Below are 40,767 nucleotides of genomic sequence, written 5' to 3' on the forward strand. Positions count from 1 at the left end.
AGCGGCCCCGCCGGCTGCCCGACCCGACTGGTCGCGACCCCCCGGAAAGGCCCCCGGCACGCGGCCCTGGAAAAGCCCCAGCACGCGGTCCAGGAAGGGCCACCAGCCACGCGGTCCCGGAAGGGCCACCAGCTCACGACCCCGGAAGGGCCACCAGCACACGGTCCAGGAAGGGCCACCAGCACACGGTCCAGAAAGGGGCGCCAAAAGGAATCGGGCGACCCGGCCTGGTGCCGGATCGCCCGATCGGGGTGCTGCTGGGTGCTGCTGGGTGCTTCGAAGGCGTCAGAAGTCCATGTCGCCGCCGCCGGGCATGGCGGGAGCGGCAGGGGTCTTCTCCGGCTTCTCGGCGATGACGGCCTCGGTGGTGAGGAAGAGCGCCGCGATGGAGGCGGCGTTCTGCAGCGCCGAGCGCGTCACCTTGGCCGGGTCGATGATGCCCGAGGCGAACATGTCGACGTACTCGCCGGTGGCGGCGTTGAGGCCCTCACCCGGGGTCAGGTTGCGGACCTTCTCCACCACGACGCCGCCCTCGAGGCCGGCGTTGACGGCGATCTGCTTCAGCGGCTCCTCCAGAGCCTTGCGCACGATCGCGGCACCGGTGGCCTCGTCGCCCGCCAGCTCCAGCTTGTCGAACGCCTTGGCGCCGGCCTGCAGCAGCGCCACGCCACCGCCGGGGACGATGCCCTCCTCGACGGCCGCCTTCGCGTTGCGGACGGCGTCCTCGATGCGGTGCTTGCGCTCCTTGAGCTCGACCTCGGTCGCGGCGCCGGCCTTGATGACGGCGACACCACCGGCGAGCTTGGCCAGGCGCTCCTGGAGCTTCTCGCGGTCGTAGTCGGAGTCGGTGCGCTCGATCTCGGCACGGATCTCGTTGACCCGGCCGGCGATGGCGTCGGGGTCGCCCGCACCGTCGACGATCGTGGTCTCGTCCTTGGTCACCACGACCTTGCGCGCACGGCCGAGCTGGTCGAGCGTGGTGCTCTCCAGCTTGAGGCCGAGCTCCTCGGCGATGACCTGGCCGCCGGTCAGGATGGCGATGTCGCCGAGCATGGCCTTGCGACGGTCGCCGAAGCCCGGGGCCTTGACGGCCACGGAGCGGAACAGGCCACGGATCTTGTTGACCACCAGGGTGGCCAGGGCCTCGCCCTCGACGTCCTCGGCGATGATCAGCAGCGGCTTGCCGGACTGCACGACCTTGTCGAGCAGCGGCAGCAGGTCCTTGTTGGCCGAGACCTTGGAGTTGACGACCAGGATGTACGGGTCCTCGAGCACGGCCTCCATGCGGTCCGAGTCGGTGACGAAGTACATCGACGTCATGCCCTTGTCGAAGCGCATGCCCTCGGTGAGCTCGAGCTCCAGGCCGAAGGTGTTGCTCTCCTCGACGGTGATGACGCCTTCCTTGCCGACCTTGTCCATCGCCTCGGCGATGAGCGAGCCGATCTCGGGGTCGGCGGCGGAGATGGAGGCGGTGGAGGCGATCTGCTCCTTGGTCTCCACGTCCTTGGCCAGCTTGGACAGCTCCTCGCTGACCCGCTCGACCGCGGACTCGATGCCCTTCTTCAGGGCCATCGGGTTGGCGCCGGCGGCAACGTTGCGCAGACCCTCGCGCACCAGCGCCTGGGCGAGCACGGTGGCGGTGGTGGTGCCGTCACCCGCGACGTCGTCCGTCTTCTTGGCGACTTCCTTGACCAGCTCGGCCCCGATCTTCTCCCACGGGTCCTCGAGCTCGATCTCCTTGGCGATGGACACACCGTCGTTGGTGATCGTGGGGGCGCCCCACTTCTTCTCCAGAACGACGTTGCGGCCCTTCGGCCCCAGGGTCACCTTGACGGCGTCGGCGAGCTGGTTCATACCGCGCTCGAGACCGCGCCGGGCGTCCTCGTCAAACGCGATCATCTTGGCTGCCATAAGGCTAGACCTCCCAGATGCAGGGTGGCGTGGTAGTGGACCGAGCCGACGCCCGCGACGGCATGTGGGCCCACGACTCCGTTGGCGGACCCCATCGTCTCGATCCCCGTTGCTGGCACTCACGAACAGAGAGTGCCAACGAATTGTTTAGCACTCTACCCCGTCGAGTGCAAGCCGACGCCGCCCCCGCCCAGCTCAGAACAAGGGTTGCCCAGACAAGAACGAGAGGATTACCCGGATGGTCCGCTACGGCGGGCCCGCGAGAGCCCGCCGTAGCTTCGGGGGAAGGGGGACGAACGGCAGGCCGCGCCGGACTGCGCTGCCGTACGGCCTGCCGATGCGTGCCGGTGCCGCGGATCAGACCGTGCGGACGGATTCCGCCTGCGGCCCCTTCTGGCCCTGTGTGATCTCGAACTCGACGCGCTGGCCCTGCTCCAGAGAGCGATAGCCGTCCATCAAGATGGCCGAGTAATGAACGAATACATCCTTACCACCGTCTACCGCGATGAAGCCGTAGCCCTTGTCCGCGTTGAACCACTTGACGGTGCCCTGCGCCACTTCCGACTCCTCTTACTGGTCTCGCGGATCCCGCCCATTCGTCCGCGAGACCCGCAATCGTCATGACTAATGCTGAAATCAGCTGACGATCGCCTCGACCATACCTGTGGGACGCCGTTTGGCAACAGTGTCAAAGAACGAACTACACAATTCATCCTCGCCGGCTCGTTCAAGTTTGAAATTCCGCAAAAAGCGGAAGGCGCCCACAAGGGGCGCCTTCGAGGTGCTGCTGCGCTGCGGCGGCGGCCGGCGGGCCGGGCGGTTCGGGCCCTCCGCCGGACCGGCGCCTCCCGCGCCGTGGTCGCCGCCCGCCTGCCGGTGCGAGACCGGCGCGGAGAGCGGGCGTCAGCCGCCGGCGACGGCCGGGATGATGGAGATCTGGACACCGTCGGGCGCCGGAGTGTCCAGGCCCTCGGCGAAACGGACGTCCTCTTCGCCCACGTACACGTTGACAAAACGGCGAATCTTGCCCGATTCATCCAAAATGCGCGCGCCGATACCCGGGTAGTCCGAGTCGAGCTTCGCGAGAACGTCACGAAGAGTCGCGCCCTCGCCACTCACTTCCGCGTTTCCGCCGGTGTAGGTCCGCAGGATAGTGGGAATCCGTACCGAAACACTCATCTTTGCCTCGCCTTTCCTGGTTGTCAGACAGCCGCGCGGAACGCGTCGAGAGAGGGCCGGATCACGGCCGTGGGCGCCGCGTCGCCGGAGACCGCGTCGAGCGTCTTGAGCCCGTCGCCGGTGTTGAGCACCACGGTCTCCGCCTCGGGGTCGAGCCGCCCGGTCTCGACGAGCTTCTTCAGCACGCCGACGGTGACCCCGCCCGCCGTCTCGGCGAAGATGCCCTCGGTCGAGGCGAGCAGCTTGATCGCGGCGACGATCTCGGCGTCGGTGACGTCCTCGACCGCCCCGCCGGTGCGGCGGGCGATGTCGAGCACGTAAGGCCCGTCAGCTGGGTTGCCGATGGCCAGGGACTTGGCGATGGTGTCGGGCTTGACCGGCTGGACCACCTCGTGGCCCGCCTTGAAGGCGGTCGAGACCGGCGAGCAGCCCTGCGCCTGCGCACCGAAGACCTTGTAGGGCCGGTCCTCGACCAGGCCGAGCGCGATCAGCTCCTTGAAGCCCTTGTCGATCTTCGTGAGCTGGGAGCCGGAGGCGATCGGGATGACGATCTGCTCGGGCAGCCGCCAGCCGAGCTGCTCGGCGATCTCGTACGCGAGGGTCTTGGAGCCCTCGGCGTAGTAGGGCCGCAGGTTGACGTTGACGAAGCCCCACTTGTCGCCCAGCGGGTCACCGATCAGCTCCGAGCAGAACCGGTTGACCTCGTCGTAGGTGCCGTCGATGCCGATCAGCCTGCCGCCGAACACCCGCGCCATCGCGATCTTGGCCTGCTCCAGGTCGGCCGGGATGAACACGCACGCGTCGAGCCCGGCCCGCGCCGCGGCGGCCGTCACCGCGCCGGCGAGGTTGCCCGTGGACGAGCAGGACAGCGTGTGGAAGCCGAAGTTGCGTGCCGCCTCGACGGCGATGGCGACGACCCGGTCCTTGAAGGAGTGGGTGGGGTTGCCCGAGTCGTCCTTGACGTACAGGGACCTGATGCCGAGCGCCTTGCCGAGGTTGCCCGCCTGGACGAGCTTGGTCCAGCCGGGGTTCATGTTCGGCTTGGCGGCGACGTCGGCGGGGACGGGGAGCAGGGAGCGGTAGCGCCAGATGTTGGCCGGGCCCGACTCGATGTCCGCGCGGGTGACGTCGCCGAAGGAGTAGGCCGCCTCCAGCGGCCCGAAACACTCCAGGCAGGCGAAGCTGGGCCCGAGATCGTAGCGGGCGCCGCACTCGCGGCAGGACAGGGCGGTGGCAGGACCGAAGTCAAGCGACATGAAGCGAGGCCTTCCCTCATCTTCGCCTGCGGCCACCTTGACCGCAGACCGGAATTGGCACCTTGTCCCGGTCGGCCTCGCCAGGTCGCGAGTCTCAAGCCGGGAGGGTTGCCGGGGCTTCGCAGGGCCGGTCCCTCCACCCCTCTGGATGAGCAATATTCAGTTGTGGTGAGGTCGTCGGATCGAACTCTACCCGGCCAGGCCGCCCGCCTGACCAACCGTCTCGCCATCCGAGACGGACGGTCTCACCGATAGTCGTCGCCGAGCGCCGCCTGGACGTACTTGCGTGCCTGGTGGATGCGCGACTTGGCGGTGCCGAGCGGGATGCCGAGCTGCTCGGCCACCTCGTTGTAGTCGAGCTGGACGATGTCGCGCAGCACCAGCGCCTGGGCCAGGTCGGGCTTGTCGGCCTCCAGCGCCTCCATGGCGTCGAGCAGGTCGAGCCGTGAGCCGGCGATGACGCTGACCCGGCGCACGTCGGGCTTCTGCACGGGCAGCTCGTCGGAGCTCTGCTCCGCCGCCCGGCGCTTCAGCGACCGGTAGGTGGTGCGCGCGCAGTTGGCGGTCACGATGTGCAGCCACGTGCTGAACCTGGCGCGCCCCTCGAAGCGGCCGATGTTGCGGGCCACGGCGAGCAGGGTGTCCTGCGAGGCCTCCTCGGCGTCCTGCCGGTACGGCAGGATCCGGGCGCAGTGCCGCATGACGTCGGGCTCGATCCGCCGCAGCAGCTCGCCGAGCGCGCGATGATCTCCGGCTGCGGCGGAACGTGCCAGTTCCTCGGTTAGCTCATCAAGCGCCATAGCTGGGATCCTATGGTTGGAGGGAGCGTAAATGAACAGCGTCCTGCTTGCGTCCAACAGAGGCCCCGTCTCGTTCACCGTCTCCGACGACGGTGTCCTCACGATGCGGCGTGGCGGCGGCGGCCTGGTCTCGGGGCTGTCCGGGGTGGGCAAGGACCTCGGCGTGCTGTGGGTGTGCGCGGCGCTGTCCGACGGCGACCGCGGCGCGGTCCGCCAGGCTCCCGGCGGCCGGCTCGACCACGCCGGCTACGACACCGGCGCGCTGCGGATGCTCGACATCCCGGCGGCCACCTTCCACCGCGCCTACAACGCCGTCGCCAACTCGACCCTCTGGTTCGTCAACCACCTGCTCTACGACATCCCCAACACGCCGAGCTTCGGCTCGCGGTTCCACCGCGAGTGGGAGTCCTACCGCGACTACAACGGCGCGTTCGCCCTGGCGCTGGCCGAGGAGGCCGCCCACGAGGCGCGGGTGATGGTGCAGGACTACCACCTGACGCTCACCCCGGCGATGCTCCGGGCCGAGCGGCCCGACCTGCGCATCGCCCACTTCAGCCACACCCCCTGGGCGCCGCCCGAATACTTCTCGCTGCTGCCCGACGAGGTGGCCCGCGAGGTGCTGGAGGGCATCCTGGGCGCCGACCACGCGGGCTTCCTCACCGCGCGCTGGGCGCGGGCGTTCATGGAATGCTGCCGGTCGCTGCTCGGCGCCGGTGTGGACGAGGCCGCGGGCACCGTGACGCACGAGGGCCGCACCACCCGCGTCGGCGTCCACGCCCTGGGTGTGGACGGCGCGGCGCTCCGCGAGCGGGCCGGCGAGCCGGACGTCGAGTCGCACATGGCGGCGCTGCGCGAGCAGGTCGGCGACCGCCGCCTGATCGTCCGCATCGACCGCACCGAGCTGTCCAAGAACATCGTGCGCGGCCTGCTCTCCTACCGGGAGTTCCTGGCGGCGCATCCCGAGTGGCACGGGCGGGTGGTGCACCTGGCCTTCGCCTACCCGAGCCGGCACGACCTGCCCGAGTACCGCGAGTACACCGCGTCGGTGCAGCGCTGCGCCCAGGAGATCGAGCACGAGTACGCGACCGAGGACTGGGACCCGCTGATCCTCAACGTCGACGACGACTATCCGCGCTCGCTGGCCGCCTACCGGCTGGCCGACGTGTTGCTGGTCAACCCGATCCGCGACGGCATGAACCTCGTCGCCAAGGAGGGGCCGATCCTGTCGTCCCGGGCCGCGCTGGTGCTCTCGCGCGAGGCCGGGGCGGCGGCCGAGCTGGGCGAGCACGCGCTCCTGGTCAACCCCTACGACGTCTGCGGCACCGCCGACGCGCTGCACCGGGCGCTGGTGATGCCCGAGGACGAGCGCGCGAGCCGCCGCGAGCAGCTGGCCGCCGCGGCCACGGCCCTGCCGCCGCAGCGCTGGCTCGCCGACCAGCTCGACGCCCTCAACTACGATCAGGGATGATATTTCGCCATTCGCGATAGGGGTTGCCGGGATGTCCACCACCGCGGAGCGCATCCGGCTCACCCGCGACCGGGCCACCTGGCTCGTCTATCTCCAGCTCGGCGTCTTCTGCACCTACCTGTACGGCCTGAGCGCCGCCCTTCCCCTCCTGCGCCGCGACCTCGGCGTGTCCTACGCCGTCGCCGGGCTGCACGGCACCGCCATGGCCGTCGGCACCGTGCTGGCCGGCCTCACCCTGCCCGCCCTGTCCCGCCGGCACGGCCGGCGCGCCGCCACCTGGGTCGGCCTGGCCGGCATGAACGCCGGCGTGCTGCTCGTCATGGTCCCCGCGCTGCCCGCCACCCTGCTGGGCTTCGGCCTGGCCGGCTGCTTCGGCTCGCTGGCGCTGTACGCCTCGATGGCGGCGCTGAGCGACCACCACGGTCCCGCGGGCCCCGCGGCGATCAGCGAGGCCAACGGGGTGGGCGTGGTGTTCGGCCTGGCGGCCTCGTTCGCGCTGAGCGTGGCGGCGCAGACCGTCGTCGGCTGGCGGGCGGCGCTGCTGCTCACCCCCGTGCTGACCGTGGCCCTGGTGCTGGCCATGGGCAGGGTCTGGATCCCCGCGAGGAGCCGCGCCGGCGGCGGCCCCGCCCCCGCCGCCGGGGTGGTGGCTGCGCGCCCCGGCTGGCGGTTCCATGTGGCCGGCGGGGTGCTGTTCTGCTGCGTGGCGCTGGAGTTCTGCTTCAACCTGTGGGCCGCCTCGCTGGTCGCCGTCAACACCGGGCTGAGCGTCGAGGCCGCCGCGACCGGCCTGACGGCTTTCACGGCGGGCCTGGCGGCCGGGAGGTTCGCCGGCGGGTGGCTGGCCCTGCGGCTGCCGCCGCACCGGCTGTTCGTGGGCGCGTTGCTGCTGAGCGGGGCCGGTTGGCTGGTCTTCTGGCCGGCCGGCCACCCCGTGCTCGCCTACGCCGGGCTGGCGTTGGCCGGGCTCGGCGTCTCCTTGCACTTCCCGCTGGCCCTGGCCGAGCTGATCGCCACCTCCGACGGGCACCCCCACCGGGCCTCCGCGGCCGCTCCCATCTGCGCGGGAGCGGCCGTCGGGGTGGGGCCCCTGGTCCTGGGCGCGCTCGCCGACGGCTTCGGCACCCGCCAGGCGTTCCTGGTGGTGCCGGTGGCCATCGCCCTGGCCGTCGGCGGGGTGCTCATCGCCAGGTCGCGCGCGGCCTTCCATTCGCGGTAGCAGGCCCATGACCGAGGCCTCGCCGAGGATGTCCGCGTTGCTGCTAATTGATCCGAAACGACGGCTCTCATGGCTATCGTCTGCGATACGTGATCAGTTGCTCATGAGACTCGTGGATACGTCGTTGCACGTACCGACCCGACGGAGAAGATCGGCAGTGGAAGACTCCCATTACCAGGTGAAGGCGGCCGAGCTCGCCAACCGTGGCATCGACTTCAACGACATCCTCTGGAAGATCAGCAGCGTGTACACCAGCGTCTGGAGCGCGAAGCTGGGCGAGGAATCACTCGGCGTCATCGGCAACTCCTTCCTGCCCGACTACGAACGCTGGCGGGGCGCACTGACGCAGGATCTGCAGTACGGCAAGATCGAGGCCGAGGCGATCGGCGAGAAGGTCTTCAAGTCGGGTGACAGGTACCTCAAGGCCGAGGACGATGCCGCACAGGCCGTGCTGGCGGCGGCCCAGCGCTCTTCGCTGCCCAAGAACACCGATGCGCCAGGCGGCACGCCGTACTACGAGCAGGCGTGGCGCGAGAACAACATGCTCTCGGCGGGTGGCATCTCCACCCGCGGCCACATGGTCGCCGGGGGCGCGGGCGTGGTGGCGGGCGTCACCGCGCCGGCAGCCCAGTGGGCGATCCACCACGAGCGGCACCTGGTGCGCACCGGCCTCAGGTCCGCCGAGGCCAGCAAGGCGGTGATGGCCAACCTGATGCGGTGCAGGACGTTCTCGCTGGCGCTCGTCGCCGCGGTGGCGACCTGGTGGGTGACGGTCATCCCGACCGACGAGGATCTGAACTCGGCGGTGGCGTGGTTGGATCGCGCCAGCACCGAGGCCGGCAAGGCGTTCGGGCGCGACACCCCGGAGGTCCGCGAGGCGATCACGCGGGCGTGGGAAGGCGAGACGATGCGCACGGCCGATGCGCGGATCGTCGACTTCATGGCCGCCGGGTTGCAGGCCGGCTTCCGGGCCGGGCGCATGGCGGACGCGCTGGAGGGGATGGCGCAGCGGCTCAACGTGGTCCACAAGAGCGCGCTGGCACTGTCCGTGCTCCTCGGGGGTGCGATCATCGCCGCGGGTGCCCTCTCCCGCATCCATCCGGCGGCGCGGCTCGTCGCGGAGGCCATGGGCGGCAAGCTCGCCGCGGCGCTGGCCGTCTGCGCCAACCTGATCCCGATCCTCATCGCGCGGGGGTTGATGGAGGGGGCGTGGGAGGGCGCCACGGACGGGCTGGAGATCAACGGTCGTGTGGTGCCCGGATTCCGGACGCCGCAGGACACCACCGGGGCGTGACCTCTCCGGCTCCGCGGGCGGGCCCCCAGGGCCTCCGCGGCCGCTCCCGTCTGGGCGGGAGCGGCCGCCGGCGGGGCGCTCATCGCCAGGTCGCGCGCCTGAGCACCCCGGCCAGGCCCGGCGTGTCCCACTGGTCCACCACGAGCACCCTGGTCTTCGGCAGGTACCACTCCCGCTGGACGTACCTCGACTTCACCGTGCCGGTGGAGTACGAGACGCAGGTGGCCTTCCACTCGCGGTAGTAGGCCTTGTGGCCGGGGCCGACCTGGCGCAGGCCCTTGACCGAGGCCTCGCCGAGGATCTGGCCCCACTTGCGGTTGTGCGGGCAGAGCTGCACGTCGGTGGCCGGGTAGTAGGGGTGCTCGGGGGTGTAGGGGTTGAACAGCTCCCTGCCGTGCTTGAGCGCCTTGGGGCCGAACACCCAGAAGCTGTCGCACTCCGGCGCCCCCCAGCCGCCCTTGGGGGAGACGCACCTGCCGGTGACGACCCTGACGTAGTCGCCCTTGCCGTACACCTTCCAGGAGGCCGGCAGGTGCAGGGTGAGGCCGCCCCGCAGGTACAGAGGCCTGGTCGCGGTGGCGGCGGCTTCGGAGGCGGGGGCGGTCGCGGAGGCGGAGGCGGCGGGCACGAGGGCGGCCGTCGCGGCGAGCGCCGCGGCGGCGAGGACTGTCTTCGGCATGCCGCGACGGTAGCGCCGGCCGGTTGCAGCCCGTTTAGGAACGGCTGACAGCCGAGGCCAGCTCCGAGAGCAGGGCGACGACGCCCTCCGGGCCGTCCACGACGATGTCGGCGCGTTCGGCGAGCAGCGCCACCTCCGCCGAGCCGCTGCACACGGTCACTCCGGGCAGCCCGGAGCCCGCCACCGCGTCGAACGCCGCCAGGTCGCCGAGGTCGTCGCCAACGAACATCACGGACCTCGCGGCCCGCTCGGCCAGGAACAGGCCGAGAGCCTGCCCCTTGTCCATGCCGGGCGGCCTCAGCTCCAGCACCATCCGACCGGGCTCCAGCACCAGGTCGTGCTCGGCGGCGAGCCGGGCCAGCGGCTCGCGCAGCGCGGCGAGCGCGCCTTCGGGATCGGCCGCGCGCCGGGTGTGCACGGCGACCGCCCGGCCCTTGTCCTCGATCGTGACGTCGGACAGGCCGAGCGAGGAGAGCAGCAGCGGCAGCTCCGCCTCGGCCCGCGGGACACCCGCCGGAGGCGGCGGGGCGGAGATCCGGCCGCCTTCCCACCGTTCGAACCCGTAGTGGCCCAGCACCACCAGACCGGGCACGTCGGCGAGGCCGGGGCCCAGCTCCAGCACGGTGGCGGCCGGCCTGCCGGTCACGATGGCCACCGCCGCCACGTGCGCGCCCAGCTCGGCCAGCACGCCCGGCGCCTCGGGGTGGATCCTGGCGGAGGCGGGATCGGGCACGATCGGCGCCAGCGTGCCGTCGAAGTCGAGCCCGATCACGGCCCCGCCAGGATCTTTCAGGATGGCTTCCATGCCAGGGATGTTCTTCACGCGGCTGCACTACCCCACCGGTCAGGGGCGCATGCCCAGGCGCCGCGCGGCCCGGTCGCGCTGGCGGGTGGCGCGCAGCCTGCGCAGCCTCTTGACCAGCATGGGGTCCTGCTCCAGGGCTTCGGGCCGGTCGATCAGATCACCGAGCAGCTGGTAGTAGCGGGTGGCGGAGAACCCGAAGGTCTCCTTGATGGCGTGCTCCTTGGCGCCCGCGTGCCGCCACCAGTGGCGTTCGAAGGCGAGGAGCTCGAGATCGCGTTCCGTGAGGGGCTGGTGCGATGGTTCGTCGGCAGCACTGTCACCGCTGACCGGCGCAGTGTCCATGGTTTCCCTCCTCGAAGGCTGCGCGCGACGATCACGACACGCGCGTGCGGCCCGTCGCCATCGTAATGTGCCGAGTGCGGCTGTTCACGGCGGATTGGGAGACGTACAGTCACTAAGTGTGACCTCAGTCATCACGCTTCTCACCGACTACGGGCTTGAGGACGGCTACGTGGCGGCCTGCCACGGGGTGATAGCCGGCATCGCGCCCGACGTCCGGGTGATCGACGTGTGCCACGCCGTCCCGTCGGGCGATGTGCGGCGGGGCGCCGCGATCCTCGCGCAGACCATCCCGTACCTGCCCAGAGGCGTGCACGTGGGCGCGGTGGACCCGGGCACGGGCGGGGCGCGGCGCGCGGTCGCGATCGAGGCGGGCGGGCGGGTGTTCATCGGGCCCGACAACGGCCTGCTCTCGTGGGCCGTGCACGCGGCCGGCGGCGCCGAGGCCGCGTACGAGATCAGCAACGAGGAGTACTTCCTGAGACCCGTCTCCCCCACCTTCCACGGGCGCGACGTCTACGCTCCCGTCGCCGGGCGGCTGTGCGTCGGGCTCGCCCCGGCCGAGCTCGGTCCCGAGCGGCCGCCGTCGCGGCTGGTGTCGCTGCCGGAGCCGACCTCGCTCATGCGGGAGGACTCGGTGGAGGGCGAGGTGGTCTCGGTCGACCGCCACGGCAACACGCAGACCTCCATCACCGCGGTCGACCTGGAGGCGCTGGGGGTCCGGGTCGGCGACACGCTGGCGGTGTGGCTGGGCAGGCGGCAGCTGTCGATGCCGTACCGGGAGACGTACGCGGCGGTGCCGCCCGGCGAGCTGGTGGCGTTCACCGACTCGGTGGGGCTGGTGGCGCTCGCGGTCAACTCGGGGGACGCGGCCCAGCGGTTGGGCCTGCCCCCCGGCGCACATATCCGGATTTGTCCGTCGCGGTGAGGCGAACTCCCACATAAGCCAATTACGGCGCGTATCGGACTGTTTACTGAAGCGTCGCACTACGGGCGCGGACGGCTGTCACAATCTCCGGCATCGGGTGGTCCCCTCCTGCCCCAGAGGTCGACGTGTGTCAGATGTCCGTCGTGTTGCTCGCGCTCATGTCCGCGATCTCGCCGACCGTGCCCGCCGTGCACCCCGGATCAGCCGGGTCAGCCGGGTCCGCCTCCGCCATGTCCGCCTCCGCCGGGAGATGGCACGCCTGGTCGGCGACGACGCACCTCCCCGCGTCCGTGCGCGGCACCAGCCCGTCCGGCGCCCGGGTCACCTACCTGCTGGCCGGGGCCGCCCGCGAGACGTCCTGCCGGCGCGCGTTCCGGCCCGCCGCCCTGCGCATGCTGCGCGGCTGCGTGACCGCGCTGCTCGCCACCTACACCGACGTCACGCAGACCTACGTCGTCACGGCCGGCGTCACGGTCCTGGCCCGGCCCGGCGCGGCGCGGGCGACCGCCGGGATACCGCCCGGCGCGACCGCCGAGGTGCGCGTGAGGCGGCTGCGGGCGCTCGTACGGCCACTGGCCGTCCCCGGCGGCCCCGCCGAGCGCTTCGGCGCGCACCAGTGCCTCACCGGCTTCGCCGTGGCCTCCGGTGACGGCCGCGTCGTGGCGACCGCGGCCGGGTACGCCGACGGCCGGCCGTACCGGCGGGGGACGCAGGTGGCCCCCCGGCTCGCGGACGGCGCGCGGCTGATCGCGCGGGCGCTGCATCGGGACCTTCCGCGGTGATCCGCCCCCGGACGGGCCTGCTGGCCCTCTGCCTCGCCGTCCCCATGCTCGCGCCCCTGGCGACCCGTACGCCCCCGCCGCCCACGACCCGCGCGGCCCCGCCCCTCACGACCCACATGCCCCAGACCGTCAAGACCCACATGCCCCAGACCCTCGCGGCCGGGACGTCCCGGGCTCCGCAGGCGGGCGCCGGCGCGGGCTCTCCCGCCGCCCGGCCGGTGACGCCCGACGGGCAGTGGCAGCACTCCGCGCTGCGGCTGCCCGAAGCCTGGCGGCTGAGCACCGGCGAGGGCGTGCTGGTCGCCGTCCTCGACACCGGCGTGAACGGCCGCCACCCGGACCTCACCGGCTCCGTCGTCCCCGGCCCCGACCTCACCGGCCTGGCCCGCGCGCCCGGCCGGTGGGGCCACCACGGCACCGCGATGGCCAGCCTCATCGCGGGCCACGGCCACGAGACCCCCGGGCGTGCCTGGCAGCGCGGCCGGGTCGAGCGCGCGAGCACCGGAGACCCGCGCGCCGCCGTGGCCGGACCGGTGGGCGTGGTCGGCGCGGCTCCGTCGGCGCGGATCCTGTCGGTACGGGTCACGCTGGAGAACGGCGACCCCCTGCGCGCCCAGGGCCGGCCCGGCAACCCCGGCGCTCTCGCCGCCGGCATCCGCTACGCCGTGGACCGCGGTGCGGACGTCATCAGCATGTCGCTGGGCGGCGGCGACGGCTCCTGGGAGGGCTCGGCGGCCGAGGAGGAGGCCGTGCAGTACGCCATCTCCCGCGGCGCCGTGCTCGTGGCCTCCTCGGGCAACGACGGGGAGACGACGAACCGCCGCAACTTCCCCGCCGCCTACCCCGGCGTGATCGCGGTGGGGGCGGTGGACCGGCGGCTCAGGGTGGCCGGGTTCTCCAACCGGCAGGACTACGTCTCGGTGGTCGCCCCGGGCACCGGGATCGTCACCGCCGACGGCCACGGCTCCTACGTGATGGGCGACGGCACGAGCTCCGCGTCGGCCCTGGTGGCCGGGATCGCCGCGCTGGTCAAGGGATTGCGGCCGGACCTGTCGCCGTACCAGGTGCGCACCGCGATCGAGCGGGGCGCACGGCAGCGGTCGGCCGGCCACAGTCCCGCCTACGGGCACGGGGTCGCCGACGCGGAGCGGGCGCTGCGCGAGGCGCAGCGGATGGCGGGCCCGGCCCGGGCGGCCTCCCCGCCGGCCGGCCGCGCCGAACCGATGGGGAGGCCGCTGTCCCGGCTGCCGGTGATCGCAGCCCTGCTGGCGCTCTCGGCCGTGATGGCGGCCCGGGTGCTCACCGGCGGCAGGCATTCTCCCTAGCAAGCGCTTGTGTAATACTGCTGGCTATGACGCTGGCGATCGAGGGCTGGTTCACCGTCGGTCCGGACGGCACCCACCTGCTCGGCACCCGGTGCGGCTCCTGCGGCACGGTCGCGTTCCCGCCGCGGGGCGGCCCCTGCCCGGCCCCGGACTGCCCGGGACAGTCCATGGAGCAGACCCGGCTGTCGCGGCGGGGCCGCGTCTGGTCCTACACGGTCGCGCGCTACCCGCCGCCCGCGCCGTTCGTGGCGGCCGAGCCGTACACGCCCGTCACGCTGGCCGCCGTGGAGCTGGCCCGCGAGGGCATCGTGGTGCTGGGGCAGGTCAAGGACCTCGCGCCCGAGGAACTGGAGGTCGGCATGGAGGTGGAGCTGACCTGCGGACCGCTCGCCGACGGGCCGCTGGTGTGGATGTGGGGCCGGGTCTCGTGAGCGTCGTGGTGCTGGGCACGGGCATGCACCCGTGGGGCAAGTGGGGCCGGCCGTTCGCCGAGTACGGCGTGGCGGCGGCCCGCGAGGCGCTGCGGGACGCCGGCGTGGCCTGGCGCGATGTCGGGTTCGCCGTGGGCGCGGCCACGATCAGGAACGGCTATCCCGGCTTCGTGGCCGGCGCCACCTACGCGCGGGCCCTGGGCTGGTCCGGCGCGCGGATCGCGTCCTGCTACGCCGCCTGCGCCTCGGGCGCCCAGGCCATCGACATCGCGCGCACCAGGATCCTGGCCGGCCTGTGCGACGTGGCGCTGGTGGTGGGGGCGGACGCCACGCCGAAGGGGTTCTTCACACCGGTCGGCGGCGACCGGCCCGATGATCCCGACTGGCTGCGCTTCCGGCTGCTGGGCGCGACCAACCCGGCCTACTTCGGCCTGTACGCGCGCCGCCGGATGGCGTCGTACGGCTCGACGCCGGAGGACTTCGCCGCCGTCAAGGTCAAGAACGCGCTGGCCGGCTCGCTGAACCCGCTGGCCCGCTACCGCAGGACCGTCACTGCCGAGGAGGTGCTGGCCTCCCCCATGGTGGCCGACCCGCTCCGGCTCATGGACATCTGCGCCACCTCCGACGGAGGGGCCGCGCTCGTGCTGGCCTCGTCCGCGTACGCCCGCCGGCACGGCGTCACCGACGCGGTGCGCCTGGCCGCCGTCTCCACCGTCACCCCGGTGTTCCCGAGCACCGTGCTGGAGCTGCCCGAGTTCGCCACCGACTCGTGCGCGGCCGTGCCGCCGCCGGAGCGCTCCTTCCGGCAGTCCCTCGCGCACGCGGCCTACGAGGAGGCGGGGCTCGGGCCACGGGAGGTGTCGTTCGCCGAGGTGTACGACCTGTCCACGGCCCTGGAGCTCGACTGGGTCGAGGACATCGGGCTCTGCCCGCCGGGCGAGGCCGACAAGCTGTTGCGCGCGGGCGACACGGCGCTGGGCGGTCGGGTGCCGGTCAACCCCTCCGGCGGGCTCGCCTCGTTCGGCGAGGCCATCCCCGCCCAGGCCATCGCCCAGGTGTGCGAGCTGACCCGGCAGCTGCGCGGCTGGGCGGGCGCCCGCCAGGTGGCGGGGGCACGGGTGGGCCTGGCGGTCAACCAGGGCCTGTTCGGCCACGGCTCGGCCGTCATCGCCACCCGCTGACACGCGCGGCCCCACCTGCACACGTCGAGCCGCCGGCACGCCGGCACACGTCGAGCCGCCGACGCGCGAAGGCCCCCGCGGTGCGTGCGCACCGCAGGGGCCCCGGCCTGTCCGCTAGCCGACGTGCACGACGTCGTGCGTCTCGGCGAAGTGGCACGCGCTCTCGTGCTGCGTGCCGGGCCGGATCTGCAGCAGCGGCTCCTCCTCGGCGCAGATCTCCTGCGCCTTCCAGCAGCGGGTGCGGAACCGGCAGCCCGACGGCGGGTTGGCCGGCGAGGGCGGGTCGCCCTGCAGGATGATCCGCTCACGCTGCTCGCGGCCCTCGGGGTCGGGGACCGGCACGGCCGACAGCAGCGCCTGCGTGTACGGGTGAGCCGGCTTGTCGTAGATCTCCACGTCCTTGCCGAGCTCGACGAACTTGCCCAGGTACATCACGCCGACCCGGTCGGAGATGTGGCGCACCACCGACAGGTCGTGGGCGATGAAGATGTACGCCAGGTTGAACTCGTTCTGCAGCCGCTCCAGCAGGTTGATGACCTGCGCCTGGATCGACACGTCGAGCGCGGACACCGGCTCGTCGCAGACGATGATCTCCGGCTGGAGCGCCAGGCCGCGGGCGATGCCGATGCGCTGCCGCTGGCCGCCGGAGAACTGGTGCGGGTAGCGGTTGATGTGGTCGGGGTTGAGGCCCACGACCTCCAGCAGCTCCTGCACCCGGCGGCTGCGGTCGCCCTTGGGCGCCACCTCGGTGTGGATGTCGAACGGCTCGCCGACGATGTCGCCGACGGTCATCCGGGGGTTCAGCGAGGTGTAGGGGTCCTGCATCACCATCTGGATGTTGCGGCGCATCCGCTTGAGCTCGCCGCCCTTGGCGCGGGCCATGTCGCGACCGTTGATCATCACCGAGCCGGACGTGGGCCGCTCCAGCGCCATGAGCAGCTTGGCCAGCGTCGACTTGCCGCACCCCGACTCGCCCACGATGCCCAGCGTCTCGCCCTTGTCGAGGGTGAACGAGACGCCGTCGACGGCCTTGATGGCGCCGATCTGCTTCTTGAACATGATGCCCTGGGTCAGGGGGAAGTGCTTGACCAGATCGCGGACCTCGAGGATGCGCTCACCCTTGGTCGCCATCGAGGACCTCCCTCCAGTAGTGACACGCGCTGTTGCGCCTGCCGTTGATCTCGTAGAGCGGGGGGTTGTCGGTCACGCAGTTGTCCTGCCGGTACGGGCAGCGCGGGTGGAAGGCGCACCCGGTCGGCATGTCGAGCAGGTTGGGCGGCAGGCCCTTGATGGCGTACAGCTCCTGGCCCTTGAGGTCGACCCGGGGGATCGACTCCAGCAGGCCCTTCGTGTACGGGTGGGCCGGGTTGCGGTAGATGTCGTGCACGGGCGCGTTCTCGACGATGCGACCCGCGTACATGACCGCGATCTTGTCCGCGACGTCGGCGACCACGCCGAGGTCGTGGGTGATCAGGATCATGCCCATGTTGCTCTCGCGCTGCAGCTCCGCGAGCAGCTCCATGATCTGGGCCTGCACCGTCACGTCGAGCGCGGTCGTCGGCTCGTCCGCGATCAGCACCTCGGGGTCCAGCGCGATCGACATGGCGATCATGATGCGCTGCCGCATGCCCCCGGAGAACTGGTGCGGATAGTCGTTGACGCGCTGCTTGGCGGCCGGGATGCGCACCCGGTCCATCAGCTCGACGGCCTTGATCATCGCGTCGCGCTTGGACATGCCCCGGTGCACCCGGAACATCTCGCTGATCTGCCAGCCCACGGTGAACACCGGGTTCAGCGCGGACAGCGCGTCCTGAAAGATCATCGCGATGCGCTGGCCGCGCACCTGCGTGCGGGCCTCGTCCGACAGCTTGAGCAGGTCGGTGCCGCGGAAGCGGATCTCCCCCTTGGGGATGCGCGCCGGCGGCATGTCGAGAATGCCCATGATCGCCTGCGCGGTCACGGACTTGCCGGAACCCGACTCGCCCAGCACCGCGAGGGTCTCCCCCGGGCCGAGCGAGTAGCTCACCCCGTTGACGGCCCGGACGGTGCCGGCCCGCGTGGCGAACTCGACGTGCAGGTTGTCCACCGCCAGCAACGGCTCGTCGCCCAGCCCTCCCTCGGCGGGCAACGTGTCCAGCGATGTCTTCTTCATGGATCCCCCCTCCTACCTGAGCTTCGGGTCGAGCGCGTCGCGCACGGCGTCGCCCAGCATGATGAACGCCAGCACGGTGATGCTCAGGAACACCGCCGGGAACACCAGCGGCAGCGGAGCCTCCAGGAACCTGCTCCGGGCGTCGGCGATCATCAGACCCCACGAGATGTCCGGGGGCTGCACGCCGACTCCCAGGAAGGACAGCGCGGCCTCGGCCGCGATGAACCCGCCCAGGTTGATGGTGGCGACCACGATGACCGGGGCCAGCGCGTTCGGCAGCAGGTGCCGGAACATGATCCGGCCCTGGCTCGCGCCGAGCGCCCGCGCCGCGACGACGAAGTCCTGGCTGCGCGCGGTGATCACCGCGGCTCTCATGATGCGGAACGTCATCGGCCACGACAGCACCGCCAGCGCCATCACGACGATCCAGATGCCCATGTCCTGGCCACGGAAGGTGGCCGTGATGAGCAGCGCGCCCAGGATCATGGGAATGGCGAAGAACACCTCGGTGACCCGGGAGGACACCGTGTCGACGACGCCGCCGCGGCTGCCCGCGATGAGGCCGAGAAGGCCGCCCACGATCGCCGTGATGATCGTGGTGGTGACGCCGATCAGGATCGAGTTCTTGGCGCCGTAGATGGTCCGGGCGTACACGTCGCAGCCCTGGTTGTCACGCCCGAAGATGTGCCCCGTGCTCGGTCCCTGACGGGCGGTGGCGAGCTCGCACGTCCGGGCGTCCAACGGGTTGATGGACGTGAACAGCGACGGCCAGAACGCCATGACCATCAGGATCGCGATGAGGACCAGCGACATGATGAACATCGGCCGGCGCCGGAGGTCGTGCCAGGCGTCGCTCCACAGGCTCGCCGGCTTGCCCTCCTTCTGCTTGCGGCGCTTGCCGGGCGAGGGAGCCGTCGTCACCTGGTCGGTGGTGACCGTCTGGGTCTCAGGCTGCACAGGCCCGGTCTGTGGGGTGTCTCTACTCATAGCGGATCCTCGGGTCGAGCACTGCGTACATCAGGTCGACGACCAGGTTGGCCAGGATGTACACCAACACCAGGACTGTCACGATGCCTACGACGATGGGTTGCTCGCGCAGGTAGACGCCGTTGTAGAGCTGCAGGCCGATCCCCGGCAGGTTGAAGATCGTCTCGGTGATCACCGCGCCGCCCATCAGGTTGCCGAGGTCGGCGCCCAGATAGGTGACCATGGGGATCAACGCGTTGCGCAGGCCGTGCCGGCCGATGACCCGGCGTCGCGACAGGCCCTTGGCGGTCGCCGTGCGGATGTAGTCGGATCTCAGGGTCTCCACCAGGCTCGTCCGTGTGAGCCGGGTGAGGTACGCGATCGACACACCCGCCAGCACGAACCCTGGCAGCAGGTACGACTTGAGCCCCTGCGTGGCGCCCGAGATCGGGAAGAACTCCGTGCCCGTGACCTGCTTGAGCCACACGCCCAGCCACAGCTGCAGCACGAAGCCGCTGACCAGCGTGGGGATGGAGATGAGCAGCAGCGTCGAGGCGAGGATCGCCGTGTCCGTCGCCCGCCCGCGGCGCAGCGCGGCCCACAGGCCGAGCAGCACGCCGATGATCGCCTCCAGGGTGAGGGCGACGAGGGCGAGGTTGAGCGTCACCTGCAGCTTGCCGGCCAGCAACTGGGTGACCGGAACCCCGGCGAAGGTCTTGCCGAAGTCGCCTTCGAGGACGATGCCCTTGATGTAGTACCAGTACTGCACCAGCAAGGGGTCGTTCAGGTGATATTGGTCGCGGATGATCGCGACGATGTTGGGGTCCTGTCTCTTGTCACCGGCCAGCGCCGCGACGGGGTCGCCGGGTAGCGCGAAGACGATGGCGAAGATGAAGAAGGTTGCGCCCAACAGCACTGGCAGCGCCTGGATCAGGCGCCGGATGATGTAACGGCCCATTCAAGTCTCCCGTACATGCCAGAAGGCAGCAGCGCGGACCGATGGGGTGTACGGCCTGCGCGACTGCCTTCCTGGCGGCTCTCGAGGGGCGGGCGGGCCTTGGCACACCCGCCCCCGGGAACAACGTCAGGCCTTCTCGACGTCAGCCCACTCGACCTGGTTGAGCAGGTTGATCTTGACGTTCTTGACCTTGGTGGAGTATCCGGAGTTGTTCCGGTAGAAGTACACCGGGATGTAGGGGAGGTCCTTGATCAGGATGTCGTCGGCCTGCTGGTAGAACTTCAGGCCCTCTTCGGCGGTCGCCGCCTGGTCGCCCTTGGCGACGGTCTCGTCGAACTCGGGGTTGGTGTAACCCGCGTAGTTGGAGCCCGTCTTGATGGCGCCGGTCGAGAAGATCGGCGTCAGGTAGTTCTCGGCGGACGGGTAGTCGATCGCCCAGCCCATCCGGAACATGCCCTTGTACTTCTTGGCGTCCAGGTCGTCCAGGATGCTGGCGAACTTCTCGAACGGCTTGACCGTCACCTCGACGCCGAGGTTGGCGCGGAGGTTGTTGGCAACGGCCTCGATCCACTCCTTGTGGCCGCCGTCGGCGTTGTAGCCGAGCTCCAGCTTCTTGGGACCGTTGGCGGCGGCGTACTGCTCCTTGGCCTTGCCGGGGTTGTAGGAGCAGGCGGCGCAGGCGCCCTGGCGGTAGCCCGCGATGGCCGGGTTGATGAAGTCGTCGGCCGGGGCGCGGGTGCCCGAGAAGACGGTCTCGGCGATCGTCTTGCGGTCGATGGCCATCGAGATGGCCTCCCGCATCTTGACGTCCTTGTACTCGTCGTTGTACTGCAGCGGGAAGCCGATGTAGCCGATGCCGGCGTCCGGCTGGTCCTGGTAGCGGTCGCCGAGCGCGGTCTTGGCGCTGGCGATCGCCGACGCGGGCAGCGAGTCGTGGATGTCGATGTTGTCGCCCTGGAGATCGTTGTAGGCGGTCTCCGAGCTGTTGTAGAGCTTGAACTGGAGCTTGGTCCAGCCGTTCGGCTTCTTGCCGGGGTACTTGTCGTACACCGACAGCTCGATGGTCTGGTCGGTGCCCTTCTTGTAGGGCTTGTCCAGCTTGAACAGGCCCTGACCGATCGGCTTCTCGCCGAACTCGGTGGTCACCTTGCCGTCGGCGCCGAAGGCGGCCTTGGGCAGGGGGTAGAAGGCGGTGTAGCCCAGCATCGTCTTGAACTGCGAGAACGGCGCGGTCAGGGTGACCTGGAGGGTCGTGTCGTCGACCGCCTTGAGACCCTTCATCTCCTTGGTGGAGGGCGTCTTGCCCTCACCCGGGTTGAGGTCGGCGTAGCCGTCGATCCGGCCGAAGAAGTAGCCGGCGCCCTGGGCGTTCTCCTGGTTGGCGGCGAAGTTCCAGGCGTCGACGTAGTTCTGGGCGATCAGGGGCTCGCCGTTGTGCCAGGTGTAGCCCGGCTTGAGCTTGATCGTCCAGACCTTGTTGTCGTCGCTGGTGATCGACTCGGCGGCGGCCTCGACCGCCTCCTTGTTCTCGTTGTAGTTGACCAGCGGCTCGAAGATCGCCGCGAGCGTCTCAGCGCCCTCCGACTCCGTGGTGTTCGAAGGGACCAGCAGGTTCTGGGGCTCACCGAGCTCCATGCGGACCGGCGTGTCGGCACTTGTTCCGGAGTTGCCGGTCTCGGTGCCGCTGCCGCCGCCACACGCGGCAACCGCGACGGCCAGCAGCGCGGTACCGGCGACGATCTGTGCGCCCTTAGTAACACGCATGGTAAGAGTATTCCTCCCTCTACAAGTGGGCGTTAGCGCTGAGCTGCGATGAACGTGAGCAGCCTGACGGGGGGTTAGGTAATCCCCCGGGTTTGGCTGACATGGTCAAACCAGCCGACGCCCTGCCAGTCGATCGCGACTATCCCTCACTACGTGCCACCAGCGAGTCTCTGGCGCGTTGCAGTTCGGTCACACAAGCGACTATCCAGCTTCACCGACATATGCCATAGAAGGCCCAATGCTGTACGTAGCCGTCAGATGGCACACCCGTGGACGTGGACAGTCGAGCAAAAATACCTCTTGGCGCACCGTGCTCGCGCCCTTGCCCGCCGCGCGCCGGGGCTCTGGGTTACGGTTGTGCGAGTCTTGGCGGCGCCTTGGAACCAGGCGCCCCGAGACACCGTCCAACTGACTGCCGCACGACCCCGTGACCGGCACCCCGACGATCCGGATCCAATAGAGTCCTAGCCATGAGTCAGCCGGAATCCGCTGTGGCGGACGCCCAGGCGGGCGGCCGGAGCGGGCAGGAGCCGCTGGCCAAGCTCGCCGCGAGATACGGGCTTCGCCGTGCCATGGCACGGCCGAGGTTCACCGTCTACGTGCGCCAGCTCTGGGAGCGACGGCACTTCATCCTGACCTACGCGACCTCGCGGAACGTCTCGAAATATTCCAACTCGGCCCTCGGCCAGCTCTGGCAGGTCCTGACCCCGCTGCTCAACGCCGCCATCTACTACGTGATGTTCGGCATCATCCTCGGCGGCAAGGGCGACATCGCGAACTACCCGGCGTTCCTGCTCACCGGGATGTTCGTCTTCACCTACACCCAGCGCACCGTCACCGCCGGGGCCAAGTCGATCTCCGGCAACCTGTCGCTGATCCGCGCGCTGCACTTCCCGCGCGCCTCCCTGCCGCTCGCCTACACCATCCAGGAGCTGCAGCAGCTCGCCATCTCCATGGGCGTGCTGCTGGTGATCGTGGTCGCCACCGGTGAGTTCCCGACCTGGTTCTGGCTGATGATCCCGGTCGTGCTGCTGCTGCAGACGATGTTCAACATCGGCGCCGGGCTCATCATCGCCCGCCTCGGCTCCTCCATGCGCGACCTCAACCAGCTCCTGCCCTTCATCACCCGCACCTGGCTCTACGCCTCGGGCGTCTTCTTCTCGATCCAGGAGAAGGTCGTGGGCAGCGCCGAGCTGCCCCAGTGGGTCGCCGACGTGATGTACTACGCCAACCCCGCGGCCTCCTACATCGAGGTCATGCGCGACATCCTCATCACCAAGAGCGATCACGTCCCGCCGCAGTCCGTGTGGATATCTTGCGTATTCTGGGCAGTGTTCACACTCGGCTTCGGCTTCTGGTACTTCTGGCGTGCCGAGGAGAGGTACGGGCGTGGCTGAACTGACCGAGGAGCTGTCACTGGTGAAGGGCGAGGAGCCCGCCGTCCCCGCCAAGGCCGGCACTAACGGCAAGGCCGACACGGCCGGCAAGGGCGGGAAGGCAGACCCCAAGCCGGCGGTGACCGGCGGCAAGTCCCCACTCGACGTTCCCACCGGCACCCCCACCGTCATCGTCGACGACCTCCACATCGTCTACCGCGTCTACGGCGCGGCCACCGACGCCGAGAAGGGCAACGCGGTCAACGCCCTGACGCGCATCCTGAAGCGCCAGGGCCGCCCGCAGATGAAGGAGGTCCACGCCGTCAAGGGCGTCTCCTTCGTTGCCTACCACGGCGACGCCATCGGCATCGTGGGCCGCAACGGCTCGGGCAAGTCCACGCTGCTGCGCGCCATCGCCGGCCTCCTGCCGCCGCACGCCGGCGCCGTCTACACCGACGGCCAGCCGTCGCTGCTGGGCGTCAACGCCGCGCTCATGCGCGACCTGACCGGCGAGCGCAACATCGTCCTCGGCTGCTACGCCATGGGCATGACCCCGTCCGAGGTCAGGGAGAAGTTCCAGGAGATCGTCGACTTCTCCGGCATCGACGAGTTCGTCCAGCTCCCGATGTCCACCTACTCCTCCGGCATGGGCGCCCGGCTGCGCTTCGCCATCTCCTCCGCCAAGACCCACGACGTGCTGCTCATCGACGAGGCTCTGGCCACCGGCGACCGCGAGTTCCGCAAGAAGAGCGAGAAGCGCATCCGGCAGATCCGCGAGGAGGCCGGCACGGTCTTCCTCGTCGCCCACGACCTCCGGGTCATCGAGGAGACCTGCAACCGGGTCATCTGGCTGCACAAGGGCAAGATCAAGATGGACGGCGACCCCAAAGAGGTCCTCGCCGCCTACAACAAGGGCTGACCTCCCCTTTTCTCCCGCGCGACCTCCGCGACACGAGTGGCGAGCGCCTGACAGGGTGACGCGTGTTCGGATATGATTCGAACGTTGTTTCGATCCGCTGAGGATTGATGGAGTGGAGGCGCGATGCGAGAGCTTTCGGCCGCGATCGACCACCTGGCCATCGAGGACGTGTCGGAGATTCCCCGGACCGAGCTGACGGCCCAGCTCATCGAGCTCCACTGGCAGATGGCGAGGCTCCAGGCCCAGATCGCCCGCCGCACCGGCGTACGACTCCTCTGACCCACCGGCACGCGCACCAGGCGAGGCCGCCCGTACCGGCCACCCGCTCACCGCAGCCATCCCCGCCACCCGACCCCACCACCCGCCGCTCCGGGGCGCACGCCCCATACCCGGCCCCGGCAGATCACGGCCACAGTCGCCACCTGGACACGCACGCTTCCATCCCGCTCCCGACCGGGCACGCATCCCTGGCCGTTCCCACGCGGACATGCGGATGCCGCCGATCCCCGGCGAGGATCGGCGGCAGGTGCACCCCGCGCCGCGCCGCCGCCCTGCAGTGGCGGCGCGGCGCGCGAGCGCGGCCCGGGTGGCGGCCCGAGCCCCGGGTGTCGGTGACCGGTGCGGGCGCGTCCGCCCGCACCGGTTCACCAGACCGCTCGCGTCCGCGAGGGCCTCACCCACGTGACCGCTCGCCGGGCACCCGGGCACCATGGGCGCCGGGCGAACCGGTCACGTCTGTCTGTTCGGCGGCGCCGCGCCGGCGCGGGACACCGCCGGATGCGGTGCCGGCACCGCCGGATGCGATCCGGAGCCCGCCCACCCGCCGCCCCGGGATCGCGCCTCGGGCAGGCGGGGCGTCGGCACCTTCTGACACGCACCACCTGTCGTCACGACCTCCCGGCGGCCCGCGGCGGGCACCGCGATCACGCCTGGAGGCCCGTCCCGGGCAGCCCGGCGGTCCGGGGCAGACCCGGCACACCCACATGGGGCAGCCGAGCACCCGGCAGACCCGCGCCCGGCAGACCCGCACCGGCCAGGCCCGGGTTGGGCAGCTGAGCACCCGGAAGACCTGTGCTGGGCAGGCGCGTACCGGGAAGACCCGCGCTGGGCAGGCGAGCACCGGGAAGACCCGTCTGCGGCAGCCCCGCACCGGCCAGGCTCGGGCTGGGCAGACGCGCGCCAGGGAGACCCGTGCCCGGCAGGCCGCTGTCCGGCAGGACCGCGCGGGAACCCCCGACGCGGGAGGCGCCGGCACCCGGGCGGTCGGCGCCCGACGCGAGGTGCCGGCGGACGCGGCTCAGCTCATCGGTCTTGCCAAGGACGGCCCGGCCGTCCTTTCTCGGAGCGTTGACCGAGTGCAGCACCCCGGCGACCGGAGCCCCCGCGCTGGCGACCGGAGCCCCCGCGCTGGCGGGCCTCACCCCGGTGGCCGGAGCCCCCGCCCTGGCCGGCCTTGCGCCGGGAGTCCACGTGCGGAGCTTGGTGGTCGGATCCACGATGATCGGGCTCCGGGCCTTGGCGACCTGCGCGCCGAGGCTCCGGGCTCCGGCCGGACGCTCAGAGGCGCGTCCCGAGACACGGTCGGTGCGTCCCCGGACGGCGCCCGAGTTCGCGGGCGTCACCGCGGTCCGGACCCCGTCCCCGGCCGACGGGCGGCGAGGCCGCCGCACCGGGCGGTTCTCCGCACCGGCGCCGCCCGGACGCGCGGTCTCGGCAGCGCCACCGGCAGGCCGGGCCTCGGCCCCGGCCGTTCCCGTGCCCCCCGCTCCGGCACCGCCCGTCCCAGCGACACCGGCCCCCGCGGCACCGGCTCCCGGGCTGTCGGCTCCGATGCCACCTGCTCCCGGGCCACTCGTGCCACCCGCTCCCGTGCCGGCAGCACCGCCGCCCCCCGTACCGGCGACTCCGGCACCGGGGCCGCCGGTGCCGGCGGTCTGGGCTGGACCCGTCGTCGCGGGAAGCGCGGGAGCCACGGGCAGCCCGGACGCGGGCGCGGGTGCACCGGACAGGCCAGGCGCGGGCGCGCCCGGCAGCCCCGGCGTGCCCGCGGGAGGCACCACGGGCAGGACCGCGCCGGCGGCGTCTCCCGTGCCCCCGCCCGCCGCGCCCGCCGTCCCCGCGACCCGGCCGTCCGTCCCCGTGGCGGGGCCGTTCGGATGGTCGCGGGGTACGGCCAGGGACGGCGTCCCCGGCGACCGGCCGAGGAGCCCGCCGCCGCCCGGCTCGTCACCGGGGACGGCGGTGAAGCGTTGTTCCAGGGCCTGGGCCGGCGTGGCCGTGAGGGCCACCGCCAACCCGAATGACGCAGCGGCCACGGCCGCCTTGACTACACGATCCATGATTGCCTTCCCGGCTCGTGATCCGACCGCTCCGCACATGGGAAAAGCGAATCGGATGACCCCCGAATACCAAGCCGGACGCGTTATGGGCACCACACGCGACGCGCCGGCCCGGCTGAGCTACCGGCGAAGTTCTATCACCCCGCCCGGACCGCCCGCAGGCCCCGCCGATGCAGCGTGACGAAGGTTTGACGGCCCGGCCGAGGGGGAGAAGAGAATCCTCGGCCGGGCGACAAGTCGGGAAATATCAGAAGGCTATTCCGGATATTCCGGTGGCGTTCCCGCCCGGCCGCCCGTCACCGGGACGGCCCGCGCGCAGAAGAAGGGAAAAGCGAATGCCACGGGCCGGGGGCACAGATTTTCCGGTCGCGGGATACGCGCTTGAACCGCTCAGGCGAGCTGCAGCGACTCCCTCACCTCGAAGGGGAAGCGGTCGGCGAAGGCCGGGCGCAGATCGTTCAGCCACACCGCGGCAGGGTCGTACTTGGCGAAGAACGGCCGGCCCACCAGTGAGGGGTCGCGCGCCTGGATGAGGTGGAGCATGAACACCCGCTCCCCGGCGACCTCGGTGACGCCGTCGACGCACACCTTGCCGGGCGTGGCCGACATGGACGGCCCCCGGACCGTGCGGCAGAGCCCGGACACCGAGGCGTAGGCGTCCCTGAAGATCTCGTACGCCCGTGCCAGCGGAACGGCGAAGTAGTCCTGCGGCCCGGTGTCGCGCTCGACGAACATGTAGTAAGGGATCATCCCCATCCGGTGCTGCCGCCGCCACATGCTCGACCAGACGCCGGCGTCGTCGTTGATGGACCTGATCAACGGGGCCTGGGTCCGGATCGTGGCCCCGCTGTCGAGGATGCGCCTGACCGCCGACTCGACCAGCGGCGACTCCAGCTCGCGCGGGTGGGTGAAGTGGGCCATGAACGCGAGGTTCTTGCCCGCCGCCACCACCTGCGAGAACAGCTCCAGCGTGGAGTCGGCGTCGGGGTCGGTGGTGAAGCGCTGCGGCCAGTAGGCCAGCGCCTTGGTGCCGATGCGGATCGACTCGAGCTGCTCCAGCGCCAGGAGCGGCTCGATGTAACGCCTGATCACCGGCTCACCCATGATCATGGCGTCGCCACCGGTGATCAGGACGCTGGTGACCTCGGGGTGCCGCTGGATGTAGTCGACCATCTGGCCGATGTCGTCGGAGGCGAACTTCAGGTCGGCGTCGCCGACGAACTGCGCCCAGCGGAAGCAGTAGGTGCAGTAGGCATGGCAGGTCTGCCCCTGTTTGGGGAAGATGAGGACCGTCTCGGGATATTTGTGCTGCAGGCCCGGCACCGGCTCGTCGCCGATACGGGGCACGTTGAGGTCCATCTGACCCGCCGGGTGCGGGTTGAGCTGGGCGCGCACGCGGTTGGCCTCGGCCTGGACCTCCGTGTTGGGAGCTTCCGCCTTGAGCAGGTCGGCCAGCCGGGCCACGTCTGTCTCGGGCAGCATGTCCGCCTGGGGGAAGACGAGGCGGTACATGGGGTCGTACGGCGCCGCCGACCAGTCTATGAGTTCGTCGACCACGTAGGCGTTGGTGCGAAAGGGCAGCACCGTGGCGACGGCGCGGACCTTCAGCCGCTCGTCGTCACCGAGGCCAGCCCGCTGCAGGAGCTCGTCGAGATGCTTGGACGTGTACGCCCGGAAGCGTCGCGTGCCTGCCTGGTTCAAGATCACTAGGCCTTTCCCATCTTTTTTGTTCGATCGCCGGTAAACCTCATGGCCGTGTCGCGCGTCTAGGGTTCTTATATCGGGACGCGACCCGCGGGGGCTACGGTTCCGTCGAGCTCCAAGATTTTGCTGAGGTTTCTCGGCTCTCGCGACATATCGCGTCTGCGCGTACACTGGCGAAGGTGACCGACGACACCGACCTGCGCGCCTCCGACGCCGACCGCGACCGCGTGGCCGCCGTGCTCGGCGAGGCGCTCGCCTCCGGACGACTGACCAGTGTCGAGCACGCCGACCGCCTCGACGCCGCCTACACGGCCAGGACGGTCGGCGAGCTCGTCCCCCTCACGCGGGACCTCCCCGACGTGTCCGTCTCACACGCCCCCGCCGCCGTCGAGCAGCAGACGATCGACTCGACGTTCAGCAAGGTGATCAGGAAGGGCCGCTGGGTCGCCTCCAGGCACACCAGGCTGTCGGCCAGGTTCGGCGCGCTGATCGTCGACCTGTCACAGGCCGTGCTGCCCGGCCGCGAGATCACCATCGAGGCCGACGCCCGCTTCGCCAAGCTCGTCGTGCGCGTCCCCGACGACGCCAGGGTGATCGACGAGGGCGGCTCCATGTTCGGCAAGCGCGACGTGGCGGGCGGCTCCGACGGCGACGGGCCGCTCATCCGCATCGTCGGCAGGTCGATGTTCGCCAAGGTGATCGTCTCGCGCGGCGTCTCCGACTGGAACCTGCGGTAGGGCCACGCCGGGCACCGGTTAGCCTTGGCATGCATCCCGCCTGCGATGCGGACACGCCCGAGCCCGCGTTCCAGCCACCCCCTGATGGCGGGGTGGCCGCGGGCTCGCACGCCGTACGAGGTGACCAGTGTCCGACAGCAAGCCGATCGCGCTCGACGCCATGGGCGGCGACCACGCACCCCACGAGATCGTGGCGGGCGCGGTGCACGCCGTCCGTGAGCGCGGGCTGCCGGTGGTGCTCGTCGGCTCGCCACGCGTCCTGTACGAGGCGCTCGCCGACCACGACGCCACCAAGGAGATCCCGATCGTCCGGGCCGAGGAGGCCCTGGCGATGGACGAGGGCGCGCTGGCCAGCCTGCGCCGCCCCCGCTCCAGCATCGCCATCGCCAGCCACCTCGTCCGGCGGGGCGACGCCTGCGCCGTGGTGTCGGCCGGCTCCACCGCCGGGATCGTGGCCACCGGCCGGCTCCGGCTCAAGGCCCAGCAGGGCGTGCTCCGCCCGGCCATCGCCGTCGCCCTGCCCACCCGGCCGCACCCGACGCTGCTGCTCGACGCCGGCGCGAACGCCGAGGTCAAGCCGGAGATGCTGGTGCAGTTCGGGCATCTCGGCTCCGCCTATGCCGAGCTGGCCTTCGACATCGCCCGCCCCAGGGTCGGCCTGCTCACGATCGGCAGCGAGTCCGAGAAGGGCACCAAGCTCGTCAAGCGGGCGCACGAACTGCTGCACGCCTCGGCCGGCATCCACTTCACCGGCAACGTCGAGGGCTACGACCTGCTCAACGGGGCCGCGGACGTGATCGTCACCGACGGCTTCACCGGCAACGTCGCCCTGAAGACCATGGAAGGCGCCGTCCGCTACGCCTTCCAGCAGCTCAAGGAGACGATCAACGATCACCCGGCGGCCCGGCTGGGCGCGTTCCTGCAGCGCTCCCGCATCCGCGACCTGCACCGACGCCTCGACGCCGAGGCCCACGGCGGCGCGGTCCTGCTCGGCCTCAACGGCACCGTCGTCATCGCCCACGGCTCCTCGCGCGCGCAGGGCATCAGCGCGGCCTGCCGGCTCGCCGCCGACCTGGCCGCCGGCGGCATCGTGACCAGGATCGGCGAACGGGTCGCCGCCTCCCAGCGCTCCAACAAGCGGCGATAACTCCCACCGTGTGGCAGTCTTGGGCGGTCCACACAAACGGAGGGATGGGTGCAAGGGCTCACCTCGGCACAGGCTGCCCAGGCCAGGCGGAACATCGTTCCGCGCCGTTCCAGCAGATCGTTCGGCGCGATCATCAGGGCCAACGTCTTCACGCTGTTCAACCTGGTCATCGGCGTCCTCTGGGCGCTCATCCTGATCTTCGGGCACTGGCAGGACAGCATGTTCGGGCTGGTGATCGTGGCCAACGCGCTGATCGGCATCGTCCAGGAGTGGCGCGCCAAGCGCACGCTGGACCGGCTCGCCGTGATCAACGAGGCGCCGGTCACCGTCCGCCGCGACGGCCGCGACCTGCAACTCCCGCCGGACGAGGTGGTGCTCGGCGACCTCGTCCTGCTCGGCCCGGGTGACCGGCTGCTGGTGGACGGCGAGGTCGTCCGTTCCGACGGGCTGGAGATCGACGAGTCGCTGCTCACCGGCGAGGCCGACCCGGTCCACAAGCAGCCGGGCGACCAGGTGCTCTCGGGCAGCTTCGCCGTCGCCGGCTCCGGCGCGTTCGTCGCCACCCGGGTCGGCACCGACGCCTACGCCGTCCGGCTCGCCGAGGAGGCGAGCACGTTCCACCTCGCCCACTCGGAGCTGCGCGACGGCGTGCGCAACTTCATCAAGTACATCACCTGGCTGGTCCTGCCGATCGGCGCCCTGCTGACCTACAGCCAGCTGCGCAACTCGGCCGATTTCGGCACCGCCATCACCGGCGCGGTCGCCGGCATCGTCACCATGATCCCCGAGGGTCTGGTGCTGATGACCTCGATCGCCTTCGCCGTCGGCGTCGTACGGCTGGGCCGGCGCAAGTGCCTGGTCCAGGAGCTGCCCGCGATCGAGGGGCTGGCCAGGGTCGACGTGCTCTGCCTGGACAAGACGGGCACGTTGACGGCGGGCGGCATGGACCTCGACCAGGTGCTGGTGTTACGGGACGACCAGCCGGCGCACGAGGCGCTCGCCGCCCTGGCCGCCGCCGACCACCGGCCCAACGCGACCGCCCAGGCCATCCAGGCCCGCCACCCCTCGGCCCCCGACGGGTGGCAGGCCACCGAGACCGTGCCGTTCTCCTCGGCGCGCAAGTGGAGCGGCGCCGACTTCGGGCCGCGCGGGGCCTGGGTGCTCGGCGCTCCCGACGTGCTGCTCGACGCGGATCAGGACGGTTACCGGCAGGCCGCGACCCTGGCGGCCACCGGTGCCCGGGTCCTCGCGCTCTGCCGTACCGGCGACCTGTCCGCGCTTGCGTCCGGCCCCGGGCCGGTCGCGCCGGGCGGCGAGCCTGAGGGGCCCGGCGGGCCCACCGCACCGGGCGGGCCTGCCGCGTCCAACGGGTCCGGCGGGTCCATCGCGTCGGGCGAGTCCAGTGCGTCAGGCGGGTCCGGCGGACCGGTGGGCGCGGAGATCGAGTGCGTGGCGCTCGTCACGCTCGAACAGCGCATCAGGCCTGACGCCCACGAGACGCTGGAGTACTTCGCCCGGCAGGGCGTCACCGTCAAGGTCATCTCCGGCGACAACCCCGAGGCGGTCTCCGCCATCGCCACCGGCCTCGGCATCCCCGACGGCCACCGGGCCGTCGACGCCCGGACCCTGCCGGAGGACGACCCGGACAAGCTCGCCGAGATCCTCGACGCCAACGCCGTCTTCGGCCGGGTCACCCCGCGCCAGAAACGCCAGTTCGTCGCCGCGCTCCAGTCCCGCGGCCACACCGTGGCGATGACCGGCGACGGCGTCAACGACGTGCTCGCGCTCAAGGACGCCGACCTCGGCATCGCGATGGGGGCGGGCAGCCCCGCCACCAAGGCCGTGGCCCAGGTGGTGCTGCTCGACAACCGGTTCGCGACCCTGCCGCACGTCGTCGGCGAGGGCCGCCGCGTGCTGGCCAACATCGAACGGGTCTCCGGCCTCTTCCTCACCAAGACCTTCTACGCGATCGTGCTGTCGCTGCTCACCGGGGTGCTGGGGATGATGTTCCCGTTCGCGCCGCGACACTCGACGCTGGTCAACGCGCTGACGATCGGGGTGCCCGCGTTCTTCCTGGCGCTCGCGCCGACGCTGGAGCGGGCGCGGCCCGGGTTCGTGCCGCGCGTGCTCCGCTTCGCCGTACCGGCCGGGGTGACGTGCGCGGCCGCGGTGATGCTGTCGTTCTGGGTCGCGCACAGCGACACCTCCACCCTGAACGGGGACCGCACGGCCGCGGTGATCGCGCTGTTCCTCACCACGTGGTGGGTCCTCGTGCTCGTCGCCAGACCGCTCACCTGGTGGCGGGTCGTGCTGGTCGGGTCCATGGCCGCGCTGTTCGCGGCGGCCCTCGCGCTGCCACCCGTCCGGGAGCTCTTCGCCCTCGAACCCGGCGGCACCGGCACCGATCTGGCCGCCGTCGGCATCTCCGCGGTCGCCGCCGTGACGATCAGCATCGCGGTCAGGCTCGCCGGTACCCTTAGAGCATGACCGACCCGCAGATTGTGCTCGCCGAGCGCGTGCAGCAGGCTCTGGCCGCCGCGTTCGGGGCCGAGCACGCCGACGCAGACCCGCTGATCCGGCCCTCCCAGTTCGCCGACTTCCAGGCGAACGTCGCGATGAGCCTGGCCAAGCGTCTGCGACGGTCGCCGCGGGAGGTCGCCCAGGCGCTCGCCGCCGAGCTGTCCGACTTCCCCGGCACGGTCGAGGTCAGCGGTCCCGGCTTCCTCAACATCACGCTCGACGACTCGTGGATCGCCGCCGAGGCCACCGGCATGCTGCGCGACCCGCGCGCCGGCGTCGGCACGGTCACCCCGGCGCAGACGATCGTGATCGACTACTCCGCGCCCAACGCGGCCAAGGAGATGCACGTCGGCCACCTGCGCACGACGATCGTCGGCGACGCGCTGGCCCGCGTCCACGAGCACGTGGGCAACACCGTCATCCGGCAGAACCACCTCGGCGACTGGGGCACGCCGTTCGGCATGCTCATCGAGCACCTGCTCGACATCGGCGAGGAGACCGCGGTCGCGCAGCTCGAAGCCGGCATGGGCACCGAGTTCTACCAGGCGGCCCGCGCCAAGTTCGACGGCGACGACGGTTTCAAGGCGCGCTCCCGCACCCGGGTGACCACGCTCCAGTCGGGCGACGCCGACACGCTGCGGCTCTGGCACGTCTTCATGGACGCGACGGTCCGCTACTTCAACAAGGTCTACGGCATGCTCGGCGTCACCCTCACCGACGCCGACATCGCCGGCGAGAGCATGTACAACCCGATGCTCGCCCAGACCTGCGACGACCTTGAGGCTGCCGGGGTCGCGGTGATGAGCGAGGGCGCGCTGTGCCTCTTCCCGCCCGGCTTCACCGGCTCCGACGACAAGCCGCTGCCGCTCATCATCCGCAAGAGCGACGGCGGCTACGGTTACGCCTCCACCGACATGGCGGCGATCCGCTACCGGGTGCACGACCTCAAGGCCGACCGCATCCTCTACGTCGTCGGCGCCGACCAGGCGCTCCACTTCCGCATGGTGTTCGCCGCCGCCCAGCAGGCCGGCTGGCTCCCCGACACCGTCTCGGCCGAGCACGTCCAGATCGGCATGATGCTGGGCAAGGACGGCCGCCGGTTCAAGACCCGGTCGGGCGAGTCGGTCAAGCTGATGGACCTGCTGCAGGAGGCCGTCGACCGGGCCGGGGCCGCCATCGCCGAACGCGGTTACGACGAGGCGACCCGCGCCGAGATCGCGCAGGTGGTGGGCATGGGCGCGGTCAAGTACGCCGACCTGTCGGTCAGCCACGACAGCGAGTACGTCTTCGACTTCGACCGCATGCTGAAGTTCACCGGCAACACCGGGCCCTACATGCAGTACGCCACCGCCCGGATCCGGTCGATCTTCCGCAAGGCCGGCGTCACTCCCGCCGACGCGGGCGGCGCCGTCGTGCCGGCCCAGCCGGCCGAGCGCGCGCTGGCCCTGCACCTGCTCCGCTTCGGCGCGCTGGTGGAGCACGTGGCGACCGCCTCCGAGCCGCACACGCTGTGCGCGTTCCTGTTCGAGACCGCGAGCCTGTTCAGCACCTTCTACGAGGAGTGCCCGGTCATCAAGGACGGCGTCGACGCGGAGACGACGCAGCAGCGGCTGGCGCTGTGCGCGCTGACCCTGCGCGTGCTGGAGACCGGGCTCGGCCTGCTCGGCGTGCCCGTTCCCGAGCGCATGTGACCCTTCGGTGTGATCCGCTCCGCACCTGTCGTCGTGGGCGCGCCTCCGCCTGGTTGGCGCGCCCCCCGGTTAGGCTTTACGCGGTCATGAACCGAGGCCGAAAATGGGGGAGTTCTCTGCCTTGAGCACGGATCTGACTGCGGACCCCCAGGCAGCGGCAGAGCTGCACCGCTATGCCGAGGCGCTGCTGGCGCATCTGGCCGCCAACGGCGCCGCCCCTCCGTCCGCTCCCGGCTTCCGCGACATCCCCGGTTACTGGCTTCCGCCTGCGGTGCACGCTCTCGTGGCGATCCTCGCCGGTGACGACCCGCTCGAACCGCTGAGCCGCGCAGCCGGCCGCGACCAGCAGCGAACCGCGCTCTTCCTCTGCCTGTCCCTGGCCGTCGCCGGCCACGGCAGCCGCATCCACGCCTCCTGGCTCGGCACCGCCTTCGGCGACCTCGCCCTCGACCTCCCCGTCACCCACGGGCAGCGCGCCCTCTGGCTCGCCGCCGCCCGCGGTGCGTACGGGCCGGCCGGCAAGATCTTCGTTCTGCGCAAGCTCGACAGCCTCGCCATCCCCGACCACACCGGCCCTGCCGACCACCAGGAGTGGGTGCAGGCGCTCGCCCCCGGCGAGCCGACGGTGGTCGTGCCGCCCTCGCTGGTCGACTTCCCGGAGATGGCCGAGCTGCCCGAGCTGGCAAGGCCCGCCCAGGCGGCGGCCCGGCTGGCGCGGCTCCGCGCCCGCTGCCTGGAGATCACCTCCATCCGGCAGGCGGCGCAGACCTCCTCGGCCCCGCTCACCAACAGCAGCGCGAGCCCCGCCACGGCCTGGCAGGAGGACGAGCCGATCGCCGTGCTCCGCTCGCTGATCGGCCTGGGCGGCCCGGCCGGCCCGATGGCCTCGCTCACCACGCACCTGCTCGACGACCTGCGGCCCGCCGCAGACCCGCACCTGGCGGCCATCGCGCTGCACGTGGCCGCGCCGATCCTGCGCGGCGTGGCCGAGACGCTGGAGGCCGACAGCCGACTGGAGCCGCCCGCCACGCTGACCGTGGCGCTGCTCGGCCACCCCGTCGAACTCCACCCCGAGGGCCCCGACGACGCCTCGCTCGCCAAGGCCGAGGCCGCCATCGTGGCGGAGGGCACGCTGCCGCGCGGCACCCCGTGGGCCGTCATCCTCCTGGCCGTGGCCGGCGTCGCCTGCCTGGCGGGAGGTGCGGTGGCGGGGTGGCTGCTCGCGGGGGTGGGAGCGGCCCTCCTGGGAGCGGCGGGGTGGCAGCTCTGGCGCCGCCGCAACGCGATCGCCTCGGACGCGCGCTTGGTGGCCGCGCGAGTGGCCGAACTCCGCGAACTCGCCGACGGCGCCGTATGGGCCCTGCACGCCTACGCCCGCGAAGCGGACGCCCGCGCCAAGCAGGCCGCCGACGACGCGGCCGAGCTCACCCGCCTCGTCCGCCGTGGCCCTCGCGCTGCCTGACCAGCTCTCCTCTGCGGGCGTTCTTCGGCCCGCCCAGCTACCGGCCGCCTCGACGTACGGCTCGGGAGACCACCTGGGAGAACCAGGCCAGGCTGGGCGTCCCGCAGCGACGCCTTCGCACAACCGCCTACCGGCTGTCCGTACGGCTGACCCCACGGCCTGACCGGCGTCGCTCCACTCGCACCGACACGGCCGCGCCCTCTCCCCCCGGGGAGGGCACGACCGGCTCAGCTCTGCGTCGAGAGCCGACGCCTACGGCCTCGTCCGGCCAAGGAGATGGACCGGTCGGCCGCACCACCTGCGGCTCTCCTCGACCGCCCGGCGCGCCCACGCGACGGGCGAGAGGTCCCGACCGGCTCCTCGGCCTCGGCGCGCGGCCTAGCTGGTCTCGATCTCTACGTGGGCCGGCGCGAGCAGGAAGACGCGGTCGGCGATGCGCTCGATCCGTCCTTCGCAGCCATACGCCAGACCTGCCGCGAAGTCGACCATTCTGGTCGCCTCCGGCATCGGCATGCCCGTCACATCCATGATCACCGTCTGGCCGTCACGGAAGTGCTGCCCGATCATCGGCGCGTCGTTGTACTTGAGCGGCTGAACCATCACGATCCGTGACGAGTCGACGGTCGCCCGCCACCTCCTCGCGGCCCGCTCCGACGCCGGCATGTACTCCTCTTCGTACTGCTCGTCGTCGTAGTGGTCGTCGTAATGGTCGATCCCGCCCAGGCCAAGGTAGCCGGCCACCTTGCGCACTGCCCCCATCGGCTTGTCCTTTCCTCAGGAACTCACCGTAATCGGCACGTCCCTACACATTGGACGGTAACCGACGATTCCGTGTTCGCCATGCGACACGCCCACGACTAATTCCATTTTGTACGGCTTGCAGTCTGCTTTCATCTGGATAACTGTCTCCCCAGATAGCATCGAGTCATGCGCGTGTTCACTGTAGACGCCTTCACCGACAGTCCGTTCAAGGGTAATCCGGCCGGCGTCTGCCTGCTGGAGTCTCCGGCACCCGACTCATGGATGCAGGCGGTGGCCACCGAGATCGGTCTGTCCGAGACCGCGTTCCTGCTCGGCGAAACGCTGCGCTGGTTCACTCCGGCGGTCGAGGTCTCGCTCTGCGGCCATGCCACGCTGGCCACGGCCCACGTTCTCTATTCGACGGGCGCGGCGACCGGTCAGCTCGATTTCCTGACCGCGAGCGGAACGCTCAGGGTGAATCGAGCCGGCCACGGCATGATCACTATGGATTTCCCGGCCAAGGAAGTGACACCCACCACAGTTCCGCCCGGACTGGAAAAAGCGCTCGGCGCCACCCCTGTGAGCGTGGGCCGGAGCCACCTCGACCTGCTGGTCGAGCTGCGGTCGGAGGACGAGGTGCGCTCGCTCAGGCCGGACATCGAGGCGCTGCGCGCGGTCGACGCACGGGGGGTCATCGTGACCGCCGCAGCCACGATGGAGGGCCACGACTTCGTCTCCCGCTTCTTCGCTCCGAACGTCGGCGTCCCGGAAGACCCCGTGACCGGCTCAGCCCACTGCGCCCTGGCCCCCTACTGGTCGCAGCGCCTCGGCCGTACCGAACTGGTGGGGGCACAACTGTCCGCCCGGGGCGGGCTGGTCCGCGTCACGGCCGCCGGTGACCGGGTCCACCTGGCCGGCTACGCGGTGACAGTCCTCTCCGGCGACCTGCACATCTGACGACGCCCCGCGACCGCTGCCACGGGCGCTCCGGACCCGGCCGCGGTTATGCCTCCGCTCCGGCTCGCCGACAGCGGTCGCCCTGGAACCGCCGGTGCCCCTTGTCGGGGTCCGCGAAGCGAGAGTGGTCGTCGCGGAGCCGAGGCCGCTGACGGGCGGCGCTTACCCTTGCGCAGTGGCCACGATGCCACTCACGCGGGCCTGACGAGCGGGCGGCGACCACGGGCAACCCCGGATCGTCCGTACCGATCATCGACTGGCGAACCCGGCGCGCGGACGGCGCCCGGCGTCACTCCAACGGTGAGCGGGTCTCCTGAGCGGTCAGGCCGGAAGCACCCACCTGACCAAAGGTGATCACGATGTCCCTGCCGTTGGCGTAACTGACCACAGGCCGCTGCAGCTTGTCACCCACCCGGCGAGCCACCGCCTGGAACAGCTCCACCATCTCCGCGGTGTCGGCGGTCACCCGGAACCGTCCGTTGGCGACGAGGTGCTCGACGACGAGCGGGACGAAGTTCACCTCAGCCCGGATCCTCTCCTCCGCGCTGAGTGGCGTGCGCCGGGGAGCGGTCTGCGTGCCGAGGGGGTGCGTCATCGTTGATCTCCTCCTGATCGTCGTCACTCCAGCATGCCACCCACAGCCCCTCTCCGGACCGCCACCGACCAACCCCTCTACCGGAATTGGAGTGTCGTCCCCCCGCCCCGGTCTCACGATCCTCACCTCCAGCGGCGACGACGCGGACACCCTTGACAGGGAGCCACGGACGCGGCGGCTGAACGACGGCGTTGGGCAGTCCTCTTGTCCACCCGCCGTGCCCACACCCATGGCGCGAGAACCACCATGAGGCTGCCACACACCTCGAAGGTCAAGCCGAAGATCACTGACGAACTCTTCCCAGGAGCCTTGTCATCCTGATGGCCGGTTACGGCAGACCTCCGGAGCACGGTTCCCGGTGGAGCCTGCAGCGATGTGATCCACTGGCCATGGTCAACCTTGCGGAGGCGTGGACGGTGGGTCCTGCTCACCTCGATCCGGGCACGACCCCGCACAGGTAAGTGGACTCCTCCAGCAGCCGCGGCGTCATCGTGATCCCGGTGAGGCGCTCGGCCAAGAGGAACGCCGGCCCTTCGTGGGGGTCGGCGATCGGGTAGACGGGAGAGTCGATCCGCTCCAGGATCTCTGCGAGTTCGTCCGGCAGCTCCTCCGAGTAGCTTTCATGGTGCCTGAACATGAACTGGATCTTCCCGTCCTTGATCCGGTGGGAATAGCCTTCCTGGTAGGCGTACTCGAACCGGATCTTTCCGTCGTCGATCCAGTAGAAGTAGTCCATGCCGTCGACGTCGAGGTAGAAGTGGGAGACAAGACGGGTTCCGGCCGACAGCGGCATGATGATCTCTTCGGTGATGCCAAGCCCGCTGGAGGCCTCGACGAGGAGCACCCAGTCTCCAACGGCGACGGCACCGAAGGTCTGCCGCCGGATCAGCCCATCAAGCGTCACGCGAGAGCAGTCTTCAACCCGGACGCCGAGCCGGGTCACCGCTTCCTCAGGCGTGAGGCCGCGGACGTAGGTGAAGCAGTAGGCATCCGCCAGGCCGGGGAAACGCTCAGGGGCAAGCCAGGAGTAGTCGTCAGGAGTCGCGATCATCCCGTCATGCTCTCAGCACCCACCGACACGACAAGAGCGACTTCATCCCGAGTAACGGCCTTCGTCACGAACCGCAGCACACGAAGCCTTTCACGAACTGCAGCACACGGAGCGCTCTCGTCTCGGGAAGCGGTCCGCCTCGGCGGCTTCCCAGCACGAGGATGGCCTGCACGATCGCGGTCGCGCGGTGAGGGCAGCGGCGCTGCTTGGTCAATATCTTCCCGGCCTTGAGGGTGGCGACGGCGTGGTCGCCGAGTGCCAAGGCCTTGGCGTGGAGCCCATTGACTCATTCCCGGTGCGGCAGGTTCCACAGGTGGAGAGTGGTCTGGTCCTTGGAGACCGTGTACCAGGCGGCCTGCCCCGCTGATCGGGGAGGTCCCGAGACAGGGAAGGGGTAGGCGACCTGGCCGCGCAGGGCCATCGTGCGTGGGTCGACAAGCCAGTGGCGGGGGTCCTCCGCGGAGTCCTCGGTGCCGACCACGGCGGTGTCGTCGTAGGGGAACGCCGCCGCCTCGTAGTCCCACCGAACGCGGTCGTGGTCCGAGTTTGGGGGAAGGGGCACGGCTTCGTCGGTGTCCAGATGCTGTAGTTCGATGCCATCCTTCGCCCGGTGCAGGTAGAGGGTCCACTGCCCCGGGTCCGTGGTCAGGAAGTGCTCCCCGGACGGGCTCACGGCGAGGAGGACCTCCTCGACGAACCGCTGGACGGTGAGGTTCGCGCCGTCCCAGTGTCCCCACAGCACGGGCGAGTTCTCCTCGCCTTCGCCGATGGTCAGCCCCATGTACGCCGGGTTCGGATGGGGGAAGTGGATGGAGCCCGATCCCACGGTCATCGTCTCGGCCCGGGTCAGTACCGTGCCGTCGGCGGGGTCGAGGATCAGCCATTCCTCGTTGACGTCGCGCCCCGCGTGGTTGCGGATGTGGGCCCAGAGGAGCTTGCCGTCTGAGGAGAAGGCCGCCGACCCGCTGTCCGCGTGGCCGTGGTGGTAGTCGTCGGCGTACTCGGAGAACGAGGCATGGGCCTTGGTGCACACGGCGGCGGACCAACAACCGTGCCGGATTTCCCACCGCACGGTGCCGGTCGAATCCACGGCTCGCAGCGCGTGCACGCCGGCGAACACGGCGAGATCACCGGTGGGAGAGACCGCCACCGAGCCGTACCGGCGGGGCCACGGCGCGGGGAAGTGGGCCTCCATCCCCTCCCCGTCCAGGTCGCGGACGGCCAGCTCGGTGTCCCCACGCTGCACCAGCAGCCTGCGCCCAGGCCAGTGCAGCACCTGTGGACCGTCCGCCGACGCGGGGTCGAGCGGAGCGGCGGCGGTGGCCACGAGACGAGCGGCGAACTGGTTGGAACCCTCGTGGATGGCATCGTTTGGCACAGTCGCATGGTTTCACACGCCTCGGATGGTGAAGTCACCCGTTCTGTCCCGGCTTTCTGCACCGTGTCTTCGGCCTCACTTTGCGTGCTCAGCATCCGGTAACACCGCCGCGAGCAGCGAATGCCGGTTCTCCTCGAACAGCGCCGCCAAGAAAATCAAGCCTGATGTGGCTGGTGACTGGGTGATCACGAGCGGCGTGTCCCCCTCGATCAAGTGAAAAAGCTCCTGGACGATGCACACCGACCAAGATCGTGTATCGCCAGAAGCTTCGGTGCTGTTCTACCGTGCCGCCCTGCCGTTGTCACATCGCACCCTGAACTACGTGGCCAGCGTGATCCGCCGACCGTGGTGGCGCGGTGCGGGCAGCAGCGCAGCCGGGCCAGGATCTTCCAGGTCTTCAACGTGGCGACGGCGCGTTCTCCACAGGCACGGATGCGAGCATGTGCGCAGTGGACCGAGCGCTGATGACGCGACAGCGGCGGCCGCAGCCGATGACCTTTGAACGGCGTGCGGATGCTGCCGCCTGCGCCTTGGTAGCCCCTGTCGGCGAAGGCCTTCACCCCTGCGGCGTCAGCGCGTCGATCAGGCCGGTGGCGTGTGCCGCGGTCAGGTCATGCGTGGCACCGATGGAGGCAGCTCACTGCCCTTCGCCACAAACAGAAATGGGGCCTCACCCGAAGGTGAGACCCCATTTCCAAAGATTGTCCGGCGGT

General features: G+C 70.7%; 36 protein-coding genes, 2 pseudogenes and 1 riboswitch. Of the genes and pseudogenes, 17 read left to right on the top strand and 21 right to left on the bottom strand.

Annotation, left to right across the window (positions count from 1 at the left end; all coding sequences use genetic code 11):
* Nucleotides 1-285: 285 nt before the first annotated feature.
* From groL to CXR44_RS28890, 5 genes are all read right to left on the bottom strand, one after another.
* Nucleotides 286-1,911 carry a chaperonin GroEL gene (gene groL / locus CXR44_RS28870; RefSeq protein WP_101789287.1) on the bottom strand — a complete coding sequence of 542 codons (1,626 nt, stop codon included), beginning with the start codon at nucleotides 1,909-1,911 and terminating at the stop codon, nucleotides 286-288.
* 357 nt (nucleotides 1,912-2,268) lie between these two features.
* Nucleotides 2,269-2,469, bottom strand: a complete 201-nt coding sequence (locus CXR44_RS28875) for a cold-shock protein (protein ID WP_043633553.1) — start codon at nucleotides 2,467-2,469, stop codon at nucleotides 2,269-2,271.
* A 345-nt stretch (nucleotides 2,470-2,814) separates the two neighbouring features.
* Entirely contained in the window at nucleotides 2,815-3,090 is a 276-nt protein-coding gene (locus CXR44_RS28880) for a MoaD/ThiS family protein (protein ID WP_101789288.1), read from the bottom strand.
* 23 nt (nucleotides 3,091-3,113) lie between these two features.
* Nucleotides 3,114-4,346, bottom strand: coding sequence for a threonine synthase (gene thrC / locus CXR44_RS28885; protein WP_101789289.1), 1,233 nt, complete (start codon nucleotides 4,344-4,346; stop codon nucleotides 3,114-3,116).
* A 13-nt stretch (nucleotides 4,347-4,359) separates the two neighbouring features.
* A riboswitch (SAM riboswitch) is annotated at nucleotides 4,360-4,501 on the bottom strand.
* A gap of 90 nt (nucleotides 4,502-4,591) precedes the next feature.
* Entirely contained in the window at nucleotides 4,592-5,146 is a 555-nt protein-coding gene (locus CXR44_RS28890) for an RNA polymerase sigma factor (RefSeq protein WP_101789290.1), read from the bottom strand.
* A 31-nt stretch (nucleotides 5,147-5,177) separates the two neighbouring features.
* Between CXR44_RS28890 and CXR44_RS28895 the strand changes: the two genes are divergently transcribed.
* The 3 genes from CXR44_RS28895 (at nucleotide 5,178) to CXR44_RS28905 (ending at nucleotide 9,127) form a co-directional block, all read left to right on the top strand.
* Nucleotides 5,178-6,614, top strand: coding sequence for an alpha,alpha-trehalose-phosphate synthase (UDP-forming) (locus tag CXR44_RS28895; protein ID WP_101789291.1), 1,437 nt, complete (start codon nucleotides 5,178-5,180; stop codon nucleotides 6,612-6,614).
* A 31-nt stretch (nucleotides 6,615-6,645) separates the two neighbouring features.
* Nucleotides 6,646-7,833, top strand: a complete 1,188-nt coding sequence (locus tag CXR44_RS28900) for an MFS transporter (RefSeq protein ID WP_101789292.1) — start codon at nucleotides 6,646-6,648, stop codon at nucleotides 7,831-7,833.
* Between the two features lie 157 nt (nucleotides 7,834-7,990).
* Nucleotides 7,991-9,127, top strand: a complete 1,137-nt coding sequence (locus CXR44_RS28905; protein WP_144070120.1) for a hypothetical protein — start codon at nucleotides 7,991-7,993, stop codon at nucleotides 9,125-9,127.
* 79 nt (nucleotides 9,128-9,206) lie between these two features.
* Here the strand turns inward: CXR44_RS28905 and CXR44_RS28910 are convergent, their stop codons facing one another.
* Genes CXR44_RS28910 through CXR44_RS28925 form a run of 3 tightly spaced genes read right to left on the bottom strand, consistent with a single transcriptional unit; the run spans nucleotide 9,207 to nucleotide 10,953 of the window.
* A complete protein-coding gene (locus tag CXR44_RS28910) occupies nucleotides 9,207-9,806 on the bottom strand; it encodes a hypothetical protein (protein ID WP_180903751.1) in 600 nt (199 codons plus the stop codon).
* 34 nt (nucleotides 9,807-9,840) lie between these two features.
* Nucleotides 9,841-10,611 carry a trehalose-phosphatase gene (gene otsB / locus CXR44_RS28920; protein WP_101789295.1) on the bottom strand — a complete coding sequence of 257 codons (771 nt, stop codon included), beginning with the start codon at nucleotides 10,609-10,611 and terminating at the stop codon, nucleotides 9,841-9,843.
* A gap of 39 nt (nucleotides 10,612-10,650) precedes the next feature.
* Complete coding sequence (locus CXR44_RS28925) at nucleotides 10,651-10,953, bottom strand: DUF3263 domain-containing protein (RefSeq protein WP_101789296.1); 303 nt, start codon at nucleotides 10,951-10,953, stop codon at nucleotides 10,651-10,653.
* 118 nt (nucleotides 10,954-11,071) lie between these two features.
* On the opposite strand from CXR44_RS28925, the gene CXR44_RS28930 reads away from it, so the two are divergent.
* From CXR44_RS28930 to CXR44_RS28950, 5 genes are all read left to right on the top strand, one after another.
* Nucleotides 11,072-11,878, top strand: coding sequence for an SAM hydrolase/SAM-dependent halogenase family protein (locus CXR44_RS28930; protein WP_101789297.1), 807 nt, complete (start codon nucleotides 11,072-11,074; stop codon nucleotides 11,876-11,878).
* A 134-nt stretch (nucleotides 11,879-12,012) separates the two neighbouring features.
* Complete coding sequence (locus CXR44_RS28935) at nucleotides 12,013-12,660, top strand: hypothetical protein (protein WP_101789298.1); 648 nt, start codon at nucleotides 12,013-12,015, stop codon at nucleotides 12,658-12,660.
* The gene (locus CXR44_RS28940; protein ID WP_101789299.1) at nucleotides 12,657-13,985 is read left to right on the top strand and encodes a S8 family peptidase; all 1,329 of its coding nucleotides are present in this window, start codon (nucleotides 12,657-12,659) and stop codon (nucleotides 13,983-13,985) included. The genes CXR44_RS28935 and CXR44_RS28940 overlap by 4 nt, the downstream gene beginning before the upstream one ends.
* Nucleotides 13,986-14,011: 26 nt before the next feature.
* The gene (locus CXR44_RS28945; protein ID WP_101789300.1) at nucleotides 14,012-14,416 is read left to right on the top strand and encodes a Zn-ribbon domain-containing OB-fold protein; all 405 of its coding nucleotides are present in this window, start codon (nucleotides 14,012-14,014) and stop codon (nucleotides 14,414-14,416) included.
* Nucleotides 14,413-15,597, top strand: a complete 1,185-nt coding sequence (locus CXR44_RS28950) for a lipid-transfer protein (protein WP_101789301.1) — start codon at nucleotides 14,413-14,415, stop codon at nucleotides 15,595-15,597. The genes CXR44_RS28945 and CXR44_RS28950 overlap by 4 nt, the downstream gene beginning before the upstream one ends.
* Before the next feature lie 114 nt (nucleotides 15,598-15,711).
* Here CXR44_RS28950 and CXR44_RS28955 read toward each other — a convergent pair whose 3' ends face one another.
* From CXR44_RS28955 to CXR44_RS28975, 5 genes are all read right to left on the bottom strand, one after another.
* The gene (locus tag CXR44_RS28955) at nucleotides 15,712-16,728 is read right to left on the bottom strand and encodes an ABC transporter ATP-binding protein (protein WP_101789302.1); all 1,017 of its coding nucleotides are present in this window, start codon (nucleotides 16,726-16,728) and stop codon (nucleotides 15,712-15,714) included.
* Nucleotides 16,712-17,749, bottom strand: a complete 1,038-nt coding sequence (locus CXR44_RS28960; protein ID WP_101789303.1) for an ABC transporter ATP-binding protein — start codon at nucleotides 17,747-17,749, stop codon at nucleotides 16,712-16,714. The genes CXR44_RS28955 and CXR44_RS28960 overlap by 17 nt, the downstream gene beginning before the upstream one ends.
* Nucleotides 17,750-17,761: 12 nt before the next feature.
* A complete protein-coding gene (locus CXR44_RS28965; RefSeq protein WP_101789304.1) occupies nucleotides 17,762-18,736 on the bottom strand; it encodes an ABC transporter permease in 975 nt (324 codons plus the stop codon).
* Nucleotides 18,729-19,673 carry an ABC transporter permease gene (locus CXR44_RS28970; protein ID WP_101789305.1) on the bottom strand — a complete coding sequence of 315 codons (945 nt, stop codon included), beginning with the start codon at nucleotides 19,671-19,673 and terminating at the stop codon, nucleotides 18,729-18,731. The genes CXR44_RS28965 and CXR44_RS28970 overlap by 8 nt, the downstream gene beginning before the upstream one ends.
* A 126-nt stretch (nucleotides 19,674-19,799) precedes the next feature.
* Nucleotides 19,800-21,437 carry a peptide ABC transporter substrate-binding protein gene (locus CXR44_RS28975; protein ID WP_101789306.1) on the bottom strand — a complete coding sequence of 546 codons (1,638 nt, stop codon included), beginning with the start codon at nucleotides 21,435-21,437 and terminating at the stop codon, nucleotides 19,800-19,802.
* Between the two features lie 470 nt (nucleotides 21,438-21,907).
* Between CXR44_RS28975 and CXR44_RS28980 the strand changes: the two genes are divergently transcribed.
* From CXR44_RS28980 to CXR44_RS39715, 3 genes are all read left to right on the top strand, one after another.
* Entirely contained in the window at nucleotides 21,908-22,834 is a 927-nt protein-coding gene (locus CXR44_RS28980) for an ABC transporter permease (protein WP_101789307.1), read from the top strand.
* Entirely contained in the window at nucleotides 22,827-23,732 is a 906-nt protein-coding gene (locus CXR44_RS28985; protein ID WP_180903752.1) for an ABC transporter ATP-binding protein, read from the top strand. The genes CXR44_RS28980 and CXR44_RS28985 overlap by 8 nt, the downstream gene beginning before the upstream one ends.
* Nucleotides 23,733-23,855: 123 nt before the next feature.
* A complete protein-coding gene (locus CXR44_RS39715; RefSeq protein WP_180903753.1) occupies nucleotides 23,856-24,011 on the top strand; it encodes a hypothetical protein in 156 nt (51 codons plus the stop codon).
* A gap of 2,450 nt (nucleotides 24,012-26,461) precedes the next feature.
* On the opposite strand, the gene CXR44_RS28990 is transcribed toward CXR44_RS39715, so the two are convergent.
* Nucleotides 26,462-27,778: a KamA family radical SAM protein gene (locus CXR44_RS28990; protein WP_101789308.1), complete on the bottom strand. Its 1,317-nt coding sequence runs from the start codon at nucleotides 27,776-27,778 to the stop codon at nucleotides 26,462-26,464.
* Between the two features lie 176 nt (nucleotides 27,779-27,954).
* Between CXR44_RS28990 and CXR44_RS28995 the strand changes: the two genes are divergently transcribed.
* The 5 genes from CXR44_RS28995 to CXR44_RS29015 all read left to right on the top strand — a co-directional run bounded on the left by CXR44_RS28995 (nucleotide 27,955) and on the right by CXR44_RS29015 (nucleotide 35,332).
* Nucleotides 27,955-28,512 (top strand): DUF1707 SHOCT-like domain-containing protein, encoded by a 558-nt coding sequence (locus tag CXR44_RS28995; RefSeq protein ID WP_245899517.1) that lies wholly within the window; start codon nucleotides 27,955-27,957, stop codon nucleotides 28,510-28,512.
* Nucleotides 28,513-28,639: 127 nt separating this feature from the next.
* Nucleotides 28,640-29,659, top strand: a complete 1,020-nt coding sequence (gene plsX / locus CXR44_RS29000) for a phosphate acyltransferase PlsX (protein ID WP_144070123.1) — start codon at nucleotides 28,640-28,642, stop codon at nucleotides 29,657-29,659.
* 48 nt (nucleotides 29,660-29,707) lie between these two features.
* The gene (locus CXR44_RS29005) at nucleotides 29,708-32,146 is read left to right on the top strand and encodes an HAD-IC family P-type ATPase (RefSeq protein WP_101789309.1); all 2,439 of its coding nucleotides are present in this window, start codon (nucleotides 29,708-29,710) and stop codon (nucleotides 32,144-32,146) included.
* Nucleotides 32,143-33,870, top strand: a complete 1,728-nt coding sequence (gene argS / locus CXR44_RS29010; protein ID WP_101789310.1) for an arginine--tRNA ligase — start codon at nucleotides 32,143-32,145, stop codon at nucleotides 33,868-33,870. The genes CXR44_RS29005 and argS overlap by 4 nt, the downstream gene beginning before the upstream one ends.
* Before the next feature lie 121 nt (nucleotides 33,871-33,991).
* On the top strand, nucleotides 33,992-35,332 hold the full coding sequence (locus CXR44_RS29015) for a hypothetical protein (protein WP_245899519.1): 1,341 nt from the start codon (nucleotides 33,992-33,994) through the stop codon (nucleotides 35,330-35,332).
* Nucleotides 35,333-35,710: 378 nt separating this feature from the next.
* Here the strand turns inward: CXR44_RS29015 and CXR44_RS29020 are convergent, their stop codons facing one another.
* A complete protein-coding gene (locus tag CXR44_RS29020) occupies nucleotides 35,711-36,091 on the bottom strand; it encodes a cell division protein SepF (RefSeq protein WP_101789311.1) in 381 nt (126 codons plus the stop codon).
* Between the two features lie 168 nt (nucleotides 36,092-36,259).
* Here CXR44_RS29020 and CXR44_RS29025 point away from each other — a divergent pair, with 168 nt between their 5' ends.
* Nucleotides 36,260-37,030, top strand: coding sequence for a PhzF family phenazine biosynthesis protein (locus tag CXR44_RS29025; RefSeq protein WP_101789312.1), 771 nt, complete (start codon nucleotides 36,260-36,262; stop codon nucleotides 37,028-37,030).
* 289 nt (nucleotides 37,031-37,319) lie between these two features.
* Here the strand turns inward: CXR44_RS29025 and CXR44_RS29030 are convergent, their stop codons facing one another.
* The 6 genes and pseudogenes from CXR44_RS29030 to CXR44_RS29045 all read right to left on the bottom strand — a co-directional run.
* Entirely contained in the window at nucleotides 37,320-37,625 is a 306-nt protein-coding gene (locus tag CXR44_RS29030; RefSeq protein WP_101789313.1) for a hypothetical protein, read from the bottom strand.
* A 427-nt stretch (nucleotides 37,626-38,052) separates the two neighbouring features.
* Entirely contained in the window at nucleotides 38,053-38,676 is a 624-nt protein-coding gene (locus CXR44_RS29035) for a DUF6461 domain-containing protein (protein ID WP_101789314.1), read from the bottom strand.
* A gap of 64 nt (nucleotides 38,677-38,740) precedes the next feature.
* A pseudogene (locus CXR44_RS41225) lies at nucleotides 38,741-38,962 on the bottom strand (hypothetical protein); the annotation flags it as partial.
* Nucleotides 38,963-40,054, bottom strand: coding sequence for a hypothetical protein (locus CXR44_RS29040; protein ID WP_101789315.1), 1,092 nt, complete (start codon nucleotides 40,052-40,054; stop codon nucleotides 38,963-38,965).
* A gap of 75 nt (nucleotides 40,055-40,129) precedes the next feature.
* The gene (locus CXR44_RS39720) at nucleotides 40,130-40,294 is read right to left on the bottom strand and encodes a hypothetical protein (RefSeq protein ID WP_180903754.1); all 165 of its coding nucleotides are present in this window, start codon (nucleotides 40,292-40,294) and stop codon (nucleotides 40,130-40,132) included.
* 101 nt (nucleotides 40,295-40,395) lie between these two features.
* A pseudogene (locus CXR44_RS29045) lies at nucleotides 40,396-40,679 on the bottom strand (transposase family protein); the annotation flags it as partial.
* Nucleotides 40,680-40,767: the final 88 nt, after the last annotated feature.

The sequence above is a fragment of the Nonomuraea indica genome (assembly GCF_002850745.1).
Lineage (GTDB): Bacteria > Actinomycetota > Actinomycetes > Streptosporangiales > Streptosporangiaceae > Nonomuraea > Nonomuraea indica.

Coding starts and splice junctions, on each gene's coding strand:
- groL (WP_101789287.1), bottom strand. CDS start 1,911: ATGGCAGCCAAGATGATCGCGTTTGACGAGGACGCCCGGCGCGGTCTC.
- CXR44_RS28880 (WP_101789288.1), bottom strand. CDS start 3,090: ATGAGTGTTTCGGTACGGATTCCCACTATCCTGCGGACCTACACCGGC.
- thrC (WP_101789289.1), bottom strand. CDS start 4,346: ATGTCGCTTGACTTCGGTCCTGCCACCGCCCTGTCCTGCCGCGAGTGC.
- CXR44_RS28890 (WP_101789290.1), bottom strand. CDS start 5,146: ATGGCGCTTGATGAGCTAACCGAGGAACTGGCACGTTCCGCCGCAGCC.
- CXR44_RS28895 (WP_101789291.1), top strand. CDS start 5,178: ATGAACAGCGTCCTGCTTGCGTCCAACAGAGGCCCCGTCTCGTTCACC.
- CXR44_RS28900 (WP_101789292.1), top strand. CDS start 6,646: ATGTCCACCACCGCGGAGCGCATCCGGCTCACCCGCGACCGGGCCACC.
- CXR44_RS28910 (WP_180903751.1), bottom strand. CDS start 9,806: ATGCCGAAGACAGTCCTCGCCGCCGCGGCGCTCGCCGCGACGGCCGCC.
- otsB (WP_101789295.1), bottom strand. CDS start 10,611: ATGGAAGCCATCCTGAAAGATCCTGGCGGGGCCGTGATCGGGCTCGAC.
- CXR44_RS28925 (WP_101789296.1), bottom strand. CDS start 10,953: ATGGACACTGCGCCGGTCAGCGGTGACAGTGCTGCCGACGAACCATCG.
- CXR44_RS28935 (WP_101789298.1), top strand. CDS start 12,013: ATGTCCGTCGTGTTGCTCGCGCTCATGTCCGCGATCTCGCCGACCGTG.
- CXR44_RS28945 (WP_101789300.1), top strand. CDS start 14,012: ATGACGCTGGCGATCGAGGGCTGGTTCACCGTCGGTCCGGACGGCACC.
- CXR44_RS28955 (WP_101789302.1), bottom strand. CDS start 16,728: ATGGCGACCAAGGGTGAGCGCATCCTCGAGGTCCGCGATCTGGTCAAG.
- CXR44_RS28960 (WP_101789303.1), bottom strand. CDS start 17,749: ATGAAGAAGACATCGCTGGACACGTTGCCCGCCGAGGGAGGGCTGGGC.
- CXR44_RS28965 (WP_101789304.1), bottom strand. CDS start 18,736: ATGAGTAGAGACACCCCACAGACCGGGCCTGTGCAGCCTGAGACCCAG.
- CXR44_RS28970 (WP_101789305.1), bottom strand. CDS start 19,673: ATGGGCCGTTACATCATCCGGCGCCTGATCCAGGCGCTGCCAGTGCTG.
- CXR44_RS28975 (WP_101789306.1), bottom strand. CDS start 21,437: ATGCGTGTTACTAAGGGCGCACAGATCGTCGCCGGTACCGCGCTGCTG.
- CXR44_RS28980 (WP_101789307.1), top strand. CDS start 21,908: ATGAGTCAGCCGGAATCCGCTGTGGCGGACGCCCAGGCGGGCGGCCGG.
- CXR44_RS39715 (WP_180903753.1), top strand. CDS start 23,856: ATGCGAGAGCTTTCGGCCGCGATCGACCACCTGGCCATCGAGGACGTG.
- argS (WP_101789310.1), top strand. CDS start 32,143: ATGACCGACCCGCAGATTGTGCTCGCCGAGCGCGTGCAGCAGGCTCTG.
- CXR44_RS29020 (WP_101789311.1), bottom strand. CDS start 36,091: ATGGGGGCAGTGCGCAAGGTGGCCGGCTACCTTGGCCTGGGCGGGATC.
- CXR44_RS29025 (WP_101789312.1), top strand. CDS start 36,260: ATGCGCGTGTTCACTGTAGACGCCTTCACCGACAGTCCGTTCAAGGGT.
- CXR44_RS29030 (WP_101789313.1), bottom strand. CDS start 37,625: ATGACGCACCCCCTCGGCACGCAGACCGCTCCCCGGCGCACGCCACTC.
- CXR44_RS29035 (WP_101789314.1), bottom strand. CDS start 38,676: ATGATCGCGACTCCTGACGACTACTCCTGGCTTGCCCCTGAGCGTTTC.